Source organism: Polaribacter vadi (assembly GCF_001761365.1).
In the GTDB taxonomy this organism is placed as follows: domain Bacteria; phylum Bacteroidota; class Bacteroidia; order Flavobacteriales; family Flavobacteriaceae; genus Polaribacter; species Polaribacter vadi.
The window spans coordinates 1,290,730-1,348,400 of the sequence record NZ_CP017477.1 but is presented as its reverse complement, the minus strand read 5'-3'; the positions used below and the strand labels follow the sequence as shown (position 1 = coordinate 1,348,400).

At 29.2% G+C, this 57,671-nt stretch carries 58 protein-coding genes (2 of these 58 only partly in view); 26 read left to right on the top strand and 32 right to left on the bottom strand.

Translation table 11 applies throughout. The features are described from left to right. Positions 1-204 carry the 3' end of a CARDB domain-containing protein gene (locus LPB03_RS16830; protein WP_231953152.1) on the top strand. It extends 474 nt beyond the left edge of the window, so the window shows 204 of its 678 coding nt (coding positions 475-678); its start codon lies off the left edge, out of view; the stop codon is at positions 202-204. Between the two features lie 56 nt (positions 205-260). Here the strand turns inward: LPB03_RS16830 and LPB03_RS16605 are convergent, their stop codons facing one another. Next, on the bottom strand, positions 261-458 hold the full coding sequence (locus LPB03_RS16605; protein WP_139058949.1) for a hypothetical protein: 198 nt from the start codon (positions 456-458) through the stop codon (positions 261-263). A 209-nt stretch (positions 459-667) separates the two neighbouring features. Here LPB03_RS16605 and LPB03_RS05975 point away from each other — a divergent pair, with 209 nt between their 5' ends. Continuing rightward, complete coding sequence (locus LPB03_RS05975) at positions 668-973, top strand: HmuY family protein (protein ID WP_065318802.1); 306 nt, start codon at positions 668-670, stop codon at positions 971-973. A gap of 298 nt (positions 974-1,271) precedes the next feature. On the opposite strand, the gene LPB03_RS05970 is transcribed toward LPB03_RS05975, so the two are convergent. Continuing rightward, positions 1,272-1,886, bottom strand: a complete 615-nt coding sequence (locus LPB03_RS05970) for a hypothetical protein (protein WP_065318803.1) — start codon at positions 1,884-1,886, stop codon at positions 1,272-1,274. A 286-nt stretch (positions 1,887-2,172) separates the two neighbouring features. Here LPB03_RS05970 and LPB03_RS05965 point away from each other — a divergent pair, with 286 nt between their 5' ends. Genes LPB03_RS05965 through LPB03_RS05955 form a run of 3 tightly spaced genes read left to right on the top strand, consistent with a single transcriptional unit; the run spans position 2,173 to position 6,449 of the window. Next, positions 2,173-4,272, top strand: a complete 2,100-nt coding sequence (locus LPB03_RS05965; RefSeq protein ID WP_065318804.1) for an HAD-IIB family hydrolase — start codon at positions 2,173-2,175, stop codon at positions 4,270-4,272. A 5-nt stretch (positions 4,273-4,277) separates the two neighbouring features. Then, positions 4,278-5,552 carry a glycosyltransferase gene (locus LPB03_RS05960; RefSeq protein ID WP_065318805.1) on the top strand — a complete coding sequence of 425 codons (1,275 nt, stop codon included), beginning with the start codon at positions 4,278-4,280 and terminating at the stop codon, positions 5,550-5,552. A gap of 15 nt (positions 5,553-5,567) precedes the next feature. Further along, positions 5,568-6,449, top strand: coding sequence for a carbohydrate kinase family protein (locus tag LPB03_RS05955; RefSeq protein ID WP_065318806.1), 882 nt, complete (start codon positions 5,568-5,570; stop codon positions 6,447-6,449). A 103-nt stretch (positions 6,450-6,552) separates the two neighbouring features. Here the strand turns inward: LPB03_RS05955 and LPB03_RS05950 are convergent, their stop codons facing one another. Then, a complete protein-coding gene (locus tag LPB03_RS05950) occupies positions 6,553-7,878 on the bottom strand; it encodes a M28 family peptidase (RefSeq protein ID WP_065318807.1) in 1,326 nt (441 codons plus the stop codon). A 96-nt stretch (positions 7,879-7,974) separates the two neighbouring features. After that, positions 7,975-8,316, bottom strand: a complete 342-nt coding sequence (locus tag LPB03_RS05945; RefSeq protein WP_065318808.1) for a DUF6249 domain-containing protein — start codon at positions 8,314-8,316, stop codon at positions 7,975-7,977. Between the two features lie 204 nt (positions 8,317-8,520). Between LPB03_RS05945 and LPB03_RS05940 the strand changes: the two genes are divergently transcribed. The 4 genes from LPB03_RS05940 to ggt all read left to right on the top strand — a co-directional run bounded on the left by LPB03_RS05940 (position 8,521) and on the right by ggt (position 12,013). After that, positions 8,521-9,105: an RNA polymerase sigma factor gene (locus tag LPB03_RS05940; RefSeq protein WP_065318809.1), complete on the top strand. Its 585-nt coding sequence runs from the start codon at positions 8,521-8,523 to the stop codon at positions 9,103-9,105. Continuing rightward, a complete protein-coding gene (locus LPB03_RS05935; protein ID WP_065318810.1) occupies positions 9,092-9,502 on the top strand; it encodes a hypothetical protein in 411 nt (136 codons plus the stop codon). The genes LPB03_RS05940 and LPB03_RS05935 overlap by 14 nt, the downstream gene beginning before the upstream one ends. A 162-nt stretch (positions 9,503-9,664) precedes the next feature. Beyond that, positions 9,665-10,258: an acyl carrier protein phosphodiesterase gene (locus LPB03_RS05930; RefSeq protein WP_422894385.1), complete on the top strand. Its 594-nt coding sequence runs from the start codon at positions 9,665-9,667 to the stop codon at positions 10,256-10,258. A 69-nt stretch (positions 10,259-10,327) separates the two neighbouring features. Then, the gene (ggt, locus tag LPB03_RS05925) at positions 10,328-12,013 is read left to right on the top strand and encodes a gamma-glutamyltransferase (protein WP_065318811.1); all 1,686 of its coding nucleotides are present in this window, start codon (positions 10,328-10,330) and stop codon (positions 12,011-12,013) included. Positions 12,014-12,047: 34 nt separating this feature from the next. Here the strand turns inward: ggt and gldG are convergent, their stop codons facing one another. From gldG to LPB03_RS05895, 6 genes are all read right to left on the bottom strand, one after another. After that, positions 12,048-13,691: a gliding motility-associated ABC transporter substrate-binding protein GldG gene (gene gldG / locus LPB03_RS05920; protein ID WP_065318812.1), complete on the bottom strand. Its 1,644-nt coding sequence runs from the start codon at positions 13,689-13,691 to the stop codon at positions 12,048-12,050. After that, entirely contained in the window at positions 13,684-14,403 is a 720-nt protein-coding gene (gene gldF, locus LPB03_RS05915; RefSeq protein WP_065318813.1) for a gliding motility-associated ABC transporter permease subunit GldF, read from the bottom strand. Before gldF ends, gldG begins: the two co-directional genes overlap by 8 nt. Before the next feature lie 67 nt (positions 14,404-14,470). Further along, entirely contained in the window at positions 14,471-14,875 is a 405-nt protein-coding gene (locus LPB03_RS05910) for a hypothetical protein (RefSeq protein ID WP_065318814.1), read from the bottom strand. Between the two features lie 206 nt (positions 14,876-15,081). Further along, a complete protein-coding gene (locus LPB03_RS05905) occupies positions 15,082-15,609 on the bottom strand; it encodes a GNAT family N-acetyltransferase (protein WP_065318815.1) in 528 nt (175 codons plus the stop codon). 32 nt (positions 15,610-15,641) lie between these two features. Further along, complete coding sequence (locus LPB03_RS05900; RefSeq protein ID WP_065318816.1) at positions 15,642-15,938, bottom strand: putative quinol monooxygenase; 297 nt, start codon at positions 15,936-15,938, stop codon at positions 15,642-15,644. A gap of 3 nt (positions 15,939-15,941) precedes the next feature. Beyond that, a complete protein-coding gene (locus LPB03_RS05895; RefSeq protein ID WP_065318817.1) occupies positions 15,942-16,802 on the bottom strand; it encodes an SAM hydrolase/SAM-dependent halogenase family protein in 861 nt (286 codons plus the stop codon). 129 nt (positions 16,803-16,931) lie between these two features. Here LPB03_RS05895 and LPB03_RS05890 point away from each other — a divergent pair, with 129 nt between their 5' ends. Next, complete coding sequence (locus LPB03_RS05890; protein ID WP_065318818.1) at positions 16,932-17,885, top strand: PhoH family protein; 954 nt, start codon at positions 16,932-16,934, stop codon at positions 17,883-17,885. Next, positions 17,885-18,502, top strand: coding sequence for a hypothetical protein (locus LPB03_RS05885; protein ID WP_065318819.1), 618 nt, complete (start codon positions 17,885-17,887; stop codon positions 18,500-18,502). Before LPB03_RS05890 ends, LPB03_RS05885 begins: the two co-directional genes overlap by 1 nt. 79 nt (positions 18,503-18,581) lie before the next feature. Here the strand turns inward: LPB03_RS05885 and LPB03_RS05880 are convergent, their stop codons facing one another. Further along, positions 18,582-21,629: a choice-of-anchor I domain-containing protein gene (locus LPB03_RS05880; protein ID WP_065318820.1), complete on the bottom strand. Its 3,048-nt coding sequence runs from the start codon at positions 21,627-21,629 to the stop codon at positions 18,582-18,584. Positions 21,630-21,860: 231 nt separating this feature from the next. Between LPB03_RS05880 and LPB03_RS05875 the strand changes: the two genes are divergently transcribed. The 4 genes from LPB03_RS05875 to LPB03_RS05860 all read left to right on the top strand — a co-directional run bounded on the left by LPB03_RS05875 (position 21,861) and on the right by LPB03_RS05860 (position 24,966). Next, positions 21,861-22,811, top strand: coding sequence for a phosphoribosylaminoimidazolesuccinocarboxamide synthase (locus LPB03_RS05875; RefSeq protein ID WP_065318821.1), 951 nt, complete (start codon positions 21,861-21,863; stop codon positions 22,809-22,811). Positions 22,812-22,880: 69 nt separating this feature from the next. Continuing rightward, a complete protein-coding gene (gene fabV, locus LPB03_RS05870) occupies positions 22,881-24,068 on the top strand; it encodes an enoyl-ACP reductase FabV (protein WP_065318822.1) in 1,188 nt (395 codons plus the stop codon). Positions 24,069-24,134: 66 nt separating this feature from the next. Further along, positions 24,135-24,617: a hypothetical protein gene (locus LPB03_RS05865; RefSeq protein ID WP_065318823.1), complete on the top strand. Its 483-nt coding sequence runs from the start codon at positions 24,135-24,137 to the stop codon at positions 24,615-24,617. Then, on the top strand, positions 24,610-24,966 hold the full coding sequence (locus tag LPB03_RS05860; protein ID WP_065318824.1) for a glyoxalase: 357 nt from the start codon (positions 24,610-24,612) through the stop codon (positions 24,964-24,966). The genes LPB03_RS05865 and LPB03_RS05860 overlap by 8 nt, the downstream gene beginning before the upstream one ends. 213 nt (positions 24,967-25,179) lie before the next feature. Here the strand turns inward: LPB03_RS05860 and LPB03_RS05855 are convergent, their stop codons facing one another. From LPB03_RS05855 to LPB03_RS05845, 3 genes are all read right to left on the bottom strand, one after another. Further along, positions 25,180-25,770: a fasciclin domain-containing protein gene (locus tag LPB03_RS05855; RefSeq protein ID WP_065318825.1), complete on the bottom strand. Its 591-nt coding sequence runs from the start codon at positions 25,768-25,770 to the stop codon at positions 25,180-25,182. Positions 25,771-25,921: 151 nt separating this feature from the next. Beyond that, positions 25,922-26,713, bottom strand: a complete 792-nt coding sequence (locus LPB03_RS05850; protein ID WP_065318826.1) for a TerC family protein — start codon at positions 26,711-26,713, stop codon at positions 25,922-25,924. Positions 26,714-26,803: 90 nt separating this feature from the next. Further along, positions 26,804-27,571: a sulfite exporter TauE/SafE family protein gene (locus tag LPB03_RS05845; protein WP_231953140.1), complete on the bottom strand. Its 768-nt coding sequence runs from the start codon at positions 27,569-27,571 to the stop codon at positions 26,804-26,806. Positions 27,572-27,705: 134 nt separating this feature from the next. Between LPB03_RS05845 and LPB03_RS05840 the strand changes: the two genes are divergently transcribed. The 4 genes from LPB03_RS05840 (at position 27,706) to LPB03_RS05825 (ending at position 32,543) form a co-directional block, all read left to right on the top strand. Beyond that, complete coding sequence (locus tag LPB03_RS05840) at positions 27,706-27,963, top strand: DUF4212 domain-containing protein (RefSeq protein WP_065318828.1); 258 nt, start codon at positions 27,706-27,708, stop codon at positions 27,961-27,963. 10 nt (positions 27,964-27,973) lie between these two features. Next, a complete protein-coding gene (locus LPB03_RS05835; protein WP_065318829.1) occupies positions 27,974-29,659 on the top strand; it encodes a sodium:solute symporter family protein in 1,686 nt (561 codons plus the stop codon). Between the two features lie 139 nt (positions 29,660-29,798). Continuing rightward, positions 29,799-31,565, top strand: coding sequence for an ABC transporter ATP-binding protein (locus LPB03_RS05830; RefSeq protein ID WP_065318830.1), 1,767 nt, complete (start codon positions 29,799-29,801; stop codon positions 31,563-31,565). Positions 31,566-31,766: 201 nt separating this feature from the next. Next, positions 31,767-32,543: a DUF6503 family protein gene (locus tag LPB03_RS05825; RefSeq protein ID WP_065318831.1), complete on the top strand. Its 777-nt coding sequence runs from the start codon at positions 31,767-31,769 to the stop codon at positions 32,541-32,543. Here LPB03_RS05825 and LPB03_RS05820 read toward each other — a convergent pair. Further along, the gene (locus tag LPB03_RS05820; RefSeq protein ID WP_065318832.1) at positions 32,536-33,903 is read right to left on the bottom strand and encodes an AGE family epimerase/isomerase; all 1,368 of its coding nucleotides are present in this window, start codon (positions 33,901-33,903) and stop codon (positions 32,536-32,538) included. The genes LPB03_RS05825 and LPB03_RS05820 overlap by 8 nt on opposite strands. Before the next feature lie 126 nt (positions 33,904-34,029). Here LPB03_RS05820 and LPB03_RS05815 point away from each other — a divergent pair, with 126 nt between their 5' ends. Continuing rightward, a complete protein-coding gene (locus LPB03_RS05815; RefSeq protein WP_065318833.1) occupies positions 34,030-36,558 on the top strand; it encodes a glycoside hydrolase family 9 protein in 2,529 nt (842 codons plus the stop codon). Next, complete coding sequence (locus tag LPB03_RS05810; protein WP_083187064.1) at positions 36,558-37,556, top strand: glycosyl hydrolase; 999 nt, start codon at positions 36,558-36,560, stop codon at positions 37,554-37,556. The genes LPB03_RS05815 and LPB03_RS05810 overlap by 1 nt, the downstream gene beginning before the upstream one ends. A gap of 15 nt (positions 37,557-37,571) precedes the next feature. On the opposite strand, the gene LPB03_RS05805 is transcribed toward LPB03_RS05810, so the two are convergent. The 5 genes from LPB03_RS05805 to LPB03_RS05785 are packed head-to-tail and all read right to left on the bottom strand — an operon-like array spanning position 37,572 to position 41,687. Then, positions 37,572-38,237, bottom strand: a complete 666-nt coding sequence (locus LPB03_RS05805; protein WP_065318835.1) for a 3'-5' exonuclease — start codon at positions 38,235-38,237, stop codon at positions 37,572-37,574. A gap of 6 nt (positions 38,238-38,243) precedes the next feature. Continuing rightward, positions 38,244-40,154 carry a DUF294 nucleotidyltransferase-like domain-containing protein gene (locus LPB03_RS05800; protein ID WP_065318836.1) on the bottom strand — a complete coding sequence of 637 codons (1,911 nt, stop codon included), beginning with the start codon at positions 40,152-40,154 and terminating at the stop codon, positions 38,244-38,246. Continuing rightward, positions 40,154-40,699, bottom strand: coding sequence for an NUDIX hydrolase (locus LPB03_RS05795; RefSeq protein WP_065318837.1), 546 nt, complete (start codon positions 40,697-40,699; stop codon positions 40,154-40,156). The genes LPB03_RS05800 and LPB03_RS05795 overlap by 1 nt, the downstream gene beginning before the upstream one ends. A gap of 57 nt (positions 40,700-40,756) precedes the next feature. Continuing rightward, positions 40,757-41,311, bottom strand: a complete 555-nt coding sequence (locus LPB03_RS05790; RefSeq protein ID WP_065318838.1) for an acyl-CoA thioesterase — start codon at positions 41,309-41,311, stop codon at positions 40,757-40,759. Next, the gene (locus LPB03_RS05785; protein WP_065318839.1) at positions 41,304-41,687 is read right to left on the bottom strand and encodes a DUF8785 domain-containing protein; all 384 of its coding nucleotides are present in this window, start codon (positions 41,685-41,687) and stop codon (positions 41,304-41,306) included. Before LPB03_RS05785 ends, LPB03_RS05790 begins: the two co-directional genes overlap by 8 nt. Before the next feature lie 284 nt (positions 41,688-41,971). Here LPB03_RS05785 and LPB03_RS05780 point away from each other — a divergent pair, with 284 nt between their 5' ends. Continuing rightward, a complete protein-coding gene (locus LPB03_RS05780; protein ID WP_065318840.1) occupies positions 41,972-43,147 on the top strand; it encodes a GlmU family protein in 1,176 nt (391 codons plus the stop codon). Positions 43,148-43,353: 206 nt separating this feature from the next. Here the strand turns inward: LPB03_RS05780 and LPB03_RS05775 are convergent, their stop codons facing one another. From LPB03_RS05775 to LPB03_RS05760, 4 genes are all read right to left on the bottom strand, one after another. Next, positions 43,354-44,088, bottom strand: a complete 735-nt coding sequence (locus LPB03_RS05775) for a head GIN domain-containing protein (protein ID WP_083187067.1) — start codon at positions 44,086-44,088, stop codon at positions 43,354-43,356. A gap of 29 nt (positions 44,089-44,117) precedes the next feature. Further along, a complete protein-coding gene (locus tag LPB03_RS05770; protein ID WP_065318841.1) occupies positions 44,118-44,642 on the bottom strand; it encodes a hypothetical protein in 525 nt (174 codons plus the stop codon). Beyond that, positions 44,632-45,198 (bottom strand): RNA polymerase sigma factor, encoded by a 567-nt coding sequence (locus LPB03_RS05765; RefSeq protein WP_065318842.1) that lies wholly within the window; start codon positions 45,196-45,198, stop codon positions 44,632-44,634. Before LPB03_RS05765 ends, LPB03_RS05770 begins: the two co-directional genes overlap by 11 nt. A 61-nt stretch (positions 45,199-45,259) precedes the next feature. Then, positions 45,260-45,544 (bottom strand): hypothetical protein, encoded by a 285-nt coding sequence (locus tag LPB03_RS05760; RefSeq protein WP_065318843.1) that lies wholly within the window; start codon positions 45,542-45,544, stop codon positions 45,260-45,262. Positions 45,545-45,733: 189 nt separating this feature from the next. On the opposite strand from LPB03_RS05760, the gene lon reads away from it, so the two are divergent. Next, a complete protein-coding gene (gene lon, locus LPB03_RS05755) occupies positions 45,734-48,205 on the top strand; it encodes an endopeptidase La (RefSeq protein WP_083187070.1) in 2,472 nt (823 codons plus the stop codon). Between the two features lie 31 nt (positions 48,206-48,236). Here lon and LPB03_RS05750 read toward each other — a convergent pair whose 3' ends face one another. After that, positions 48,237-48,527 carry a hypothetical protein gene (locus LPB03_RS05750; RefSeq protein ID WP_065318844.1) on the bottom strand — a complete coding sequence of 97 codons (291 nt, stop codon included), beginning with the start codon at positions 48,525-48,527 and terminating at the stop codon, positions 48,237-48,239. A 359-nt stretch (positions 48,528-48,886) separates the two neighbouring features. On the opposite strand from LPB03_RS05750, the gene LPB03_RS05745 reads away from it, so the two are divergent. Next, entirely contained in the window at positions 48,887-49,612 is a 726-nt protein-coding gene (locus LPB03_RS05745) for a flavodoxin family protein (RefSeq protein WP_065318845.1), read from the top strand. Positions 49,613-49,866: 254 nt separating this feature from the next. Beyond that, entirely contained in the window at positions 49,867-50,730 is an 864-nt protein-coding gene (locus LPB03_RS05740; RefSeq protein WP_065318846.1) for an SHOCT domain-containing protein, read from the top strand. A gap of 138 nt (positions 50,731-50,868) precedes the next feature. On the opposite strand, the gene LPB03_RS05735 is transcribed toward LPB03_RS05740, so the two are convergent. The 5 genes from LPB03_RS05735 to LPB03_RS05715 form a co-directional block, all read right to left on the bottom strand. Beyond that, positions 50,869-51,654, bottom strand: coding sequence for an SDR family NAD(P)-dependent oxidoreductase (locus tag LPB03_RS05735; RefSeq protein WP_065318847.1), 786 nt, complete (start codon positions 51,652-51,654; stop codon positions 50,869-50,871). A gap of 81 nt (positions 51,655-51,735) precedes the next feature. Next, positions 51,736-52,251, bottom strand: a complete 516-nt coding sequence (locus LPB03_RS05730) for a GNAT family N-acetyltransferase (protein WP_065318848.1) — start codon at positions 52,249-52,251, stop codon at positions 51,736-51,738. Positions 52,252-52,268: 17 nt separating this feature from the next. Further along, positions 52,269-53,153, bottom strand: a complete 885-nt coding sequence (ypfJ, locus tag LPB03_RS05725; RefSeq protein WP_065318849.1) for a KPN_02809 family neutral zinc metallopeptidase — start codon at positions 53,151-53,153, stop codon at positions 52,269-52,271. Between the two features lie 123 nt (positions 53,154-53,276). After that, the gene (locus LPB03_RS05720) at positions 53,277-54,284 is read right to left on the bottom strand and encodes a transglutaminase domain-containing protein (protein WP_065318850.1); all 1,008 of its coding nucleotides are present in this window, start codon (positions 54,282-54,284) and stop codon (positions 53,277-53,279) included. Between the two features lie 4 nt (positions 54,285-54,288). Next, positions 54,289-54,699, bottom strand: a complete 411-nt coding sequence (locus LPB03_RS05715) for a carboxypeptidase-like regulatory domain-containing protein (RefSeq protein ID WP_065318851.1) — start codon at positions 54,697-54,699, stop codon at positions 54,289-54,291. Between the two features lie 223 nt (positions 54,700-54,922). On the opposite strand from LPB03_RS05715, the gene LPB03_RS05710 reads away from it, so the two are divergent. Then, positions 54,923-55,657: a DUF6263 family protein gene (locus tag LPB03_RS05710; RefSeq protein ID WP_083187073.1), complete on the top strand. Its 735-nt coding sequence runs from the start codon at positions 54,923-54,925 to the stop codon at positions 55,655-55,657. 103 nt (positions 55,658-55,760) lie between these two features. On the opposite strand, the gene LPB03_RS05705 is transcribed toward LPB03_RS05710, so the two are convergent. Then, entirely contained in the window at positions 55,761-56,996 is a 1,236-nt protein-coding gene (locus LPB03_RS05705) for a DEAD/DEAH box helicase (RefSeq protein ID WP_065318852.1), read from the bottom strand. A gap of 56 nt (positions 56,997-57,052) precedes the next feature. Next, a protein-coding gene (locus LPB03_RS05700; RefSeq protein WP_065318853.1) for an SDR family oxidoreductase crosses the window boundary here: on the bottom strand, positions 57,053-57,671 show its 3' portion. The gene runs 188 nt beyond the window's last position; the window shows 619 of its 807 coding nt (coding positions 189-807); its start codon lies off the right edge, out of view; its stop codon occupies positions 57,053-57,055.

Here is a 57,671-nt window from a genome sequence, read left to right as displayed (position 1 = left end):
TCAAAGGTAACATATGATAAACAACAAAATAATCTTATTCAACCTTATAAAATTTCAGTATATAGTATTTTAGGAAAAATTATAGTGAAAGAAACTATTGTAAAAAATAAAAATCAAGAGAATGATATTTTGAAAAACTTAAAAAACGGAATTTATATTTTAAAGACTGATCTTGATATAAAGAAAATACTTATTAATAATTGATAAAATTTATTTAACTTAACATAAAATCTCTTTAGACAAAAGTTTAAAGAGATTTTTTATTGATTATAAACGACTAATTTTGTCAATACTTTTTCATCAGGGTTATCTGCATAAGAACGCAAGTAATTATCTAGTTTTCTAATGATTATTTCTTCAGGGTAAAACAACACTTTGTTGTCATATTGTGCCCATTCATTGTTATTTAGATTAGGTTTTTCCATTCTTAAAACGGTAAAAAATTTCAATATATTCATGCAAATCTTCTTTTAATTCTTCACTTATAAAAATATTATAATATTTTAAATCTGTCGTAAAAAAGTGAAAAGAAAGTAGGTTGTCATAAAAACTAGCTAAATTATTGGCTAGAGGAAGGAAGATTGTAAAAGTTAATACAATTACTTTTTGTTTGTTGAAGAACTTTAAAAAAAACTCGAATGCATTTGTTGTTTTTAAGCTCCAAAAAATGATAGGAATACTAATTATATTTTTAATATTCCAAGGCACAACAGGTACTGATGTAGAAAATAGTATTTATGATACTTTTACGAAAGAAGATGTTGTTTCTGCTAATTTTACAAACGATCAAAGAAGTATTGGTAGTAGTTGGAGAAATGGTGGTGGACCAGGTACTTTACCATCTTTAAAAGAAAATGTGTTTTATGTTGTAAATGATACAGATGGAAACTTATACAAGCTTAAATTTTTAGCATTTACAAATGCAGATGGTGAGCGTGGTCATCCAGAATTCGTATACAGTTTATTAGACTAATAGAACTTTTACTTATTATTTCAAAATTTTATGCTGTCTTCAGGAAGTATTGAAGAATTTTTTTAGCTTTAATTTTAGATTAACTATAATAAAGGAGATACATATTATGAGTACGTAAGTATTTGTTTATTTTTTGAATTTTTGTTGATAAAAGCCATTTAGATAAATTCTAGATGGCTTTTTAATGAATACATATTTCTTATTCTTTTAACTTATTGGCAAAATAAAATTGGTTAATTTATAGCGTTTTAATACAAATTAACCAATTTCGATTAGTACTATAATTCAAAATAAAATACTAAAAGTTTATTGCCAATAAATTCAAACTGTTTACTAATGTTTTGTCAATTTCAGTTTTAAAAGGCTTCTTTATAAAAGGAATTATATTATTACCAATTTGTAATTGTGTACTTGATGTAATTTTGTAGGTTACATTTAAAATGTCCTTCGATTCTGAATAGTTTTTAAAAATTTCAATATCTCTATCTCCATAATTAACACTTTCATTTAGTAAACCTTCCTGAACAATTTTAGCTGTTATTAGTTGATCTATAAAATCTTTATTAGTTGTAATTATAAAGCTTTTTTTAGTTGAAGTTTTATTGATGTCAGTTGAGATTTTTTCAACAATAAAAAATTCAATTTTATTTTTTTTATCTAATTCTAATAAAAGCGCGTTTAAACTTTTATCATTAAAGTCATTAAGTGAAAACTTTGCTTCATCAATTATTTTTTTGGTTTCGAAATCTACAGGAACTATTTCCTGAAAACCAATCATCTTGTCATTATTATTTGTAATTAATAGAGCGTTTTTACTTTCTTTATGAAGTACAGTTAAAAAGGTGGCTGAATTTTCTTGAGCAAATGTTAAATTAATAGCAAGAACAAAACATAATATTAGTAGTTTTTTCATGATTAATAGTTTTATTCATAAATATAATAGTAATACTTTTATTAATGAAATTAAAATAACTTTTTAATAGATGTTTAACATAAAATAAGTCATTTCAAAATTTTCATCAATTTAATATATGTCAATTATAGGTACTTAAAATCTCATTATATTATTTATAACATACAAAAATTACGAGTATCATAAAAGTAAATTTTAAAGCACATATTAATAGTAAATGCGTTCATCTACAACTAATTATTTCCCTATTTTAGGGCGATTAGTGTTAATTAATAAATAATTATAGATGAAAAATAAGAATTTGAAAAAGGAGAATCGAATTAAATTATTGTCTTTTGATATAGATAATACATTAATTGATTTCCACACTTACAAAAGTAATTTTACAAAAACTTGGGTTAAATACGCTAAAGATTTAGACATTATTATTACCTACAACACAGGCAGATTAATTGATGATGTTTTGAATTTGATCAATAAAGGGGTATTACCAAAACCAGATTATATAATTTCTGGAGTTGGTACACATATTTATAATTATGAGGAAGGAAAGGTCGTAAAAGAATTTAATGATGTTTTAGATGATGGCTGGAATTTAAAAGCAGTAGAAAATATCATTAATAAAATAAATCACCCAATAAGTCAGCAGCCCAGTAAATTTCAACACTCTTATAAAAGAAGTTACTTTTTTCATGATGCCACAGATGAATTAGTAGAAAGCGTTGCACAAGATTTTTCCAATGCAAATATGGATGTGAACGTAATTTATTCTGGTGATAAATTTTTAGACGTTTTACCAAAATGGGCGAATAAAGGAAATGCTTTACAATGGCTGTTAAAAAGATTAACTTTAGAAACAAATCAGGTTTTAGTAGCTGGAGATAGTGGAAACGATTCTGCAATGTTCGATTTAAAAGATGTCTCAGGAATTGTAGTTGCAAATGCACACGAAGAATTGTATAAATATACAAAACATAAAAAAGTTTATCATACAGAAAAAGCAAAAGGAGATGGTATTATAGAAGGCTTAATATTTTATGGAATCTTACCAAAAGAAGCCTCAGAAATTTCTAATATCGATCATACAGAAGATTTTTTCATCAAAAAAGAATTAGATAACATTGCTGATGAAGATGACAGTGAAAAAATAGAATTAATTCAAGAAGGCTATAAAAAAGCAATTGAAGCTTTGCGTAAAAATATTACACCTTTAGGTTTTTCTGCTTGTTCTATACCAGATAATATTCCTAATGGAACAGATGAAAACTACCATTCAGTTTGGGCTAGAGATGGCGCAATTACAGTAATTGGTTCTCTTTCTTTAATAGATGATGAAGAAATTCATAAATGTCAACGTCAAACATTAGAAACGTTGTTAGGTCATATTTCTAGAAATGGCCAAATCCCATCAAATGTTCGTTTAAAAGATAATGAACCAGATTATTCTGGAGTTGGAGGTATCTGTTCAATTGATAGTGGAATTTGGGTGGTTATTGCATTTTACGAATACGTAAATGTTACTAAAGACATAGAATTTGCAAGAAAATATATTGGCGATATCAAAGAAACAATGCGTTGGTTGGGAGCTCATGATAGTAATAATGACGCACTTTTAGAAATTCCTGAAGCTGGAGATTGGACAGATCTTTTTGGAAGAAGTTATAATATTCTTTATGATGAAATTCTCTGGTACAGATCTAACGTTTGTTTTGGTAGATTGTTAGAAATGTTAGGGAATCATGAAGAAGCTGGTGAATATATACGTTGGTCTCAAGTGATAAAAAAAGAAATTGTTCAGAATTTTTGGCCATCAACACAACAACAACTTTTTTCATCTGTATCTTTTGCTGAAAAGCAATTTACCTTGGGAGATACATCATACTTAATTGCACAAACCACACCTTTCGATTTTTCTTGGAGATGTGATACTTTAGGAAATGTGTTAGCTTTTTTACATGGAACAATAGATTCTGAAAAAGCGCATCAAACTTTTAAATTTATGTTAGGTGTTGGTGTAAATGATCCTTTTCCTATTGCAAATGTATATCCTGTTGTAAGTCCTGGAGATCCAGATTGGAGACCTTATTATACCGTTAATTTATTGAATTTACCCAACCATTATCATAATGGAGGTATTTGGCCTTTTGTTGGTGGTTTTTGGGTAAAATATGTAAATAAATTAGGTTTTAGAGATATTGCTATTGCAGAATTGCACAAACTTGCACTCATCAATAAAGAAGGAATAAATAACGAATGGGAATTTACAGAATGGGCACATGGAGTTACAGGAAAACCAATGGGTAAGGCTTATCAAGCTTGGTCTGCAGCTCAATACATAGCAGCCTGTCACGATTTAAAATTAACAAATATGAATACTAAAAAATAAAAACTATGAAATCAATTTTAATGATCTCTTTACATGGTTATGTTGGAGCAAATCCAGAATTAGGAAAACCAGATACTGGAGGACAAGTTGTTTATGTTTTAGAATTAGCAGAACGATTCAGCAGACTTGGAAAAAGAGTAGATTTAGTGACTCGTCAATTTGAAGATCAACCAGAATATGATGATGTAAATGAAAATTATAGTGTTTGGAGAATTCCATTTGGTGGTAAAAAATTTATCAGAAAAGAGGATATGCACGATCATTTAAAAAAGTTTGTTACAAACACGTTAGCAGCCATAAAAAAAGAGAATAAGAAGTATGATGTTGTGTATTCTCATTATTGGGACGCAGGTTGGGCAGGTCAAAAAATATCAGAAGAATTAGGTATTTGTCATGTTCATACACCACATTCTTTAGGTTGGTGGAAACAACATTCTATGGGAAGTGATATGGATGAAAAGGAAATGGAAAAAACCTACAGATTTAAAGAACGTATTAGAAAAGAATATTTTGTATACCAAATGTGTAATTATGTAATTGCTACAACTTTGCCACAGGTAGATTTATTGGTGCAACAATATGATGTTTTAACAAAAAATTGTAGCATGATTCCTCCAGGAATAGATGAAAATAAATTTTTTCCAGTACCATCTAAAGAGAATGATAAAATTCGCCAGAAATACGACATAAGTCCTACTGATGTATTGGCGTTAGGAAGAATGGCGCATAATAAAGGATATGATCTTTTAATAAATTCTTTACCAACTTTATTCGAATTATGCCCTGAAGCAGGTTTAGTAGCTGCAATTGGTGGCGATTCTAAACAAGATAAAGAAGGAATTGAAAAGCTGAAACAAGTAGCGTCAGAAATTGGTGTAATGGATAAAATAAAATGGAAAAGTTACATTGCAGATGAAGATTTAGCAAACGTATATAGATCTGCAAGTATTTTTGCAATGCCATCTAGATACGAACCTTTTGGAATGGTAGCTATTGAGGCAATGGCTTGTGGAACGCCAAGTGTAATAACTGTTCATGGTGGTTTGTGCGATTTGATAGATTTTGGAAATCAAGCTTTATTTGCAGATCCTCACAGACCAAAAGAATTTGGAGCAATGATGGCTATGCCACTTTTATACCCAAATTTAAGAAACGAAATGTCTGTTGAAGGTGCACGTTTTGCGCGTAGAAATTTTGGTTGGACAGGAATTGCAAAACGTATGTTAGCCATTTTTGCGAGTTCTATAAATCAGAGAACATCAGAAACTAATATCTACTAAAAATCGATCTATAATATGTCTAAAATTGTTTGTTTTGGAGAAGTTCTTTGGGATGTTTTTTCAAATCATAAAAAGATTGGAGGTGCACCTTTAAATGTTGCAACACGTTTGCAATCTTTTAAAAATGATGTTACTATGATTAGTGCTATTGGTAATGATCGTTTAGGAAAACTTATTTTAGAATATTTAAAAGAACACAACATAAATTCATCACAAATTCAAGTTTTAGATGATTTTGAAACTGGAGAAGTTGCAGTAACTTTAAATGATAAAGGAGCTGCGAGTTACAAAATTGCGCATCCAAAAGCTTGGGATAAAATTCAGTTTACAGAAAAAGCATCAGCAGTTGTAAAAAATGCTGATGCTTTTGTTTTTGGAAGTTTAATTACTCGAGATGAAGTTTCAAAAAACACCTTGTATAAATTTTTAACACACCCAAATTATAAAGTTTTTGATGTGAATTTACGCAAACCTTTTTATGAGAAAAATATTTTATTTGAGTTGATGCAAAAAGCAAATTTCGTTAAATTTAATGATGAAGAAATCTATGAGATTGCTGCTTTTTTAAATTCTCCCTATAAAAATTTAGAGCAGAATATTCATTTTTTATCAAAAGAAACAAATACAAACCAAATTTGTGTAACCAAAGGCGAACATGGTGCAGTTTTATTATATGATAATAAGATGTTTTATAATAGTGGTTATCAAATAAAAGTAGCAGATACAGTTGGTTCTGGAGATTCATTTATAGCAACGTTAATTAGCAATTTGTTGCAAAAAGAAAATCCACAAAAAGCAATTGATACAGCTTGTGCAGTTGGTGCTTTAGTGGCTCAAAAAGAAGGTGCAAATCCTTTTATTTCTACCAAAGAGATTACTGATTTTATGAAAAATTAGTTTTTTTGAAAAGCTAATAATAAAATTTTTTTCAGATCTCAAAGATTTTTTTAATTTGAAAAAAAGAGAAATAAATTGAAAAAATAAAACTTAAATATTTCATTTATCTCAAAATTTTGTTTGGAAAAACAACTACGCTTTCATGTCCATTTTCACCAACAGCAGCAACTCCAAAAAAGAAATTATCAATTACAATTCCATCTAAAGTAAATTCTGTAGCTTCTACATATCTACTATGGTCCCAAGTTGGCGATGTTGTATCTCTCCAGTAAATTTTATATCCTTTTGCACCCTTAACTTTGCTCCATTTTAATTTAGCATTAGCTTCTACAATTCCACCAATTTCCACCACTTCTGGAGCTTCTGGAGCCCAAGCTAAACTGGCTAAATTTATGGCATTTACAGCAGTTAATTTTTTAGCATATGGAAAATTTACATGTTCAAAAGTATCACCATAATTAATTCCGTTTTCAGTTCTAATATCTTGATGTTGTTGTGTGTAATTTTCATGTGCTTCCATAATTCTTATTCCTGCAAAACCTAAATCGTTAAAAGGTCTGTGATGCCCTCCTCTTCCAAATCTGTCCAATCTATAAATCATCATTGGGTTCATTTCTGGCATGTAAGTTTTGGTAGTTTTATGAATATATCTTGCCAATTGTCTAGAAATACCATCAACTTCACCACCATAAAAACGTCTCGCATTTCTTTGGTTTTCAGTTTCGTTTGCAGGTACAGGTTCAGAGAAAATTCTAAAAGCTCTATTATCAATTACGCCATCAACTCCAGTAATATTTCCAATCATATCGTTGTTTAAAATTCCGATAATGTTCCATTCTTTTTCTTTAGCATATTTTGCCAAACCTGCTCCACCAAAAAGCCCTTGTTCTTCTCCAGATAAACCTACATAAATAATGCTACTTTCAAACTGGTATTTTGATAAAACTCTAGCAGCTTCTATAGTTCCAGCCATTCCTGATGCATTATCATTTGCACCTGGAGCATCTGTCGTAAAATCCATAGTATCACTTGCTCGTGAATCTATATCACCACTCATAATAATATATTTATTTGGGTATTTTGTACCTTTTTGAATGGCAACAACGTTCACAACATAGGCATCATGAGGCACTCTTCTGTTGCCTTCTTTAGTTACCAAATCCTTTTGATAAAATACATTTAAACAGTTTTCGCAATCTGATGATATTTTATCAAATTCAGATTTTATCCATCTTCTTGCAGCTCCAATTCCACGAGTTTGTGAAATTGTATCGGAAAAGGTGTTTCTTGTACCAAATTCTGTTAAAGTTTTTACGTAATTTTTTATGTTATCAGCAGAAACAGCCTCAATAATATCGTAAATTTTTTGATCTGTTTGAGCAAATGTAACAGATGAAACTAGTAAAAATAAGAGTGTAATTTTTTTCATCATAAATTATTTAGAAGGCTAATTTACAAAAGAAAAAAGAGAATAGATTTTAGAAATCCATTCTCTTTTAAAAATTAACAAGTTTTTAAATTATTTTTATTCTTTATCTAAACTTTTAGTTAGATGAAACCCTGCAAATAAACATAAACCTGCTGTGAAAAATACGGTTGCTGGATAAACAGGTTGACCTAAATTTGTATAAGTATCCAAAATAAGTCCTATAAAAATTCCTAAACCAATACCCATTAATAAAAGTGAAATATTTAAAATGAGCACTTTCCAAATTGGTGCTGTTTTTTGATTTTTGGTTGATATAAAAATACTTGCATCTGCACCTTTTTCTATCAATGCTAAACGTTCTTTGTTTCTGGTTGAAAAATATAAGTAAAAGATACCAAAAAGACTTCCAAAAATTACTGCTAAAATTGCTACTTCCATAATGATTAATTTTATTGTGTTTGTAGCTTTGACGATTCATTTTTAGTTAAGGTTACAACTAAAGCTATTTTTTTTAAAATAAAATAAGTAAAACAATTGCACTAATTTTACAAATGTTCACTTTATGACTTCTATAATAAATTTTAGAAAAAAAAAGTAATTAAAAACTGTAACCTATTTATATGAATAACAGTCAAACATAAAATGACTAACAAAACCGACCAAATTTATATTACAAAAGTTATTAATGGAGATACAAATGCGTTTGCATCTCTTGTTGATACTTATAAAAATATGGTGTTTAGTTTGGCATTTAAAATGACTAAGAATAGGGAAGAAGCAGAGGAAATTAGTCAAGATACGTTTATAAAAGCGTATAAAAATTTAAGCAAGTTTAAAGGTGATTCTAAATTTTCTACTTGGTTGTATAGAATTGCATATCACACAAGTTTGGACAATCTTAAAAAGAATAAAAATAATAACAATTCGTTTGAAATTAACGAAATTACTTTTAATCAAATTAAAGCTACAGAAAATATTTTAGAGGGAATTGAAAGAAAAGAACGCGCAAAAATGATGGAAATTTGTTTGCATAAATTACCAGATGAAGAACGTACTATTATTTGGATGTTTTATTATGATGAACTATCTTTAAAAGAAATTACGGAAATAACCTCCATGTCTGAAGCGAATTTAAAAGTGAAGTTACACAGAGCCAGAAAGAAATTATTGACCATTGTAAAAGAAAATGTAGTGCCAGAAATGATAGAAAATTATGGGAGAAAATAAACATATCAAAGAATTAGATGCTTTTGCAAAAAAGTATGTAAAAGAGATTTCTACAGAGCAACCATCTTTAGATTTTACAGCTTCTTTAATGCAGAAAATTACGCTTGAAAAGAATTTAGAAGTTTTTAAAGCAAAATCGCTAATTTCTAAAAAAGGTTGGATGTTAATTGCTGCATCAATTTTAGCATTAATTTTTATTTCATTTTTTACAACAACAGAAAGCGCTTTTAATTTGCCAAAAATAGAGTTTGACTTTCTTGATAAATTACAATTTACAAATCTATTCGACACATTATCTGTTTCTAATATTACTTTATACGCAGTTTTATTTTTTGGATTGTTATTTTTCGCTCAAATTGTATTCTTAAAGAAACATTTTGATAAAAGAGTTTATTAAAACTAGAAAGAGTTATTTTATAAAACGATTTAGAGTTTAAATAACATGGATAATACTGAAAAAGATAACCGCTTTTTTTCCTAAAATTAAAAATGAGATATTAAATTTTGAACCACAACTTCTAGTTGTGGTTTTTTGATTACTTTTAGATCAATTTAATTTATGAATTTCTTAGCACATTTATATCTCTCACAAAACGACACCAATATTATGATTGGCAATTTTATTGCAGACCATATTCGTGGGAATAATTACGAAGGTTTTTCAAAAGAAATTCAGCAAGGAATTTTTTTACACAGAGAAATAGACACTTTTACAGACGCTCATAAAATTGTAAGAAAAAGCAAACGACGTTTGCATAAACGTTACAGACATTATGATGGAGTTATCATCGATATTTTTTACGACTATTTTTTAGCCAAAAATTGGGCAACTTATTCTTCAATTCCTTTAGAGGTTTATACAAAATCTGTATATACTTTGTTTGATTCAATTTCATCAGAATTACCAAAAAAATCGCAACAATTTATAAAGTATATGATCGACTATAATATTCTGTTCAATTATCAATATAAAGAAGGAATTGCAAAAGTTTTAAATGGCATGAATGCTCGAACAAAAGGCAAATCTCAAATGAATTTAGCCATCGAAGATTTATCACTTTTAGAAACTGAATTAGAAGAAGATTTTACAATTTTCTTTCAAGATTTGGTCACTTTTACAAAGCAGAAATTTAATGAATTAACTGATATTTAGAATTCGTTAAGTAACTCTTAATTTTATTTACTGAAGATTACATTAGCATAAAAAAACTAATTATAAAATATGAAAGCATATAAAATCCTTTTTCTAATCACTTTTTTATCAATTTTAAATGGTTGTAAAAAAGAAAAAACAGTTGGTTTAATCACAGAAAAAGCAATGGTAGTTTCTGCAAGAGAAGAAGCTTCAAAAATTGGTTCTGCTATTTTACAAAAGGGTGGAAATGCTTATGATGCAATGGTTGCAACGCATTTTGCTTTGGCTGTTGTATATCCTGTTGCTGGGAATATTGCTGGTGGAGGTTTTATGGTATACAGAAATAACGATGGCACAAAAGGCGCTTTAGATTTTAGAGAAAAAGCCCCAATTACAGCTCATAAAGACATGTATTTAGATTCGCTTGGCAATGTAATTGAAAACAAAAGTGTGTTAGGAGCTTTTGCAGTTGGCATTCCTGGGTCTGTTGCTGGTGTTTTTGAAGTGCATAAAAAGTTCGGAACTTTACCAATCAAAGACTTGATTCAGCCAGCAATTGATTTGGCTAGAAAAGGAATTGTTGTGACCGAAAATCAAGCAGATGATTTAAATAATGCCACAGAAAGATTTAAAAAAGTTAACAACTATAAAACCGTTTTTGAGAATAATTGGAAAGCAGGAGATATTTTAAAACAAGAGGAACTAGCACAAACTTTAGAGCGAATTCGTGATTTTGGAAAAGACGGATTTTACAAAGGAGAAACAGCAGATTTATTAGTAAATTATGTTGCAGAATTAGGTGGAATTATTACTCACGAAGATTTAGAAAAATACGAAGCAATTTGGCGAAAACCAATCGAATTTTCTTACAAAGATTACAACATTACTTCTATGACTTTGCCTGCAAGTGGTGGAATTTGTTTGGCACAAATTTTAAAATCGGTAGAACCTTTTGATTTATCTGATATTGAACATAATTCAACAAAATATATCCAATTGTTAACAGAAGCATCTAGAAGAAGTTATGCAGATAGAGCTCATTATTTGGGTGATATTGATTTTGTAAACGTGCCAATTGATAGTTTAACAGACGAAAATTATATAAACAATAGAATGAAATCTTTTTCTTGGGATAAAGCAACACCTTCCTCTGAAGTTTCTCAGGGAAAAATTTTGGGGTATGAAAGTGATGAAACCACACATTATTCCATTGTAGATCAATTTGGAAATGCAGTTTCTGTAACCACAACTCTAAATACAGGTTATGGATCTAAAGTGGTTGTAAAAGGCGCAGGTTTTATTCTGAATAATGAAATGGATGATTTTTCTAGCAAACCAGGTGTGCCAAATGTTTATGGTTTAGTAGGTTCTGAGGCAAATTCAATTGCATCAGAAAAAAGAATGTTGAGTTCTATGACACCAACAATTGTAGAGAAAGATGGCAAGTTAAAAATGGTGGTAGGAACTCCTGGAGGTTCTACAATTATAACATCGGTTTTGCAAAATATTTTAAATGTGGTAGAATTTGATATGGGAATGCAAGAATCTGTGAATCAGCCAAGGTTTCATCATCAATGGTTGCCAGATGTTATTAGAATGGAACCCAATGGTTTTGATGAAGTTTCTAAAAATAAGTTGGAATCTTTAGGATATGAAATTTTAGAAAGAAATTCTTTAATTATTGGTAGAGTAGATGCTATTCTTGTTTTGCCAAATGGAAAATTAGAAGCTGGTGCAGATAAAAGAGGAGATGATGCAGCAGTTGGTTTTTAATCTTTTTTGTTGATGATATTTATCGACTAAAAACTTATTTACTATATTTCTTTTTTCTGATATAATTAAAAACAAATCCGAAAGCAAACAGTAAAATTAGTGGAAAAACCACATTTAAAAACTGCCAAAAAGTACGTTCTCTAAACGCTTTTTGTTTGTCTAAAATATTAATTTTTAAAGTTTTATTTCTTAATTCCATCAAACCAGTATCATCTAATAAATAATCAACAGCATTTAGAAGAAAATCTTTGTTGCCAAATTGTTCGTTTGTCCATTTATCACTAGCTAAATCTGTTGGTTCTCCTTTTAAAATTTGATTTTTCCCAATATCACCATCAGCAATTACAATCATTTTATTATGGGTTGCATTTTCTTTAAAAATGGGAGTTTCAAAAGGTTTTATACGGTTTTTAAATCCTGAATTAAAATCACCTTCTAATAAGACAGCAAATAATTGATTTCCTGCAACAAAATCTTTTTCTTCGGGTTCTTCAGCAATAGATTGTAGCTCAATAATGGTTGGTGTTCCTACTTTTTGAGATAATGGAGAACTGATTAATAAAGGTGTTTTTTTGATGTTGTTTTTAAGTGTATCAATTTGATTTGCAAACTGTAATCTTACAGGAGCAACATTTTTTGTAATTGAATGATTTGGATTCCCAGAAACTAAAGGATGGTAAAACCAATCTAAATTCTGAAACTGAGTTTGATTGCCAATTGTGCCAGTTGCCAATGCAATTTTTGCGGCATATAAATCTTTAATTAAAGTGGTGTTGATTCTAATTCCGTAAGAAAATAACAAATCTGTTAAGTTTAAATCTCTTGGATATGCCAACATTTTTCCAGAGTTTAATAAACTGTCTTGATCTGCTTGTACATTGTCTAACATCCACAAAGTTTTACCACCATTTGTTATAAATTGGTCAAGTGTAAATTTTTCTTCGGATGTAAATTTTTCAGTGGGTTTTGCAATAATTGCCAAATCGAAATTGGTAATATCTTGTAAAGTTTGCCTCGGATTTGTAGCCACAGAATCTAACGTGAATTTTGCTAATTTGTGTTTTTTGGCAACTTCGCTTAAAAAACTATATAGATAAATATCTTGTAATTCGCCATTTCCTGTAATAATGGCAACAGATTTTTGTTTCTTTTGAGTGATGGAATTTATGGCATTACTAAAACTATATTCTAAATTTTCAATCGCTTTTTGCAACTGTTCTTCTTGACTTGCAACAATTGCATTCGGTAATAATGAAACAATGGTTGATTTTTCTTCAAAAACAATCTCTGCCCAAGGAAAAATAATAACTTCAGATAATTTACCATTTTCTTCCACTGTTAATTGGCTTGGCATCATGCCTCTTTTAATCAATTCTTCACGTTGATTGTCAGGGTTTTCAAAATGAATTTTTATGTTGCCATTTTCTGCAGCAAGTTCCTCCAAATATTGTTGCGTTTCAACTTGCAGTCTTTTAAATTCTGATGGAAAATCGCCCTCCAGATAAACCGTTATAAAAAGTGGTTTTTTAAAGGTTGATAAAATTGATTTTGTGGTTTTAGAAAGTGTGTATCTTTTATCTGCAGTTAAATCGAAACGTTTGTAAAAAGATTGATTGAGAATGTTTAAAACAAATAAACCAATCAATAATAAACCGATATTTTTGATGTTTTTATTCATTTTCTAAACGTGTTTTAGTAATGAATAAAAAGAAAAAAGTAACACTTAAAAAGTAGATAATATCTCTTGTATCGATAACACCTCTAGAAATACTTTTAAAATGTTCGTTAATACCTAATTGCTGAATGGTTAAGCTGCTATCTCCAAAAGAAGTTGCAATCGCATCAAAACCATAAAAAAGGAAAAACGTAATAAAAACGCCTAAAATAAAAGCTACAATCTGGTTTTTTGATAAAGTTGATGTAAATAAACCAACAGCTGTATAGGTTGCTGCCAAAAATAGTAACCCAATATACGAACCAATTGTGCTGCCAAAATCGATGTTTCCAACAGGATTTCCTAATTGATATACTGTATAGACATACATAAAAGTCGGAATTATGGCAATACAAACCAATAGGAGTGAAGCCCAGAATTTTCCCAAAACAATTTGCCAATCAGAAATTGGTTTTGTTTTTAATAGTTCTATGGTTCCTGTATTGAATTCATCAGCAAAACTTTTCATGGTAATTGCAGGAATCAAAAAGAGAAAAACCCAAGGAGCTAAATAGAAAAACGGAGTAATATCAGCAAAACCAGCGTTTAAAATATTAAAATCGTCATCAAAAATAAATAAAAACAAACCATTTATCAGCAAGAAAACTCCAATAACTAAATACGCAATTGGACTTGCAAAAAATGAGTTGAATTCTTTTTTTAAGATTGCTTTCAATATATGTGTAATTGTTTAACTGTTGAAGCGTTTAATTGTTATCAAATTTCTAAAAGTTTTTGAACTTTTAATTATAATAATATCTCAAAACTTTGTTTCTTTCAGGATTTTCTATTGAAATTTTTAATTGTAAAATATCACCTATTTTTTTTAATCCTACTCTTTTTCCGATTGTTTTTTCTCCTTTAAACTTTTGATTATCATATTCATATTCAAATATCAACATTTGATGATAATAGCCTTTTCCAATATGAACCATTTTAGTTTCAATTATTTCAGCTTTTACAATTTTAGTTTTATCAAAAATAAATTTATATTCTTCTGAATTCCAATAATAAAAAGATATTCCAATAATAGAAATTATTAGAGCTGTAATAATAATCGGTTTTAAAAAATTAAATTTTTCTTTTTCTTTCTTTTTTTGGTATTTAACTTTCCACTTCTCAAACTTTTCTTTTTCTTCTTTAGTCATAAACTTAATCTTATCATTAAATTAAATTTTCTCTTCATTATAAATGAAACTAAAATCCAATTTAATTAACGAAAGTCAGTCTGAGCTTGTCGAAGACTTTTCCATGAAATTATTTAGTTTCTGAAGTTTATTTTAAAACTACTATTGGTTTATCAAAAGTATAAAGTCTAAAAAATTTATTTCACCTAACTCCTAACTCCTAACTCCTAATTCTTTAACAGGTAACTAATATTATTTTCGAAACCTTCATCTTCTCTTTCAGGATCAAAAACAAAGTTTAGTTTTTCTAATAACGCAATTGAAGCCGTATTATTTTTGTGTGTGAATGCTTCAATAGTTTTTAACTCTAAATTTTGAAATCCATATTCTAAAACTGGTATAAAAGCTTCGCTCATATAACCTCTTTCTTGATAATCAGGATTTATTTCGTACCCAATTTCTGCATAATCTTCTTCATCTTCAAAATTACGCAAACCAATTGTTCCCATTAATTCATTGGTGCTTTTTGAGGCTATTACCCAAAAAATCCCTTTATTATTTTCTGCTAATGTTGAGATTCTATCAATAAAAGCTCTAGCTTCAGAAAGGTTTCTAGGCACTTTTCTATCAATATATTCATTCACTTCTTTATTGGTTCTTAAACCAAAAATTGCTTTTGCATCATCTAAATTTAATGCTCTTAATGTTAATCGTTCTGTTTCTAAAACAGGAAAGGGTGTAAAATTGTAATCCATTTATCGTATTTAATTTTGCTTACTGCTTTTATTTATTGCAAACTTACTTTTTTATCAACACTCCAAGCTTGTGGTTTGTCATTAAAATAAGTTTTGGTTTGTTTCCATGTTTTTAAAAACAATTCAGAGTTTTTATAGTTCTCTAAATCGCTTTCATGTTCCCAATAAGAATAGGTGAAAAATATTTCAGGGTTATTTTTATCTTGATATAATTCTAACAATTTATTTCCATCAGAATTACGAATTAGTTGCTTTTTCTCTTCAAACATTTCTAGAAATGCTGCAATATGTTTTGAGTGAAAACTCATTTTTACGATTCTAACAAACATAGTTTAATTTAAAGAGGAATATTCTGGTTTCGATTCCATAAAAAATTCTACAATTACAGGATCTCTATATTCCAAACCTAATAAAGTTGATGCACCACCAACTGTTTTTAAGTTACTTCTATACACAGCAATTTCTAAAAAACCTGCAGAATTAAAAATGGCTAATTTATTACCATCGAATTGCATTGTATCTGTGGAGTTATTATCTGTAATTTCGTTGTATTTATTATATATTTTAGTAAAAGTATAACGTGAAGCATTTATTTTATAAGTGCGTCCTTTACCAATATCATTAAACATTTTTCTGCTGATGTTGGTAATTACATTTCCATAATTATCAATATATAAAACACCACCAATAATTTGGTTTTGCTCTTGATTTACTTTTGGCTGAATTTCAATAAGCTTTTTATATTCCTTAATTTCTTTGCCAATCACTGTTAAATTTCCACCACGTGCAATAAAACAAGCCACTTTTACAAAAACATCTAACACAGGAAAACTACTTTCTACTCTGTCATGAATATTAATTTCCACAATTTTTGTAGGCTGAATTTCTGAAGCTATCATAGAGATTAATCCATTATCTGGACATACAAAAAAATGATCATCCAAAGAAATTGCAATGTGCTTATTATCTGCGCTTAATTCTGAGTCTACACCAACAATATGTATGGTTCCTTTAGGAAAACTTTTGTAAGAATTTTTTAAAATATAAGCAGTTTCTGTAATGTTAAAAGGTGATATTTCGTGCGTAATATCTACAATTTTAGCATCGGCTAATTCCGAATAAATAGCTCCTTTAACAGCCCCAACAAAATGGTCTTTAGTCCCGAAATCTGATGTTAAAGTGATAAAAGACATTAATTTTATGGCTGTTAATTAGTTGTGTAAAAGTTGTTAATTATTTTAAGCAAATCTAATCATTTTAGAAATTTTTATACCTATTTTTATTTTAATAATTCAAACTAATATTTTAATAAACTTAATAATTTGAACGAACGCATTATAGAGTTAACGGAAATAAACCCAAAAGATTTCTTTGGCACACAAAACAGTACAATAGAGCAATTAAAAAGATATTTTCCTAAAATAAAAATTGTTGCTCGAGGATCTAAATTAAAAATTTATGGAGAATCAGATATTTTAGATGAATTTGAAATTCGTTTTGAACGTTTGGTAAAATATTTTGATCGTTATAATAAATTAGATGAAAATAGTATTGAGCGTATTTTAACATCTACAGGAAATGAAGAAAAAACTGTTTCCAAAAAAAATGCAAAAGATATTTTAGTGCATGGTGTTAATGGAAAGATGATTAAGCCACAGACAGAAAACCAACGTAAAATGGTTGTAGAAATGGCTAAAAATGATATGCTTTTTGCTGTTGGTCCTGCAGGAACTGGTAAAACATATACAGCTGTTGCTTTGGCTGTAAAAGCATTAAAAGAAAAAGAAGTTAGGCGTATTATTTTAACAAGACCAGCTGTAGAATCTGGCGAAAATTTAGGTTTTTTACCTGGTGATTTAAAAGAAAAATTAGATCCTTATATGCAACCTTTATATGATGCTTTAAGAGATATGATTCCTCATGAAAGGCTAGAGTCTCATTTAGAAAAAGGCGTCATACAAATTGCACCATTAGCATTTATGAGAGGTAGAACTTTAGATAATGCCTTTGTTATTTTAGATGAAGCTCAAAATACAACTCATAATCAAATGAAAATGTTTTTGACAAGAATGGGCATGCATGCAAAATTTATTATTACTGGAGATCCAGGTCAAATAGATTTGCCAAGAAAACAAGTTTCTGGTTTAAAGGAATCTTTGTTAGCGTTAAAAGATATTAATGGAATTGCACAGGTTTATTTAGATGATAAAGATGTGGTAAGACACAGATTGGTAAGAAAAATAATTACGGCATATAAAAGTATAGAAACTGAATAATGAAAATTAAACAGAAAAAGTTAAACTTACAAGACGTTTTTTATATTGGGTATTTATACCTAATTATTTTAGGTATTGTGAGCGACGCTATTTTTTATGGAATTTTCGGAGTTTCTTATTTAAACTATACTACAATTTTAGATGCGTTGATATCGCCCATAAGTTTGTTAATTAATAACTGGAAAATATCGCTTTTTTTAGGTTTGATGTTTTGGTTGATGTATTTATATTTCACTAGATGGATGTTTAAATTATACACTTATTTAAGAGTCAAAAAATGGTATCAAAAAATTTATGATATAGAAAAGTGGGATAAAAAACATGAAGAATTAGGGAAGAAAAATAAAATAATACCTGGTATGATGTTTATCTTTTTTCTGTTATTTATATCCATGAGAACAGGAATGGGTATTGGAATGAAGCATAAATACAATACCAAAGAAATTATACCTAATTATACATTAGTATTTAAAGATAACACAAGGTTAGATGTTAGAAAAGTTGGGCAAAATTCCGCCTATTTTTTCTACTTTATTCCTGGGGAAAAAGTAATTACAGCAACCCCAATTGCAGATAATTTAAAGCAGATAAAAGTATTAGAAAAGGCTAAAGAATAGAAATAAAATTAGATACATCATAAAGCAAAAAAAATCCCGATTAATAATCGGGATTTTTACTTTTAAGGACCTTAAGTTTTTATAATTTAATAAAACGCTTAACTCCGTTGTTAATTGTTTTAATAATATAAATACCAGCATTGAATTCAGAAACATTTATAGCTTCTTTATTTTCGAATCTTTTTATTTCTTGTCCGTTTGTATTGTAAATAACTCCAGATATTGTTTTATTAAACTTTAAATTTTTGTTTAAAACAGGATTTGGATAAATTTTAAAATTATTATCAGCAACTTCTTCACTAATACTTAAAGCATCGTCATCAATTTCTAAAATACCCATAGAACCACTAACTTCATAACCAACTAATAATAAGTTTTTACCATTTGGGCTTTCTGAAGCAGCAATAAATTTAATGATTTCTGGAGCAACATCCTTAGAAGTAACATTTCCTTTATAATAAGTAATAAACTCTACATCTTTTGGATCTGTAATATCATACATTAAAATTGAACTTTGTCTTTCTAAACCAATAAAAGCAAAAGTTCTCCCTTCAATAGTTCCAATTGCAATAGCTTCTGGCTCACTCCCTCTATCATCAGATCTACCATCAAGTTCTTCTTCATCTTGATTGAATAATGATGCTTCTTCTTCAGCAATTTTTAACCCAAATTGATTAGCGCTATCGAAAACTAAATTTCCATATTCATCAAAAATTGAAAAAGATCTTGCTCCATAAGAATAAATTTGTTCGTATTCACCATCATTATTATAATCGCCATTTGCAGTGGTAGTTTTTAATCGACCAAGATTTTCATCTTCTTGTAAAGTTGCTGCTTCTGGATAATAAGTTGTATTTAAAGTTAAATCTTTTACTCTTTCTTCTTCAGAATAACCATCATAATCTCTAGAGTCTCCTTCGTTTGCAGTAACTATATAATTTAAACCATTAACATTATAAGAGCTAATTGCATCTGGCATAAACATCCCTAATGTTGGGTGTTCTCTAATGTTTATTTTATCATCTTTATTAGAGGCGTCAAAACCATAATCATTTGCAAAAGAAATAATTCCTAAAACACTATTATCTGTAACACCTGCACCAGCTAAACCAAAATCGTTGTCATTTAAAACAGCAATTTCGTTATTTGGTAATAAAGCAATTCCTTCTGCTTTGTCAGAACCTTGGTAACCAACTGTTGGTAAATTAACTACTTTGTTTTTGTGAACAGGAATTATGGACTGAGCTGCTATTTCATCTGCAGTTAATTCTTCTAATTCTTTACCTGTAAATGTTGTATTTAGAATATTGGTAGCATAATTAATGTCGATTTCAAAAACATATTTTTTTCCATGTGCTATCGTTGGTCCTTCAGAATCTCTTTCTATAACTAAAAATTTACCATTTTCTGTAAACACAGCATCTCCGATTTTATCTACTCTAGAAGAAGAAAAACCAGCATCTTTATTTCTTTCTAATAAATATACATATTCTCTTACAGGATTTCCGTTATTTGCATCAACACCTAAAATTCTAATTACATCAGAATTGTCTTTTGTTCCACTTGATGGATTATATAAAGGAGATTGAATAAAAGCATAAATAATATGGTTGTCTTTATCGTAAGCAATTGCTTCAAAACCTCTATTTGCTCTTCTTTTATTGTAAACCTCTGGTAAAGTTTCAGCTCCATAAGTACCTGTAGGCATATTTGTTGTGCCTAATAAAGAAGCACCTTCAGAAACAAAACGTTCTATTAATTTCCCTGTATTATCAAATTTGTAAATGGCAGGTCTATATTCATCACACATCCAAAAGTTACCATCTTTGTCAATTAAAATACCTTCAAAATCACCTCCATATTCATCAAAAGGTAAAGCGTGATATTCTTCTGTTCCATTTGTGTAGTCTACATTTGTGTAAGCAGTATTTGCATCAGTATACGTTACAGGAACTTCATCATAACCAGGTATGTTACCTTTACCAGTTATAGGAGTTGTACCATCTTTTCTGGTTAACATTATTTGATCATCTAAAGTTACAGTTCCGTTTGCTTTATTTAAGGTGAATTTTGCAATTCTACCTTGATAATTAGGCAATTTAAAAGGTCTTAAGTTTTTTGTTGGAGCAGGAGTAACATCTGCAATACTAACAGGACTATCATTTGGCCCTCTATCTGGAATTGCATAAAAAATATAATCTGTATCTGTAGAGTTTACATCATCGAAATACAAACCAGAAAAACCACCTAAATTAACAACTGGTTGTCCACCATCGTAAGCAGGAGCTCCTAATGCTGGCCAATTTGCTACTAATTCGTTTAATGTATAACTAGTTACAGATGGTGTACCTAACATATGGTTTTTGTAACCTAAAGGTAAAATATCTAGAATAGTATTATTTGTTAAATCTAAAACGACTAAAGCATTTGCTTCTTGGCAGTTTACATAAGCCTTTGTACCATCTTCTATAACAGTAATAAATTCTGGTTCTAAATCTTGAGAAACAGTTGCAGTTCCGTTATTACCAAAAATTCGAATTCCTTTGTTTTTTAAAGATTCTTTTTTATCATCATAACTATTAAAGTTGATGGAAGTTACAGTAGCATTTGCAGCACCACTACTTACATCAATTACAGAAATAGAACCTTCAGGATCTACTGAGTAATCGTCATTTGGTTCACCTTCGTTAGCAACTAAAATTTTAGAGCCATCAGGTGTAAAAGTTAACATGTCTGGTAAAGAACCTACAGTAACTTCGTTAATATAAGTACCTGATAAATCAAAAAAGACAACTTTACCAGGATTTTGTTTAGTGTTTGCTTCAACAGCTACAGCAATAATATTACTATGAATTGCAATTGAATTTGGGCCACCACCATAAGTAGATAAATCTACAGATGTAAAGAAGGTTGGTGTTGCAGGTGTACTAATATCTACGAAAGTTAAATTATTGTTTTCTGAACTTGTAAATACAGCACGTTGGTTAGTAACATCATAAGCTACAGTTTCTGCTACACCTTCTGTGTTTGTTTGGTAACTTGATACGTGTTTTAGCTCATTCTGAGCAGTTAATAATGTAATGGAAACAACTAGCAGTAAGCTAGTTAGTAAAGTTGTTTTCTTCATTTTAAGATTGGTTTAAATTAATGAGTCCAAGAAACTAATTAAAATGAGAGATTACATTAATCAAAAGTTATTACATTGTAAAAAATATCATTGAAATGATATAGATTAGCCACTCTAAATTATGATATTGTTAATTTATAATTAAATAAATTTATTCTAAAAAAAAGTATAAGGGTCTGTTTTATATTACAAAACGCTTATTTTTGCAACAGTTTTTAATTTTGATGTAAAATGAATACAATTAACGAAACAAATTTCAAGTTTCCGAATCAGAAATCTGTTTATAAAGGAAAAGTAAGAGAAGTTTATAATATAAATGATGACCTTTTGGTAATGATTGCAACAGACAGATTATCTGCGTTTGATGTTATTTTACCACGCCAAATTCCGTTTAAAGGGCAAATTTTGAATCAGATTGCTACCAAAATGATGAATGATACTGCTGATATTGTTCCTAATTGGTTATTGGCAAACCCTGATGAAAATGTGGCTGTTGGTCATTTATGTGAACCTTTTAAAGTAGAAATGGTAATTCGTGGTTATGTTTCTGGTCATGCAGCTCGTGAATACAAATTAGGAAAGCGAGTTTTGTGTGGTGTTGAAATGCCTGAAGGTTTAAAAGAAAATGATAAATTTCCAAATCCGATAATTACACCATCAACCAAAGCAGATAATGGAGATCATGATGAAGATATTTCAAGAGAAGAAATTTTATCAAAAGGTATTGTAAGTGAGCAAGATTATCTAGTTTTAGAAGATTATACCAGAAAATTATTTCAAAGAGGTACAGAAATCGCTGCAAAAAGAGGTTTAATTTTGGTGGATACAAAATACGAATTTGGTAAAACCAAAGAAGGTAAAATTGTTTTGATTGATGAAATTCATACGCCAGATTCTTCTCGTTATTTTTATGCTGATGGCTATCAAGAAAGACAAGATAAAGGAGAACATCAAAAGCAATTATCAAAAGAATTTGTGCGTCAATGGTTAATTGAAAACGGTTTCCAAGGAAAAGAAAATCAGCAAATTCCAGTAATGGATGATGATAAAATCATCGAAATTTCTAACAGATATATAGAATTATACGAACAAATTACTGGAGAAAAATTTGTAAAAGCTTCTTCTGAAAATGTGTTGGAAAGAATTGAAAAGAATGTTTTGGAGTTTTTAGCTTCAAATTAAATATAAAATATTAAAGAACTCCTAAGTTTTTAAAGCTTTGAGTTTTAGAAATAATAAAAACTATTAAAAATGATTATAGAACCAAGAACAAGAGGCTTTATTTGTTTAACATCACACCCAACAGGTTGTGAGCAAAATGTACTCAATCAAATAGAGTATGTAAAATCGAAAGGGAAAATTGAAGGAGCAAAAAAAGTATTAGTTTTAGGAGCATCAACAGGTTTTGGTTTGGCTTCAAGAATTACAAGTGCTTTTGGATCTGATGCTGCAACAATTGGTGTCTTTTTTGATAAAGCTCCAACAGAAGGTAGACCAGGTTCTCCAGGTTATTATAATACAGCAGCTTTTGAAAAACATGCTCATAAAGCTGGTTTATATGCAAAAAGTATCAATGGAGATGCTTTTTCAAACGAAATAAAACAAGAGGTTGTTAACTTAATCAAAGAAGATTTAGGGCAAATCGATTTGGTAATATATAGTTTAGCATCACCTGTAAGAACACATCCAAATACTGGAAAAAGATATAAATCGGTTTTAAAACCAATTGGCGAAGTTTTTACCAATAAAACAGTCGATTTTCACACAGGAGTTGTCTCAGAAATATCTATAAATCCTGCAGAAGGAGATGATATTGAAAATACAGTTACAGTAATGGGTGGTGAAGATTGGAAAATGTGGATTGATGCTTTAAAAGCAGAAAATTTACTTGCTGAAGGAGCAACCACTGTTGCCTATTCTTATATTGGCCCAGAAGTTACAAAACCTGTATATAGAAATGGAACAATTGGTGCTGCAAAAGATCATTTAGAAGCAACTGCTTTTGAAATTACTGACGATTTAAAATCGATTGGTGGAAAAGCCTATGTTTCTGTGAATAAAGCTCTGGTAACACAAGCTAGTTCTGCAATTCCTGTAATTCCTTTGTATATTTCTTTGTTGTTTAAAGTGATGAAGGATAAGGAAATTCACGAAGGTTGTATTGAGCAGATTCAACGTTTGTATAGTGAGCGTTTGTTTGGAGGCGATTTAGCTTTGGATGAAAAAGGAAGAATTAGAGTTGACGATTGGGAAATGTATGATGATGTGCAAGAAGAAGTTGCAGAACTTTGGGAAAAAGCAACAACAGAAAACTTAGCTGAAATAGGAGATTTACAAGGGTATAGTGATGAGTTTTTCAACTTATTTGGTTTTAAAGTTCCTGGTGTAAATTATGAAGCTGATGTTAACGAAGTTGTTAAAATACCTAGTGAAAAATAAATAATATAGATTTTAATAAACCTCACAGATTTCTAAAACCTGTGAGGTTTTTTGTATAAAAAAGAGGTGAAAGCATCAACAATTAAACAACTTAAAGACGAATTAACTCACAAAACTGCTAATGAGTTAAAAGAATTGTGCTTACAATTGGCAAGATTTAAAGTCGAAAATAAAGAATTACTCACTTATTTGTTGTTTGAAGCACATAATGAAGCTCAATATATAGAAAATATAAAGCTTTTTATAGATCATGAGTTTAAAGATATTGATACTAAAAATGGGTATTATGTCAGAAAAAAAATCAGAAAAATTTTAACTTCTTGTAAAAAGTTTATCCGTTTTTCTAAGAAAAAAGAAACAGAAGCAGAAATTTTGCTTCATTTTTCAAAAAAACTAAAAAATTATAATCCTTATTTTAAAAGAAGTAATCGTTTGCAAAATATCTTTCAGACACAAATAAAAATGGCTAAAAATGCAATAGATAAACTGCATGAAGATTTACAGTATGATTATCAATTAGAATTAGATGCCATTTTAGACAATGACTAAAGGAAGACCTGTAATCAACGAAATTATCAAAGAAAATATGTCAGATTTTGAATTGTTTCAGAATAAAACAATTCGTCCGATTATTAAAATGCAACATGAGTTATTGATTGCATTTTTTAATAATTATTTGCAAAAAAGAAAAATAGATTTCTCTGATATTTCCGAAGAAAAAAAGAAACTAAAAATTAAATCTATTTTAGAAAAAGATATTCAGTTTAGAAATATGATTATAGGTAGTATTCTTGGCCATTTCTCATTAGAAGAATATCAGCAATACTATAGTAGTGCCTCTGAAATGAATAGGAGAATCGTAAAGATTACTATTAAAAGGTTTCAAGATAGTTTTTAAACATAAGAAACCACTACGTTTAAGTAGTGGTTTCCAATCAATCAACCAAAAAACTTCCTTTATATTAATTTCGTATTATCTACGAAAAAAATTTTGGAGAAGTATATTATAACTTTTTACTTTCCTGCTACAAAGATAAATAACTTATTGTTTAATGAAATGTTAAATTAAATAAACAGTAATAAGATTTGTTTATTGTAAGATTAAGATTTCTTATTTCGACATTACAACAGTATCAATAGCGTGTATAATTCCATTTGATGCTTCAACATCTGTCATAACAACAGTAGCTGTATTTCCTATAGCATCTGTTAAAATTACTTTTCCATCCACTAAAGATGCTGTTAACATTTCACCTTGTACAGTTTTAATTTCGAACTTTCCATTGTTATCGTTAATTGCTCCAATAACAGCTTCTGCATTAAATTCTCCTGAAACTACATGATATGTCAAAATAGCAGTTAACATTTCTTTATTTTCTGGTTTCAATAATGTTTCGACAGTTCCTTCTGGTAATTTTTCAAATGCAGCGTTTACGGGTGCAAAAACGGTAAAAGGGCCTTCGCTACTTAAAGTAGCAACTAAATCAGCTGCTTTTACTGCTGCTACTAATGTTTTAAAGTTATCGTTTGAAACTGCAACTTCTACTATAGTACCAACTTCTTCAATTTCTTCCTCTTCTTGAGTTTCCATTTCTATTTTAGTTTCTACTTCTGCTTCCTTTTTTTCTTTAGAGTTTACACAGCTATAGGCAGTTACTAAGGATACCATCAATAATAATGTAATAAATTTTTTAATTTTCATTTTGATTAGTTTTTAAATTCAAAACAAAGTTATAATAGATTGTAGTAAAATTTGTTTAATTAAATGTTAAAATAAGTAAACAAAAATAAATTAGTGATAAAAAAAACCACTTTTGTATAAAAGTGGTTTGAAATTTTAAGTAAAATATATTTTATTTTTTCGCTAATAATTTTTTCTGATATTTTCCTTGCACAATATCTGTAATAATTAAAATAACAATTACAAAGTAGAACGTTGTTTTGCTCATTGGTACAATTTCATTTCCAAATATTTTTATGTGTGCTAAATGGCCACCTTCTGTAACTAACATAATACCCACTATAAAAAGAATAAATAAACCCAAAACTTCGTACATTTTATTTTTTGCTAAAAACGCAGATACTCTATCAGCTAAAAACAACATTAATAAACCACTTACAACAATAGCAATTGCCATAATAATAAAAGCGGTTGTAGAATTTTCAATTTCACTAGTTAAGCCAATAGCTGCCAAAATGGAATCGAAAGAAAAAACTAAGTTCATAATAACAATGCTTACAATAGCTGCATTTGCAGTTTTTTTACTTCTTGCTTCAACCATTTCAGAATGCTCTAAATCTGGAGTTCCAATCATGTGCCAGATTTCTTTTATGGCTGTGTAAATTATAAATCCACCTCCTAAAAGTACAATAATACTATGACCATTAAAAGCGAAATTTACAATATCATCAATGCCACCAGTTAAAAATGAAAAAGGTTCTTTAAAATAATCGATTATAGAAACTAATAAAAACAATAAAATAATTCTTAAAACAATGGCAACTAAAATACCCACTTTACGAACTCTTTTTTGTTTAATTTCTGGTGCTTTTTTAGATTCTAAGGATATGTACAGTAAGTTATCAAAACCAAGAACAGCTTGTAATAAAACTAACATTAATAGGGTGAAAATATTTTCTAACATATTTATTTTTTTTGGTTAATGGCTTCAAAGATATTTTTTCATCTTTTAGAAAACAATCTTTTTTAATGTAAATTTAAACGCATATCAATTTTAAAAAAGAACATTCCATAAAATCCGAGTACTTACAAAAGCAATTAAAATAGCAGTTGCTTTTTTAAGCTGAATAGGAGTTAAAAATTTATGACTAATTCTGCTTCCAATTTGTCCGCCAATAAAAACGGTAATTAATAAAATTGATGTTAAATTCCAATCAATTATAAAATCAGGATTTGAATATTGTCCAATAAAACCAGCTATGGAATTTACTAAAATAAAAAAACTGGCAGTTGCTGCAATTTTTTTAGGAGTGTCCCAATTTGTAAGATGTAAAAGTGGTGCTAAAAAAATACCACCTCCAATACCAACCATTCCAGAAATAAAACCAATAATACCTCCATAACTTGCGTTTTTGAAAGGTTTTACATTGTTGTTTTTTTCATCCGAAGAAATAATACGTTTAGAAAGCCACATTGTTATTGCTGCAAATAGAAGTGTAAAACCTAAAAGAATAAAGAAAAATTGCTGACTTATTTTTAAATATCCACCTAAAAAAGCTAAAGGAATACTCAATAATACTAAAGGAGTTATTTTTTTAAAATCGATTATTTTCTGCTGATAAAATAAAAATACATTACCAGTAACTACAACAATATTACAAAGTAACGAAGTTGCTCTAATTTGTGTAAAAACGATTCCTGTTAAAGCTAAAATGGCTAAATAACTGGAACCACCTCCAAAACCCACAGAAGAATATAAAATGGCAACCGTAAAAAAAAGGATAATAACGTGCCAATATTGAAATAATGGTTCAAGAATCAAAAAAAAAATCTATATTTAAAAATTATTTTGTGATAAACCTTTGTTTAATAATGCATAAACAAAATGTTTTCAGACATATAAAAATATACTATTTAATTTAATTTGCAGAACATAAAAACTAAAATTTATACATTATGGATTCTTTGAATAAAAAAAAATACTGGAGAGAAAACCTCAAATATTTAGCAATTCTTTTAACTATTTGGTTTTTGGTGTCTTTTGTATTCGGAATATTATTGGTTGATGAACTAAACACGATTAGATTGGGTGGTTTTAAACTAGGCTTTTGGTTTGCACAACAAGGTGCAATCTACGTTTTTGTAGTGTTAATTTTTGTTTACATTAAATTGATGAACAAATTGGATAAAAAATTTGGTTTTAACGAACAATAAAAGATAAAAAATGAGTATTCAAGTTTGGACGTGGATTTTAGTAGGAATTACTTTTACAATTTATATAGGTATTGCAATTTGGACCAGAGCTGGATCAACAAAAGAATTTTATGTTGCAGGAGGTGGAGTTTCACCCTTAGCAAATGGTTTGGCAACTGCAGCAGATTGGATGTCTGCAGCATCTTTTATTTCTATGGCAGGTTTAATTTCCTTTGATGGTTATGATGGTTCTGTGTATTTAATGGGTTGGACAGGAGGCTACGTTTTGTTAGCTTTATTATTGGCTCCTTATTTAAGAAAATTCGGAAAATTTACAGTTCCAGATTTTATTGGAGATCGATATTACTCAAATGTAGCAAGAAGTGTCGCCGTTTTTTGTGCACTTTTAGTTTCATTTACCTATGTAGCTGGCCAAATGCGTGGAGTTGGGTTGGTTTTTTCTCGTTTTTTACAAGTAGATATCAATACTGGTGTTATTATAGGTATGTTAATTGTACTTTTTTATGCAGTTTTAGGAGGTATGAAAGGAATTACCTATACACAAGTTGCACAATATTGTGTGTTGATTTTTGCTTTTATGGTGCCAGCAATTTTTATATCTATCCAAATGACAGGAAATCCAATTCCTCAAGTAGGTTTTGGTGGTGCAGATGAAAATGGAATTTATTTATTAGATAAGTTAGATGGGTTACACAAAGAATTAGGGTTTGCAGCATATACATCAGGAAGTAAATCTACATTAGATGTTTTCTTAATTACAGCAGCTTTAATGTTTGGTACAGCAGGTTTGCCACATGTGATTGTGCGTTTTTTTACTGTTAAAAAAGTTGCTGATGCTCGGAAATCTGCTGGTTGGGCTTTGTTGTTAATTGCAATTTTATATACAACAGCTCCAGCAATTTCATTGTTTTCAAGAACTAATTTAATTGAAACTGTAAGTAATAAAGAATATGAAAAAATGCCAGATTGGTTTGGCAATTGGGAAGAAACAGGTTTAATACAGTTTGATGATAAAAATAAAGATGGAAAAATTCAATATGTTGCAGATGCTAATAAAAACGAATTAATTGTTGATAAAGATATTATGGTTTTGGCAAACCCTGAAATTGCAGGATTGCCAAATTGGGTAATTGCATTAGTTGCTGCAGGTGCTTTAGCTGCAGCTTTATCTACAGCAGCAGGTTTATTATTGGTGATCTCTGCATCAGTTTCTCACGATTTAATTAAGAAAATGATCAATCCAAACATCACAGAAAAAGGCGAATTAATTGCAGCAAGATTATCTGCAGTTGTTGCAGTTTGTGTGGCAGGTTATTTTGGAATTAATCCACCAGATTTTGTGGCAGCCACAGTTGCTTTAGCTTTTGGCTTGGCAGCAGCTTCTTTTTTTCCAGCAATAATATTGGGTATTTTTGATAAAAGAATGAATAAAGAAGGCGCTATTTTAGGAATGGTTGTCGGAATTTTATTAATGCTTTTTTATATGCTGAAATTCAAATTCGATTGGTTTGGAGGAGGTACAAAAGAAGATTGGTGGTTTGGAATTTCACCAGAAGGTTTTGGTACAGTTGCTATGTTTGTAAACTTTATACTTTCTTTAATTGTTTCTAGATTTACAGCTGCACCTCCAGAAGATGTGCAAGAAATTGTAGAAAATATTAGAATTCCAAGTGGAGCAGGAGAAGCTACTCATTAATAAATATATTGTTAATTCAGATTGCTATTTTCTTTAGACCTGTCAGGTTTTTAAAACCTGACAGGTCTTTTTAAAATCTATAAGTTTGTTAATCTGTCACAATTTATTTCTATGGCATATAAATTGACAACAAACAGATATGCAATATTTAAAAGAATCAAAAACAACTAAATCAAAACCAAAAGTAACCTTAAAACAAGCTTTCAAGACCATTATTTGGCCAAGAAGAGGTATTGTTTTTGTAGGCTTAATCTTAATAATAATAAGAAGTTTAGCTGGTTTTGTTTTACCATTACAAAGTAAAGTTTTGTTAGATGAAGTTGTGCCTAATAACGATGTTAATCAACTATATACTTTAATCTTAATTGTAATTGGCGCAATTTTAGTACAAGCAATCACATCATTTTTGTTGACAAAAGTATTGAGCATTCAAGCACAATATTTAATATCAGAATTAAGAGCACAAGTACAAAAGAAAGTCTTGTCTCTACCCATCAGTTTTTTTGACAGCACAAAATCTGGAGCTTTAGTTTCTAGAATTATGAGCGATGTTGAAGGTGTAAGAAATTTAATTGGTACAGGTTTAGTGCAATTAATAGGAGGTTCATTTACAGCAATTTTAACCTTAATAATTTTGTTAAGAATGAATGTTTGGATGACGCTTTTTACATTTGTTCCTTTATCGATATTTGGATTAATTGCTTTAAAATCATTTAAATATATAAGACCAATATTTAGAGCTAGAGGAAAAATTAATGCAGAAGTTAAAGGACGTTTAACAGAAACTTTAGGTGGAATTAGGGTGATAAAAGCCTTTAATGCAGAAGATCAAGAAAGTAAAATATTCGAAGAAGGTGTAGAAAATATTTATCAGAATGTAAAAAAGAGCATGACTGCAACTGCTATAATGACGAGCTCATCTACTTTTTTAATTGGTTTGGCAACTACAGGAGTTATGGGAATTGGTGGTTATTATATGATGCAAGGAACGTTGACTTTTGGAGACTTTATTCAATTTACATTTCTACTAGCATTTATGGTGGCTCCAATTGTGCAAATGAGCAATATTGGAAGTCAGTTAACAGAGGCTTTGGCTGGTTTGGATAGAACTGAAGAGTTAATGAATATGACTGCTGAAGAAGATAATAAAAACAGGACAATTGAGTTAGAAAAAATTGATGGAGAAATTATTTTTGATGATGTTTCTTTTGCATATGAAGAGGGAAAATCAGTTTTACATAACATTAATTTTCAAGTTCCTGCAGGCTCTGTAACAGCTTTAGTTGGGAGTTCTGGTTCAGGGAAATCTACAATTGCAGGTTTATCAGCAACGTTTTTAAATCCGAAATCGGGAAAAATTACCATTGATGATCAAGATATGTCTAAAGTAAAATTATCTAGCTATCGTAAATATTTAGGCGTTGTTTTGCAAGATGAATTTTTGTTTGAAGGCACAATTAGAGCAAACATACTATTTCCAAGACCAAATGCCACAGAAGAGGAATTACAAAACGCAGTAAATGCTGCGTATGTAAATGAATTTACAGACAGATTTGATAAAGGTTTAGATACATTAATTGGAGAAAGAGGTGTGAAACTTTCTGGAGGACAAAGACAACGTTTGGCAATTGCAAGAGCAATTTTGGCAGATCCAAAAATCATCATTTTAGACGAAGCAACTTCTAGTTTAGATACCGAAAGTGAATCATTAATTCAAAAAAGTTTATCAGAATTAGTAAAAGATAGAACTACTATTGTAATTGCCCATAGATTAAGCACCATTAAAAAAGCGGATCAAATTTTGGTTATTGAAGCTGGTAAAATTGCAGAAAGAGGAACTCATGATGAACTAATTGAAGCTAAAGGAAGATATTTTGATTTGTATACCTATCAATCTAAGATTTAAAAATAGATTTTTATTTTTTTGGGCGTTTTAACAGGCTTTCAGCACTCGCTTTTTTTCAGAAAAAGAAAAAAGAGCTCAAACAAATGCTTCAATCCCTAACGCAATCACTCAAATATAAACAAAAGTTATGCGTTGTATTTTGTAATTACTAAGTATTAAAACCGACTTTGTCATCAAATAACAATCAAATTAAACCAAATAATGAAAAAATTAATCTTATTATTAATTGCAATTACTGTAATTTCTTGTAAAAACGAAACTAAAAAAGAATCTTCTAAAAAAGAAGAAATTAAAGAAACTAAAAAAGTTAAAAAAGAGAAGTTTCCTGAGGAATTAGGTAAAGTTTTTCAAACTCATGGAGGAATAAATGCTTGGAGAAAAGCAAAAGTTTTATCTTTTAATAAAGGAGAAGAAGTACATACATCAGATTTACAGTCAAGAAAAATAGTTGTGAATCATTCAAAATATTCTTTAGGTTTTGATGGAAAAGAAGTTTGGTTAAGTGAAGATGAAAAAGGAACTTTTAAAGGAAATCCTAATTTTTATTATAACCTGTATTTCTACTTTTATGCAATGCCTTTTGTGTTGTCAGATAATGGAATTGTCTACGAAAAAGTAAAGGCAATTTCTTTTGAAGGAACTGATTTTCCTGGCTATAAAATCTCTTATGAGGCAAATGTTGGTAGTTCTCCTGATGATAATTATATCATTTATTACAATCCCAAAACTTACCAAATGGAATGGTTGGCGTACACTGTTACTTTTAATTCAAAAGAACCAAGTGAGAAATATAAACTAATTAAATATAACAAATGGGAAAATGTAAATGGGTTGATTTTACCTCAAGAAATTACTTGGTTTAAGAAAGATGATGCTGGAAACCCAACAATGCCTGCAAAACCAGCAACAGTATTTACTTTGCCTTTAATAAGTGAAGCAAAATTAGCAGATTCATTTTATGAGAAACCAGCTAATTAAATTTTTTTAAGGTGTCTATACAATTGATTAAAGCTCTAAAATTGTGGTAAGTACTTTTCCAAACATGCCCTTTTAGAGCTGTTTTAGACTCTGGTGTTTTATCAATTCCCCATTCGTACCAACCACCAAATTCATCATCAATAAAATAAGTTTTTGTGTATTCCCAAAGTTTATCAAATTCTGCTTTGTAGTTCATTTCATCATTTGGAAAATAATGATTCATAATTAACAAACTATTTAAAGCTTCTGTTTGCGCCCACCAATTTTTTTTGTCATTTATAATTGAAATTGTATCTTCATTCTGATAATAATAACCACCATCATATAAACCTCCAACTTTTTTATCAATTCCATTTTTTACAGTATGGTCTACTAATAATTTTGCTTTTTGTAAAGTTATAGTATCGATTTTTCTTCCTAATACATGAGATGCTTCTAATAGTAAATATGCAATTTCAATATCATGACCAAAAGACACATGATTCAAATAATAATGTTTTTGTATGTTTTCTTTTGATGTGTTTTTAAAAGAAACTGGAGTCCAATCAACTAAGAAAAATAAATTCATATACCCTTTTTCGGTTACAATTGTATCTCTAATAAGAAGTAATAATTCTTCTAAACGTTCTTTAAGTAATTTATCTGGCCAAACTTTATATAATTCAGAAAAAGCTTCTAATAAATGTATAGAACTGTTTTGGTCTTTGTAACCAATATCAGAAGTAGATGGTTCGTTCTCTGGCCTTTTTAAAAGACTTCCATCAATATTCATGGTTTGAAAATACCCTTTTAAATTATTATCATGGCTATGTTCTTCTAACCAATGAAAGGTTTTTTTAGCATATTCTAGCGCTTCTTCGTTTTGTGATGCTGCATAATATGCTGCAAGACCATAAATTGCAAAAGCATTTCCATATGCTGTTTTTTCTTGTCCTCTTCGTAAAATAGGAGTTCCATTTTTTTCTACAAAATTATAAAATCCACCATTTTTGGTATCCCACATTTTGTTTTTTAAAAATTCAAAACCGTGTTTTGCATATTCTCTATAAAGGGTATCATTATAAATTAGTGAAGCTTTAGAGTTTACCCAAATATGACGAGCTTGTGTAACAATCATTTTAGTATGATGTTCTCCAATTTTAAAATCATAAGTTACATCACTAAAATAGCCACCATCAACTGAATCTAAAACTAAAGGATACCATTTATCAAGAAGATTATCTTTAGCCTCAAACTCTAATTTTGATATTAAAGCGCTTTCTTTTATTGATAAATTTTCTTCTTTTTCTAGGTTAGTTTTTTGTTTACAATTTAAAAATGTAGCAAAAATTAGAAAATAAAAAACAACTGTTTTTTTCATGATATTATTGGTTTGATATTTAAAGATAGAATAATATCTTCAAAATTGACGTATAAGTAAAATATAGTACTATAAAATAACAAAATAATACCATATCAAGTATTTGTTAATATTTAACTTAGTAACATGAAATCAATTAAAAGTATAAAGCCATATTTCTACTTATTATCATTTTTTTGTTTCAGCATAATTAATGCTCAAGTTGAAAATAAAAAGGATTCAACACATATTTTTAAAATTAATAATTTAGAATATTTAGAAATGCGTGGAGCTAATGTGATGTTGGCACACGATTTTTATCCTGAAAGTCATCAAGGTGGAGTTGGATTAATTCAAAACGGAATTCGAGTTGCCACAAATGGAGATTTACGTTTAGAACCAACACCAGGTCAATGGCAACCTGTTCCTAAAGTTGGTAAACGATTAGTGGATTTAGATTCACAAACAATTAGTGTAAAAATGCAGTATCCAGATGATGGAAAAAACGGTAAAGGTTTTAACCCGATTTTTTATCCAAATTTGGATATGAAATATACCTTAAAAGTTACTGCAGAAGGAGAATCATTTAAAGTTACAGTAGATTTAGAAGAGCCAATTCCAGCAGAATGGGTTGGTAAAGTAGGTATGAATATAGAATTATTTCCTGGATATCTTTTTGGGAAGTCTTATTATATGGATAACAAATTCGGAATATTTACGCGTCAAGCAAATGGCCCAGGTTTTTATGATTCGGATAAAGAATTTCAGTTAAAACCAATGGCGGTTGGTAAAGAATTAGTTATTTCACCTGAAGATAATAAGCAGACTTTAAGCATCAAAAATCTAAAAGGAAATGACTTGCAATTGATTGATGGAAGAGCAAAACATAGTAATGGTTGGTTTGTAGTGCGATCGTTAGTGTCAGCAGGAGCAACAAAAAATGCAATAGAATGGATTATTACACCAAATGTTGTAAAAGAATATACTTATAAATCTGTAGTTCAGGTATCTCAAGTTGGTTATCAAACAAATCAACCTAAAATAGCAGTAATTGAAACTGATAAAAATGATGTTTCTAGTAAAGAAGTATCTCTATTAAAAGTAAATGAAAAAGGCGGATTTACTGAAGTCTTAAAAGAAAAATCAACACTTTGGGGAGATTTTTTAAGATATCGCTACTATCAATTTGATTTTTCTAAGATTACAGAATCAGGGATGTATGTAGTGAAATATAATAATGAAGTTACGCACGCTTTTCAAATTGCAGAAAATGTTTACGATCGTCATGTTTGGCAGCCAACATTAGAATATTTTTTACCAGTACAAATGTGCCATATGCGTGTAAATGATCGATATAAAGTATGGCATGGACGTTGTCATTTAGATGATGCAAGAATGGCGCCAACAAATCACAATCATTTTGATGGATATATACAAGGTGAAGAAACTTTAACCAAATACAAATCTGGAGAGCATGTTCCAGGAATTAATGTTGGAGGTTGGCATGATGCAGGTGATTATGATTTACGTGTAGAATCACAAGCTTCAACAGTTGGTGGCTTGTCTCATATTTATGAATTGTTTGATGTTAAATATGATAACACAACAATAAATCAACAAACAAAAACAGTTGAAATGTTACAACCTGATGGTGTACCAGATATTCTACAACAAATTGAACATGGAGCATTATCTGTTGTTGGTGGATATAAATCTTTAGGACGATTTTATAGAGGAATTATTGTACCACATAAAAGACAGTATATTTTGTTAGGTGATGCTGTTAATCATAGTGATGGCGATATTTATTCAAAAGAAATAAATGCATCTGATGTTGATACTTTAGCCATAGAAAAAGGATTAAAAGGCGCACCTGATGATCGTTGGGTATTTACAGAGAAAAATCCTATGAGAGAATTAAATGCAGCAGCAGATTTAGCAGCAGCTTCAAGAAGTTTAAGAGGCTATAATGATGCTTTAGCAGACGACTGTTTAACTATTGCAAAAGAAATTTGGGAGATTACAAAACCAAAATTTCCAGTAGCAAAACTTAGTTTAGCTGTTGAGCTATTAAAAACAACTAAGGATAAAAAATTTGCAGAATTTTTAATAGAAAATACAGATGATATTGAAAAAGGCATAGATAGAACAGGTTGGATAGTTGGCCCAGTTTTAGACTTAGTAGCAAATGATAATTTTAAAGAAAAAATAAGAAAATCAGTAAAAGAGTATTTAAAAGAAGTTGTAAAATTAGGAAAAGAAACACCTTATGGTATGCCATATAAACCCAATATTTGGGGAGCAGGTTGGGGGATACAAAGTTTTGGTGTACAGCAGTATTATTTACATACTTGTTTTCCAGATATATTTCCAGATACTTATATGCTAAATGCTATGAATTTTGTTTTAGGTGTTCATCCAGGAGTAAACACATCGTCATTTGCATCGGGTGTAGGTTCACGTTCATTAATGCAAGCTTATGGAACAACAAGAGGAGAACATTCACATATTCCAGGAGGTATTGGTTCTGGTACAGCTTTAATTCGTCCAGATTTCCCTGAGTTATTAGAATGGCCTTTTTTATGGCAGCAAACTGAATATGTTTTAGGGGGAGGAACAACAGATTATATGCATTTAATTTTAGCAGCAAATAAATTATTAAAAGATAAAAACTAATGAAGAAACTATTTTTAACAGTAATAAGCAGTATATTTTTTATGACTACAGGTTGTAGTCAAAATCCGTTAGTAAATAAAAATGCAAATGAAGAAGCAAAGGCTTTATTCAATTATATTAATACTTTAGGTGATAATATTTTATCAGGACAACATAGTTATAATGGAGAAAGCCAGCGTTATTATAATAAAGTAGAAAGTATTACAGGAAAATTTCCAGCAGTTTGGGGCACAGATTTTTATTGGAGTAGTGGAGAAGACCCAGGAAAAAGAGTTGTTGAAGCTGCAAAAAAAATGCACAAGCAAGGTGCTATAGTTACATTGATGTGGCATGTGGGTAGACCAACTGATGATGCCCCTTTTGGGTGGAAAGAAAGTGTTCAAAATAAAATAACGGACAAAGAATGGCAAGATTTAATTACACCAGGTACAGATATTCATAAACGGTGGTTAGCACAAGTAGATCATGTAGCTTCTTCCTTAAAAGAATTGCAAGATGCTAATATTCCAGTACTTTGGAGACCATATCACGAAATGAATGGTGTTTGGTTTTGGTGGGGAAATAAAAGAGGTGAACAAGGATTTACCAAACTTTGGAAAATGTTGTTTGATCGTTTTACAAATCATCATAAATTGAATAATTTAATTTGGGTTTGGAATGCAAATGCACCAAGAGATATTCCTAAAGATGAAGGTTTTGATTATGAACTTTTTTATCCAGGACACGATTATGTAGATATTCTTGCAACCGATGTTTATCATTATGATTATGAACAAAACGAATATGAACAATTATTAAAATTAGCAGATGGCAAACCTATTGCTTTAGGTGAAGTTGGTCAACTACCAAAAACGAATATTTTAGAAGTACAACCAAAATGGTCTTGGTTTATGGTGTGGTCTAATTGGTTAGAAACTGCAAATACAGAAGAGCGTGTTAAAAATGTGTACGATTATAAAAATACAATCACGAGAGATGAAATTCAAATAAAAAACTAACTAAAAAGTTATTATTTATTTTATTAAATCTTTTAATTCTAAACCGTTCTTTTTGTTGAGTCTAGAAAGTATCTTTAAAAAAGCTACTGCTGTAATTAACGCATCACCACTTGCAGTGTGTCTATCACTTTTTGAAATATTTAGCTCATCACACAATTCATCTAAAGTGTACTGTTTTAAATTATTTTGATACACTTCGTGTTTAGATTTTTTGTGTAATTCTCCTGTATCTAAAGCTGTGTTTTTAAGTTTTGGTAAATTGTGTCTTTCTAGCATTTGATTCATCATACCAACATCAAAACCAACATGATGTGCTACTAGAACAGCATTTTTTATATATTTTAAAAATTGTTTGATAGCTTCAATTTCATCAAATTTTTCAATATCGCCTTTTTTTAAAATTCCATGAATTTTAACAGTTTCTGGTGTAAAAATTTCTTGTTCTACATAGATCTCAAAACTATCATTTACTCTAATAATATTACCAGTTAAAGAAATGGCGCCAATAGATAAAATTCGATCATTTTTTTTGCTAAAACCAGTAGTTTCTGTATCAAAAACAACAAAACGTACTTTATCAAGTTTTAATTTTTCTGTATTTAAAAAGTTAGATTCATACTCTTTCCAAAAATCTGGATAGTTATTTTTATCAACTTTTTTTTGAAACCAATTAAACGTCATTTTAAATTACATTTTTAAGTTAAATCGTATAAATAATAATTCTTGAATTTCTCTTATGGGTTTAAAACAGCGTTTTAATTTTAGTTTTTCTTCTTTTGTTAGCGTTTCTAATTCTATGAATTTTCCAGAATCATTATGTAAAATACCTTGCTTTGTTTTAAATTTTAGCAATGCCTTAAAAGCATAAGCGCATGAATGATAGAGTTCTTTGTTATTGGGTTCTAATTCAGCTAATTTTTCATAACGCAAAGAAGTGTTGTTAATTTCAAAAATATTCTTTGATAAAATTAACAAACGAGCAGCATCAATTAGAGGCATTAAAGCTCTATTTTTTATATTAAAAAAGTCTTTGTGTTCACCATTGTTTTCTAATAAAAACTGTTTAAAAAAACCTAATGGAGAAGGGCTTTTTACAGCATCTCTTCCTAAAAATAAAAAGAAAAGTGAGGTTTTGTTTACAGTTTCAAAAATACTTTTTGACAATTTTTTAGCCATTTCTACATCACCATAAATAACATTAAAGTCAAAGAAAATTGAAGATAATAAAATTGCTTTTTCATCAGGATTTAAAATCCAATCATTAAATTGTTCTTTCCATTCAGTTAAAGATTTACACCAATTTGGATTGCTTGCCATCATTTCTGCTGGGCAATATTCGTAACCAATTTTATGTAAAGATTTAGTAACATGTTGTGCTAATTTTATAAAATACTGTTTGGTTTCATCGTACTTATCTGCATCAACATCTTCAAAAATGAGTGCATTATCTTGATCTGTATATAGTAATTGTTCTTTTCTACCTTGACTTCCTATTGCTAACCAAGAAAATTTTACTGGTGGTTCTGATTCCATTTTGTTAATAGAAAGTTCTAAAACTTTCATGGTTACAGCATCATTTATTTCAGAAATAATTTTTAATATATGTGATAATGGAATGTTTTGCTCTAAATATAATCTTAATAAAGTGTTTGCTTTATTTCTTGCTTTTCTAATTTCTCTTGTTCTTTTTGCCTTTTTTATTTCTTTTAAAATTACTGTTGGATTGTTACCAAAAGAAACCAAAACATCATGATGCGTTAAAATACCAACAAGTTTAGAATTACTTGTTCCGTCTTTTGTAATACACAAATGGCCAACTCTATGTTTTATCATTTGTAGTTGGGTTTCCATTATTGTAATGTTTCTTGGCTGTGTAATTACTGGTGATGACATGATGTTTACAACAGAAGTTTCAATAGGAAATAAACCTGTAGCAATTTTATTTTTAATATCGCTGTTGGTAATAATTCCGATAGGAAAATCGTTGTTATCAACCACTACAATACAACCAATTTTACGATGGCTCATCGTTATTGCAGCATCTTTTAAAGAAGTTTCAGCATTACAAGTTAGTGGATTTTTTGTGTAATTTGCCGTTTGTAAATTTTCTTCGGATAAATTATTTTTTTCAATATAATCTGTAAAAACATTGCTACTTTCTTCAATTGTATAAGGATCAAAAGATTTTGAAGCAAAAGAAGTAATTAAGTATTTGTTGATTTTTGTGCTTTTTTCTGAAACCGCTTCAAAAACTTCAATCGGAATTCCATAAATAATTGCCTCTTCATTAGCAACAGAATTTAGCGCATAATTTTCTTTACTGATAAGTGGTCTTAGCCCAAAAATATCTCCTGCATCACAAATATCTATTAGTGTTGTGTTAAGGTCATTACTTTTGTAAAGACCAATAGAACCATTTCTAACAACATAAAAATCTTCATGTAAATCATCATTTTCATTAAATACAGGTTTTCCTTTTTCTAAATAAATAATTTTTACTTCGCTAGCAATTTGAAGTAATTTTTTACTGCTCAATAAATTAAATGGAGGGAAATCTTTTAGAAAATCGTAAACGCGTTCTGCAATTGTATTTTTCATTATTTATTTACTTTTTGATAAATTTTATTATAAACTGAAACATAATATTCATGAAACCTAGAAAGTAAAACGTTTTCATGTTTCTCTGTATTTTTAAGAATCTCTAGATCGAATAATTGAATGTCATCAACTTCTTCTGTTTGAATAGTTAATTCTGATAAAGAAATTTTTAATTCAGCAATAAAAACATGATGATGTTCGTTATCCTGAATTCCGTTTTTGTGAGAAACTTGATGAATTCTTGTTCCGATTTTGATGAGGTCCTTTTCATTTAATTCCAAACCAATTTCTTCAAAAACTTCTCTTTTTGCTGATGTTAAAATTTCTTCTCCAGCTCCAATATGTCCTGCAACAGAAATATCCCACAAACCAGGAAATACTTTTTTAGACAGTGCTCTTTTTTGAAGCAATATTTTTTTATCCGAAGTAAAAAGCCAAATATGCACAGTTGCATGAAACCAACCATTTTTATGAGCTTCCGATTTTAGAGCGGTTTTTCCTGTAAATTTTCCTTCAGGAGTTAAAATATCTATGAGTTCGTCCAAAAATAAATGTATAAGTTTTTTAAAGTGGCTGAGAATTCATCAACCAAAAAAATAATTTTAGTTTTCTTTTAAGTCGATTTTAGAATTGCTTGTCTCAAAAAGATGCAAATAATCATCAACTTTAAACGTTTTACTATGAAAACGAGATGTTCTATTTTTACCTTCTTGCTGTCTAGTAATACTTCTTGCAAAACGTCTTATTTCTTGTTTTGTTGTTAAAATAATTCCAGGAATTGCTGTGCTTTTTCCATTTTCATCTTTGGCAACCATTGTAAAATAAGATGAATTACAATGCTTTTTAGTACCAGTTCTTATGTTTTCAGATTCTACTCGCAAACCTACAACCATAGAGGTTCGTCCAGTAAAATTAATAGAAGCTTTTAAGGTAAGTAATTCACCAACTTCAATCGGGTTTAAAAAATCGACTTTATTTACAGACGCAGTTACACAATAATTTCCTGAATGTTTGGAAGCGCAAGCAAACGCAATTTGATCCATCAAATTTAAAATATGTCCTCCATGAATTTTACCACTAAAATTAGAATGTGAAGGTAACATTAGCTGTGTAATGCTAACTTGAGATTCGCTAATTTGTTTAAAATCTTTAATCATTTTTTTCGTTTTTACTTCTAAAATGTGGTGAGTTTTCTTGTGTTACTTTTGTAATAAAATATTTTGTATCACCCAACCAAAAGAAGGTTTTATAACGTTCTTTATAAGTGAGTTTTACATAGCTACCTTGATATTTTTGCAAATTTTCAATGACTTGTTCATTCTTGTCTTCTACAGAAAAAGTAAAAATTTGTGCTCCAGAAATTCCTTGGCTAATTTCTCCTTCCCAAGTTTTTACGATAACGCCTTTTCTGCTTATTTTTATCAATTCTCCAGATCTAACACCTGTACTATACGTTACAAAATATATAAAAAGGTAGTAAAGAATTGTAATTATAACTACAGTACTTAATAAAACACCAATAATTTTTTTCATAAATCAAAAATACAAATCTTTTTTACTGAAAATATTTTTATAAGTCAAAATGTACTATTTATCAGATAAAAGTATTTTTTATTATAAGAGTTTTATTGTTTAGAGCCTATTTTGTTTTTTTTGAATCTTATTGTTCAACTATTTTTTAATAATAAAAAGGAATTGGAATTTTATTTAAAAGTAAAATATTCGGAACGAATAACTTAAAGCGCATTGTATTTTACAATCAGTTTTTTTTTAACATTAATTAAAGTAGATTTGTAGCGCTATAAAATTTTTTAAAAATGAATTATATTTTATTTGATGGCGATGTTAGAAAATCGTTATTACCTTTTACCTATACAAGACCTGTTGCAGATATTAGAATTGGTATTTTAACGATTAGAGAAAAATGGGAAAAATATTTAAATTTAACAACTACAACAGTTACAGAAGAATATTTAGAGGAAAAATATCCAATGGTTGAATTGGAAGAAAATATTTTGATAAATGCCTCTTTTTGCCCAACAAAAAGTTTGGTTAAAAAAGTTAAGAATTTATCTAAAAACGAAGCTATTTTTAAAGGTGATGATGTAATTGCTTTTTTTACATCAGACTCTCAAGAAGAAGTAAATTTTGATGATTATACACACATTGAGTTTGATGAAGAGATTATCCAAATAAAAAATACTTGGGATATTTTTTCGTTCAATTATGAAGCGATTCAGCAAGATTTTGAGTTGCTTACAAAAGACAGAACTTCACAACCAATTCCTGAAGGAACTAGATATATTAATAAAGAAAATATTTTTATTGAAGAAGGTGCAGAAATTACTTTCGCAACTTTAAATGCCTCTGAAGGCCCAATTTATATTGGTGAAAATGCTGTTGTTATGGAAAATTCAGCAATAAGAGGACCTTTTGCTATGTGTAATGATGCAGTTGTAAAATTAGGAACAAAAATATTTGGAGGAACTACTTTAGGACCTTTTTGCAAAGTTGGAGGAGAAATTAATAATTCAGTTTTGTTCGGCTATTCTAGCAAAGGTCATGATGGTTATTTAGGAAATTCAGTTTTAGGTGAATGGTGTAATTTAGGTGCAGATACTAACAATTCAAATTTAAAAAATAATTACGCAGAAGTAAAGTTATGGAATTATGAAACTGGTAGATTTGCAAAAACAGGTTTACAATTCTGTGGATTAATGATGGGAGATCATTCAAAATGTGGTATAAACACCATGTTTAATACAGGAACAGTTGTTGGTGTTTCTGCTAATATTTATGGAAGTGGATTTCCAAGAAATTTTATCCCTTCTTTTAGTTGGGGAGGAGCTGCTGGTTTTACAGAATACAAAACAAATAAAGTGTACGAAGTAGCCACTGTTGTTATGAATCGTAAAAATATGGTTTTTGGCGAAGTTGATCAACGAATTTTAGAACACGTTTTTAACGAAACAGCTCAATATAGAAACTATTAGATTTTTTTTTTAGAAACAGGAAACAGGAAACAGGAAAAAAGAAAAAAGATACAAGAGCCAAGAGCCAAGAAAAAAAGAAACTTAAAAAGCCTAAAATGAAAATTCATTTTAGGCTTTTTAAGTTTTATATGGAAACCAACTAAAAGCATCGTTCACATTTCCAAGTCTTCCCTTTGGGAAGATTTAGATGGGCTTTTAGGCTTTTATTAATTCTTATCGACAACTTCTCCAGAACCAACAGATTTTGCATCAACATTACTTGGGTTTCCTTTGTAATAAACACTTCCAGAACCTACAACTTTTGCTTTAATTTTTGTTGAAACTGTAATTTTAATACTTCCAGAACCAGCAATTGAAGCGTTTAAAGTATCTGTAGTTAAGTCATAAGCTTTTATGCTTCCAGAACCAGCAATAGCGCAAGATAAATCATCAGATCTTCCTGTTAATTTTACGTTTCCAGAACCACCAATATTTACGCTTAAATCGTCTGCATCTACATCTAAAGTAATGTTTCCAGAACCTCCTAAAGAAATCGATAAATCGTTGCTTTTTATAACACCTTCACTTGAAATGTTTCCAGAACCACCTATCGATATTTTTTCCAGATCATTGTACGTAACCGTAATTGTTAATCTTTTACTTGTACTGATATTTGTGTTTTTCTGATACCTTATTTGTAAGGTATTTCCATTCACTTCAGTTTCTATGTAAGGAATTATATTTTCTTCACCTTCAATGCTAATTGCGCCTTCTTTTCCTTTAATCAAAATAACATCAAAAGAGCCACCAACAGCAATTCCATCATAATCAGAAGTTGTTCTTTTTACAGTAACAACGTTTCCATTTCCTTTTATTTTTTTACTATTTCCCCACCAGTTTTGTGCATTTGTAGAGAAACTTGCAGTTATAAAAAGTATAAGAAGGGTAGTTTTTTTAATCATAATAGTTATTTTTATTTAATTGATATTTGTTAGATAAATGCATCCTTGTCTAAAAATGAAGGATTTTTAATTTGTTCTATTTGTTTTAATAAATTTTCTAAAATTACTAAACGTTGCTGGTAATTTTTAATCATCATTAATAATGTTTTTGATTGTTCACCTTCAACATTTAATTCAGTTAGCGAAACAATATAACTCTCTTCTAAATCTTCTAATTCATTTAAAGCTCGTTCAATAATCATTTCTGTTTCCAAGCTTCTATTGCCTTCAACTTTTCTTAATTTTTTATTGATAGTTGCCACAAAAAAATCTTGAACCTTCTCAATTTTAGGAGTTGTATCAGCTAATTTTAATTGTTTTTTCTGATGTGTATTTCCCAACCAAAATCCAAGTACTAAAAAAACAGAAGCTGCAACTGACAGCCATTTCCAAGAAACTTTAGTCGTTTTTTTAGATTGATTTAATTTACGCTCAAAACGATTTTTATGACCAGCATGTGGTTCTTGAAAATCGAAATCATTTTCAGAAAAGAAGTTGTCGAATTTATCTTCCATATTCTTGTATACTTATATTTTCTGCAAGGATTACTTGCTTTAATTTTTTCTTTGCTCTAGAAATTGTGGTTCTCACATTTTCATTTGTGTAATTTAATATTTGCGCTATTTCTTCATAATCAAAACCTTCAATTAAATTTAAGGTTAACACAATTCTATAATTATCTTTTAAATTTTGTAAAGTTTTTAAAACATTTTGCGGATTTAAACCTTTGTAATCTATTGCTTCATTTTCAATTTCATCTGTAGGAATTACATCCATTTTTACTTCTTGATAGCGATTGTTTTTCTTTAATTGCGTTAAGCTTTTATTAATTACAATACGTTTTAACCAAGCTCCAAAAGCAACTTCACCTTTATATGTATGCAGTTTTGTAAAAGCCGTTAAAAAAGCTTCTTGCATTATATCTTCAGCTTCAAAACTATCTTTTAAAATACGATGAGCAGCATTATACATGGCTTTGTAATAGCCGTTATAAATTTCTAACTGCGCGTTTTTATCCGAAGATTTACAGCGTTTTAATAGGTTGGTTATATGTGGTTGATTTGCTTCCAAATTAAACTTCTATACTAAAGACAAAACTGTTTTTAAGTTGTGACAGTTTTGTGGAAATAAATTAGAAAAAGAAACGTAAATAAATTGCTATTGCTATTCCTGTTATGATAGCAATTAAAATTATTAGCATTGTTTTTCTTTTTTCAATTTCTTTTTTTCTTTTCCATTTTAATTCGAAAGATTTTAATTCATTTTCTGACATTTTTGGAAAGTTATATTTTTTTTCAAATTTATTACCATAACCAATATAGCTTTCTTTTATTTTTTTTAATTTTCTTCTTAAAGAGTTTTTATGATTTTGATTCGATTCCTCTTTTTTCTTTAATTCACCAAAATGTGATATCATAATTGCTATTTGAATTGAGGCTATAAAAATAAACTTTTAAATAAGAACTCTAGTTAAATTTTCCTTTGGCATAACAATTGACTTATTAGTAAAAGATAATACCTATTTGTGTTTTAAGTAGTTTATTATCAATAATATATAAAGATAAGAACGATGTCGTTTTTCAATTCAAAGAAAATCAATGTCAGAATGACAGATATACAGCACATGAGCAAAACAAAAGTTATAAATTTAGACAATTTGTCTTTTCAGGAAATGATGAATGAAGATTCAGAATTAATTCCTTTAATGACGCCAGAAGATGAAGAGATCATCAATAAAGAAAGCGTTCCAAAAATATTACCAATTTTACCTTTAAGAAATACTGTTTTATTTCCAGGAGTTGTAATACCAATTACAGCTGGTAGAGATAAATCGATTCAATTAATTAAAGATGCTAATAAAGGTAATAAAATAATTGGAGTAGTTGCACAACGTAATGAAGATGAGGAAGATCCTACTTTAAAAGACATCAATACTACAGGAGTTGTAGCACAAATTCTACGTGTTTTAAAAATGCCTGATGGTAACACAACAGTCATCATTCAAGGTAAAAAACGTTTTGAAATTGAGGAAATAATTCAAGATGAACCGTATTTAAAAGCAACTGTAAAAGAAGCTGTAGAAGACAAGCAAATTGAAGATGAAAAAGAATTTGAAGCAATTATCGATGCTATAAAAGAACAAGCTTTAGCTGTAATTAAGGAAAACCCGATGTTACCAAGTGAAGCTTCTTTTGCGATAAAAAATATCCAATCAAATTCTTTTTTGGTCAATTTTATTGCTTCTAATATGGATTTATCAGTAATGCAAAAACAAGTAATTTTAGAAAAAGACAGTCTAAAAGAACGAGCATTATTAACGCTGAAAAATTTAAATAAAGAGCTTCAAAAATTAAAGTTGAAGAATGATATTCAGTCTAAAACTCGCGAAGATTTAGATCAACAACAACGTGAATATTATTTAAATCAACAATTAAAAACCATACAAGAAGAATTGGGTGGTGTTTCTAACGATCAAGAATTGGAAGAAATGCGTAAAAAAGCCAAATCAAAAAAGTGGACGAAAGAAGTTGGTGAAACTTTTGAAAAAGAGTTAAATCGCTTAAAAAGAATGAATCCACAAGCTGCAGATTATGGTGTGCAAAGAAGTTATTTAGAGTTGATGTTAGAATTGCCTTGGGGAATTTTTTCTAAAGATAAATTCGATTTAAAACATGCAACCAAAGTTTTAGACAGAGATCATTTTGGTTTAGAAAAAGTTAAAGAAAGAATCATAGAACATTTGGCAGTTTTAAAGTTGAGAAACGATATGAAATCGCCAATAATCTGTTTATATGGACCTCCAGGAGTTGGTAAAACTTCTTTAGGAAAATCGGTTGCAGAAGCTTTAGGACGTAAATATGTACGTATGTCTTTAGGTGGTTTAAGAGATGAAGCAGAAATTAGAGGACACAGAAAAACCTATATTGGTGCAATGCCAGGAAGGTTAATCCAAAATCTTAAAAAAGCAGGAACATCAAATCCTGTATTTGTTTTAGATGAAATCGATAAATTAGGACAAAGTCATCAAGGAGATCCATCTTCTGCAATGTTAGAAGTTTTAGATCCTGAACAAAATGAAGCTTTTTACGATAATTATTTAGAAGTTGGGTACGATTTATCGAAAGTACTTTTTATTGCTACAGCCAATAATTTAGGGCAAATTCCTTGGGCTTTAAGAGATAGAATGGAAATTATTAATGTAACTGGCTATACTATCGAAGAAAAAACAGAAATTGCAAAAAGACATTTATTACCAAAACAATTAAAAGAACATGGTTTAACTACCAAAGATTTAAAGTTAGGTAAAAAACAAATTGAGCAAATTGTAGAAGGATATACACGTGAGTCTGGAGTTCGTGGTTTAGAAAAACAAGTCGCAAAAGTGGTTCGTTTTGCAGCTAAAAGTATTGCTTTAGAAGAAGAATATGATATTTCATTATCATCAGAAAAAATTGAAGCAATTTTAGGAACACCAAGAAACAGAGATAAATTCGAAAATAATGATGTTGCTGGTGTTGTTACAGGTTTGGCTTGGACAAGAGTTGGTGGCGATATTTTATTTATAGAATCTATTTTATCGAAAGGAAAAGGAACACTTTCCATAACAGGTAATTTAGGAACTGTTATGAAAGAATCTGCAACAATTGCCTTACAATACATCAAATCGAACGCAGAAGAATTTGGTATAAAGCCAGAAGTTTTAGAGAAATATAATGTACATATTCACGTTCCTGAAGGTGCAACTCCAAAAGATGGACCAAGTGCAGGTATTACCATGTTAACTTCGTTAGTTTCTTCTTATACGCAACGTAAAGTGAAAAACAAGTTAGCAATGACTGGTGAAATTACCTTACGTGGAAAAGTGTTGCCAGTTGGTGGAATTAAAGAAAAAATTCTTGCAGCTAAAAGAGCAAACATCAAAGAAATTATTTTGTGTGAAGACAACAGAAAAGATATTCTTGAAATTAAAGAAAGCTATTTAAAAGGCTTAACTTTCCATTATGTTTCAGACATGAAACAAGTTATTGAAATTGCGCTCACAAAGCAAAAAGTAACAAACGCTAAGAAATTAGTGTAAATATATAAGCCTCCAATTTGGAGGCTTTTTTTTAATCACAATAATCACAATCTGGCAGATTAAGATCTTGTTGTAATTGTTTATAATATGCACACTGGCTGGCTAAAGCTTCAGTTTGCCCATTACACTTGTAAACGTATGCAGCTTGGCATTGATAGTCATATTGATTATCAATATTATTTGGTCGATTATAATCGCCACAAGCAACAGTTTCTACAACTGCTTCCTCTTCTTCTTCAAGTCCAAAAAGTTCTTCACAACTAAACATTGTAATTGTTAAAAATGTAAATAGAGCAAAAAATAAAATTTTTCTTTTTTTCATAATTTAAGTTTTAAGTTATTTTCAAATATATGGTAATCAGTACTTTGTGTTTATACCTAAGAATAGGTAATTCTTTACCTACTTGAAATTTGTAATGTTTTTATAAAACAGGGTTTTTAACATTATAATGAAATCTTTTAATTAAAAGAAACATTCTATTTGTTTGATAGCTAAAAAGTTATAACTTTAATTGTTTTCAATATTAATTATAAAAATGATAAGCAATAAAGTGCAAAGCAGTTCTAATTAAACTGATTACAGTTCAAAGTCTTCTTATTTTTAAGTTAATTTTACTACTTCAGAAAAATAATTAAATTCTTTTTTTGAAAGTTTTTATCTAATTTAAAATTCTACACTTTATGAAATTTTCCAACCTATCAGTATTATACATCAATTGTACCTTGAAAAAATCTCCTCAAGAAAGTCATACAGAAACATTAATGAAAGTTTCTCAAAGAATTTTAGAAAAAGAAAATGTTGCTTTTGAAACCATAAGACTTATAGATGAAGATGTTGCAGTTGGTATTTATCCAGATATGACAGAACATGGTTTTGAGAAAGATAGTTGGCCAGAAATATTTAAAAAAGTAATGGCTGCAGACGTTTTAATTATTGGAACGCCAATTTGGTTGGGAGAAAAATCTTCTGAAGCTCAAAAATTAATTGAGCGTTTGTATGCAATGAGTGGCAAAACAAATAAGAAAGGTCAATATATATTTTACGGAAAAGTTGGTGGTTGTTTAGTTACTGGTAATGAAGATGGAATAAAACATTGTGCAATGGGTATTTTGTATGCAATGCAACATGTTGGTTATTCAATTCCACCTCAAGCAGATTGTGGTTGGATTGGTAGAGTAGGTCCAGGACCAAGTTATGGAGATACTGAGTTTAAGGATAAAAAAATAAATCCTCCAGTTGGTTTCGATTCAGATTTTACAAACAGAAATACCACATTTATGACATACAATTTATTGCACCTAGCAAAAATGCTAAAAGAAAATAATGGCTATGATAATTATGGAAACTCAAGAGAAGAATGGGATGATGGAACACATTGGGGTTTTGAAAACCCAGAGTATAGATAATTAAAAACAACTTATAAAACTTTTTTAGTTTGAATTAAAAATCTAGAGTTTTTTACTTTTAAAGCTCTAGATTTTTTCGTTTATTTTAATTATTGATAAACGTTTTTAAGTTGCACAATTTCAAAATGTTAAATCTTTATTTTTAACATAAATTACCTAAAAACTAATTTGAAAAAGAAACTTAATTGTATTCTTTAAGACTACCTTTGTCGCGAAAATGTAAAACAAACATTTTTATTAAATAAGAATAAATTATGAATGCAATATTCACAGATGCTAGTTTTCAAAATATGAATAACATAGCGAATCGTTATAACATTAGTATTGGTGCAGTTACAGATTTAACGCACACTTTAATAAGGAGTAATGGAACCATGGCACAATTTAACATTGCTGAATTAGGTGGTGGAGGTCAATGGATGCAAGGAGGAATGACGATGGTTGGTGATATGTTTAACAATCAATTAAAATATACAGTAGATGGTTTGTGTATAGAAATTTCAAACTTAATTCATCAAGGAGGCATTCAATACAAACCTTTACCTAAAGTTCAAAATCATAATAATCGACAAAAAAACAACCAAAATTATAGCCAACAAAGCCAAAGTCAAGGAGGTTTTAATAATAATTCTGCTGGAAATTGGTGGGGAGATTTAGGTTTCCCAAATTCTACTGGAAGTCAGAATGATACAAGTTATGCTATTTTCTCAAACATACATCGTTTGGCAATTCAGCAACATGGAAAAGTAATTGTGTTTGATACCTTAGATCATCAAATTGGTGGGGTTGGACAACAACAAGGAGGAAATTATTCCGTGAATTTTTCGAGCCAATATGGAACTGTAGATTTAAGTTCTTTACCAATTGTTTCTGGAGGCGAAAATAAACCGAAACAGCAACCAGAACAGATTAATAATAATCAGAACAATAATATCCAAAATAATAATCAAAATCAGCCTGATGTAATTGTTCAAGAAAAGAAGCAAGAATTTTCTAACAGCAATTTGGAGGAAGATATTTTTGCTAAAATTGAAAAGTTAGCAAACTTAAAAAACAAAGAATTTATTTCTGTGGAAGATTTTGAAAACAAGAAAGCAGAATTACTAGCAAGATTGTAAAAATTGATTTAAAATAAAAAAGCTCAACTCTTTGAAATAAATGTTTCAAAAAGTTGAGTTTTTTTTTACAAAATAAACTAAAAACAAAAACCTCTTTGCAATTGCAAAGAGGTTTTCTACAAGTTCTCAAAAAACGTTCTAACTATTATTTGGTTCTTGCATTTTTCTTATTTGTTTTAAAAGGATACTCTTTGGTGTTACAGGAATTGCTTTCATCATTATTTTCTGAGCGAAAGAAACTCCAGAAATAATTTCTAAATCGCCATTAATCATAGCATTATAACCATCTTCTGCAACCTTTTTAGGATCTGCTGTACTTTTAAACATATCAGTTTTATCCATTCCAGATGTTTTGCCAAAATCGGTTTTTGTAGCACCTGGCATTAAAGCAGTTACAGTAACATTTGTATCATGTAATTCTTCTGCAATTGCATTGCTAAAAGAAGTTACGTAAGCTTTTGTAGCAAAATACACAGCTTGCATTGGGCCAGCCATTAAACTTGCAGTAGATGAGATATTTAAAACCTTACCACTATTTTTTTCAACAAAATCTGGTAAAAATTTACGAGTTAAATCTGTTAAAGCAATAATATTTAGTTGAATCATGGATAAATCTTTATCCCAAGGTCTTTCATGAAATTTACCAATTCCACCAAAACCAGCATTGTTAATTAAATAATCGACTTCAATTTTACTAAATTTCACAAAATTATAAACTTCAAGTGCTGCATTTGGTTCTGTTAAATCTTTTTCAATAACACTAACATGAACTCCATATTCTTTTTCTAGTTCCTCTTTTAAAGCTACTAATTTCTCTTTGCTTCTGGCAACAATTACTAAATCTCCACCTTTTTTAGCATGAATTTTTGCAAACTCCTTTCCTAAACCATTACTTGCACCTGTAATTAAAGCCGTTTTTTTCATTTATTTTTGCGTTGATTGAGCATCAAAAGTAAAGCTACATTCTTTAAAGCATTAACGCAAAAACATAAAATTTTAACGGAATCAGAATTCTAAGTACAATACATAATTTGGTCGGGTTTCAGTTTTTGTAAGTGGAAAATTATAAGTTGCTGCTTGTGTAAAACCAACTTTTTTGTAAAAATTAATGGCTTTATGGTTTTCTACCCAAACATATAACCAAACTCCAGATTGCTTATTTTCTTTGCACAACTTAATATTAAAGTCCATTAGTTCTTTCCCTAATTTAAGATTGTAAAACTCTTTTTTTAGGTACAAACGCTCCATTTTAGTAACGTTTTTATGTTCTAAATTTTCATTTTCAGTATTAAAAATAACTTTAGAAAAACCAGCAATTTCATTTTTATAGTAGATTAAATGATACTGATAATTAGGATTAGAAAGTTCTTTTACAAAGTTTTCTTCATTAAAATTATTGGCAATATAATTGTATATTATTTCTTTACTGGCTGCATGTCCATGAGCTGGTAAAAAAGTTTCAACACTTAATTTCGATAAAAGAAACGCATCTTTAACAGTCGTTTTTACAATTTTAATCATCAATAAAAAATAAAAATTTATAAGGAATTTGTGTTAAAAGTATCTCCTTGATTAATGTCACCAGTTTCAAAACCTTTTTTAAACCAACGCATTCTTTGAGCAGAAGTACCATGTGTAAAAGAATCTGGCACCACAGTTCCTGAAGATTGTTTTTGCAAACGATCATCGCCAATTGCAAAAGCAGCATCTAAGGCTTCTTGTAAATCTCCTTTCTCTAAAATTAAATCCATGTTTTGAGCATGATGTGCCCAAACACCTGCTAAAAAATCGGCTTGTAATTCTAATTTTACAGAATAACTATTGTATTCTTTTTGACTTACTTGACCTCGAAGTTGTTGCATTTTATCTGTTGTGCCCATCAATTTCTGAATGTGATGCCCAACTTCATGTGCAATTACATAGGCTTGTGCAAAATCTCCAGGTGCATTTAACCTGGTTGCCATTTCTTCAAAAAAGCTTAAATCGATATATAATTTTTGATCTCCAGGACAATAAAATGGACCAGTTGCACTTGATGCAGAACCACAAGCAGAAGAAACCGAATTTCTAAAAAGTACCAAAGTCGGTTCTTTATAGTTCGGAATTATTTTGTTCCAAACATCTTCTGTACTAACTAAAACACGATTGCTAAATGTTACCAATTCATTTTCTGATGCAGAGCCTTTATAATTTGTGTTTTGAATTTGATTTGTTGCACCTCCAGAAATAAACTGTAGTGGATTAAAACCTGTAAAATACATGAGTCCTAAAACTACAGCAACAATAATTAGCCCTTTTTTAGATGTAACTAATTTCAATAATAAGCCAATTAACATTGGACTTAGTCCACCTCCAGATCTTCCAGAAGACATTCCTCTTCTATCATCTACATTACTACTTTTACGATTGCTTCTCCACTTCATATATTTATTTTTTGGAGCTATAAAATTACTCTTTATTTATAAATTCTAGGAGTGCTTTTGTGGAAAAAAACAACTTTTTCAAATTTTAGTATTTATTTTTATGAAATTTTAATTTGACAAACATCATCTTGAAATCTCAAAAGTATAGGTTGCAATTATTTTTTGTTGATGATATAAATGCACATCATAAAAACCTCTATTTTTAAATTGATACGTTATTGCCAATTTTTTATCCTGTAAATTAATTTCAGGTTGTACAGTTCTTTCATTGCTTCCAGATGAAATAACGAGTTTTAAATCATCAACTTTAATCTCTTTTTTTAGTTGATATTCAAATGTAAAAAAAACATTTTGTTTGATTTCTTGATGCATTTTAGTTGGATATAGATGCGTTTCTAAAAAATTATAAGCTTCTCCATATAAAAGTGGCATTTCTATAAATTCTTGTAGAGTAGGGGTTTTATCTTTTAACAAAGAAAACTCTTTTTCAATCGGAAAATGATTTTTAAAAAATAGTTGAGGTGCTGTTAAAAAATAACCTTCATTAAACTGAAAATAGAATTTACCTTCTTCAGGAAAAGAGATTCCTGTTGCCCAAGTTGGGTCGCACAAATACCATTTTTCGTTAATTTTAACTAGATTCCAAGAATGATTTGCTTCTGTAAGTGTGGTGAAATCAACAGTACTAGTTCTGCCAAAACCATTTACAATTTTGGCTTCAATACCAACAATAGTGCACATTTCTTTGAGTAAATATGCGTATCCAGTACAAATGGTTTTCTTTCTTTTGAGTAATCTTTTAAACAATAGTGTTTTAAATTCAGAATTCCATTCGTGCAAACGAATGGAATCTTCTTGAAAACGTTTTCTTTTTCGCTTATTTTTTGTGTATAAACCAAAATCATTAGCAATATTATTACAAATCCAAACATAAATAGAACGTAATTTTTCTACATCAGTCTCTAAATCTTTGGTAATATTAAAAGTGATTTCATTTAGATTTAGTAAGTTTTTGCTTCGATACGATTTTGCAATACCATCTGCTTTTGAGAAATTGATGTTGTTAAAATCAGCTTTTTGCGCAAAACAAATATTGACAAAGAAAATACATACAAAAAGAGTTTTTTGCATATTTTTATTTGTTTTTAGATTTTTTAGAGGAATAACGTTTATTGCTATTTAAAGCCCCAAAAATCTGACTATCATCTTCTACTAATGTGATGTTTAAAACCGAAGAATTTTCTTTAATTTTTATATTTTGTTTTGCTAAACCCAAATAAGAAAATACTAAAATATCGCCAACTTTTAATTTTTTCGGGAATGTGAATTCTCCTTTTTTATTAGTCGTGGTTCCAGTTCTTGTTCCTTTTAAAAGAATATTTACACCATCTAATAATGTTGTTTTATCATAAGTTTTACCTTTTACAGTTCCTGAAATTTCTATTTCTTGTGCTTGTAAAGTAGCTGTAAAAAAGAAAAATGATACGCAAAAAGCGATGCAAGTAAATTTCGACTTGTTTAATGAGATTGTTTTAAATGTTTTCATAATAGTATGTTTTTAAATTCATTTCAAACTTATAGGTTTAAGGATGTTTTTAAAAATGATATTGAGTAACTGATTCATTTTTAAAGGTTAAAGTTACTTTTTATTTAGGGAACTCAACAATCAGAAATGTTGTTTTTTTGATATTTTTTTATCAACTTAAAAAACTATTTAAAAATAAAGTATATTCGCGCAAAAAAATAATATTAAACTACAATTTTAAAAAATGAAAAAATTAATTCTTTTATTGTTCGTTGTTTCTGCAAACATTTCTTTGGCTCAAGAAACGGCTTTACTTCGTTTAAATTATGAAAAAGGTGCTACTTACGATGTTACTATGAACATGTCTCAAGATATGGGAGCTGTAATGTCTATGGGAATGGGTATTACTATAAATTTGAAAATTACAGAAGTATATGAAGATACGTATGATAGTGAAATGAAATTTACCAAAATGACAATGGATATGTTGCAAGGAGGTAATGCTATAAGTTTCGATTCTACTAAAAGTGAGGAAGATTTGGATGCTGGAGGAAAGCAAATGAAAACACAAATGCAACCAATGTTAGACGCTTTAATGTATGCAAAAGGAAATAATTTAGGTGAAATTTTAGAGATAAAAATTGAGCCAAATGTTATGGGAATGGAAGATATTGCAAAACAATCTAGCAATGTAGTTTACCCAAAAGAGGCAGTGAAAGTTGGTGACAATTGGTCAATGACTAAAGAAGAAAAAGGCATGAAAATGGACTTTGTTTATACTGTAAAAACGATTTCTGAAAATGATGTAATTTTAGATATTTCTGGCGAAATTTCAGGAATAGCTACTGGTAAAATAACTGGAGATATGCAAATTGATGGAGCTTCTGGGATTCCTGTAAATTCAAATATAAATATGTCGATGAATGTAAGTGGGCAAGAAATGATATCTAAAGTAACTATGAAAACAATAAAAAAATAGGTTTTAACCATATTTATAAAAGTAAAAAGAAAAAAGTTTCATCATTTTTAAAATGATGAAACTTTTTTTGTGGGATAAATTTAATTAATCTTTCAAAGTTTAATTAATACCAACGTTTTTTATTCTTTTTAGAATTTTCAGATTTTCTACCTTTTTTATTTTGGCTAATTGTATTGGGTTGTAGTTTTTTGTGTTTTGGTTTGTTGATGATAAAAGGATGATCTGTAATAATTTTAATTGGTTTTTCAATTAAAGCTTCTATCGTTTTAATATAACCATTTTCATCTGGTGAACAAAATGAAAAAGCAATTCCAGATTTACCAGCTCTACCAGTTCTACCAATTCTATGAATGTAGGTTTCTGGCACATTTGGAATATCAAAATTGATAATCGCATCTACATTTGTAATGTCAATTCCTCTTGCAGCAACATCTGTAGCAATTAAAATATTAACTTTTTTATTTTTAAAATCAATAATCGCTTTGTTTCTTACGATTTGAGTTTTATCACCATGAATACTCGTTACTTTATAATCATTTTTTAAAAGTGTTTGTTCTAATTTATCAACGCCCATTTTGGTGCGTCTAAAAATGATAATTTTTCCGTTAATTGTATGTCTCAATAAATTTAAACACAACTCTGTTTTATGCTTTTTTGGTAGATAATACAATAACTGACCAATGTTTTTTGCAGTAGTTTCTTGAGGATTTATATCAACTTTAACTGCGTTTTTAATCACAGATTTTGCTAACTCATCAATTTTTTCAGGAATAGTTGCCGAAAATAATAAGGTTTGTTTTTTTCTTGGTGTAAGCTTTTCAATTCTTTTTACATCATTGATAAAACCCATATCTAGCATTAAATCTGCTTCATCTAAAACAAAGATTTCAATGGAGCTTAAATCGATATAACCTTGTAAATGCAAATCAATTAATCTTCCTGGAGTTGCTACTAAAATATCAATTCCTTTTGCTAATTCTTCTTTTTGAGGTTCTAAAGAAACCCCTCCAAAAACAGCAGTAGTAGTTAATGCTGTGTATTTGCTGTAACTTTTAAAATTCTCTAAAATCTGAATTGCCAACTCACGAGTTGGTGTAACAATTAAAGATTTTATCTTTTTAGTTTCATTTTCATCAACTTCTTTATCCAGCAACAATTGAATAATTGGCAACGCAAAAGCGGCTGTTTTTCCTGTACCAGTTTGTGCAGAAACAATTACATTTTTTTTCGATAAAACTAAAGGAATTGCTTGTTCTTGAACTAAAGTTGGTGTGTGAAAACGCTCTTCAGCAACTGCTTTTAAGATGGATGTTTGGAAAGGAAACTCAGTAAACTGCATTGATTATTTTTTTACAAAGGTAGTTTAATTGAAACAATCGTTTTCGAAAATTTTTACTACTTTTTACGGCCAGTAAAAGCGTCCATTGTTTTGTAAATTCCTAAAGCAGAACCTGCAAACCAATCAAAAAAGTTGATGGACATTGTTGCTTGCCCAATTTTTACAAATCTGTATAAATAACCAGGAATTGTAACCATTTTTTTATTTTTCTCGATCGCTTTAATAATTGTTAAAGAAGCTGCTTCAGGTTCTAGAATTTTTATTTTAGATGATTTTACGCCATCAAACATGCCTGTATTAATATAGTAAGGCATTATTGTAGTTACTTTAATGTTCTTTTTAAGCTGTTTCATTTCAACACGCAAACTATCAGACCAGCCAATTAAAGACCATTTACTTGCTACATAAACTGCCATTTTTGGATTCGAGATTAAACCTCCAGAAGAAGCAATATTACAAATATAACCTGTGTTTTTCTGCAACATATCACTTAAAAAAGCTTTGGTGATATACATTGGAGCATTGGCATTAATTGCCATTGTTTTATCAATTTCATTACTTGAATGCTCATGAAAATATTTACCAACAATAATACCTGCGTTATTAATAATAACATCAACAAAACCAATTTCTTGTTTCACTTTTTGTGCAGTTTCTTCTATTTGTATTGGGTTT

Excerpts from the sequence above, each read along its gene's own strand:
- LPB03_RS05775 (WP_083187067.1), bottom strand. The coding sequence starts at position 44,088 with ATGATTAAAAAAACTACCCTTCTTATACTTTTTATAACTGCAAGTTTC.
- LPB03_RS16605 (WP_139058949.1), bottom strand. The coding sequence starts at position 458 with ATGAATATATTGAAATTTTTTACCGTTTTAAGAATGGAAAAACCTAAT.
- LPB03_RS05975 (WP_065318802.1), top strand. The coding sequence starts at position 668 with ATGATAGGAATACTAATTATATTTTTAATATTCCAAGGCACAACAGGT.
- LPB03_RS05940 (WP_065318809.1), top strand. The coding sequence starts at position 8,521 with ATGACTAACAAAACCGACCAAATTTATATTACAAAAGTTATTAATGGA.
- LPB03_RS05815 (WP_065318833.1), top strand. The coding sequence starts at position 34,030 with ATGAAATCAATTAAAAGTATAAAGCCATATTTCTACTTATTATCATTT.
- LPB03_RS05835 (WP_065318829.1), top strand. The coding sequence starts at position 27,974 with ATGAGTATTCAAGTTTGGACGTGGATTTTAGTAGGAATTACTTTTACA.
- LPB03_RS05905 (WP_065318815.1), bottom strand. The coding sequence starts at position 15,609 with ATGGATTACAATTTTACACCCTTTCCTGTTTTAGAAACAGAACGATTA.
- LPB03_RS05960 (WP_065318805.1), top strand. The coding sequence starts at position 4,278 with ATGAAATCAATTTTAATGATCTCTTTACATGGTTATGTTGGAGCAAAT.
- LPB03_RS05710 (WP_083187073.1), top strand. The coding sequence starts at position 54,923 with ATGAAAAAATTAATTCTTTTATTGTTCGTTGTTTCTGCAAACATTTCT.
- LPB03_RS05740 (WP_065318846.1), top strand. The coding sequence starts at position 49,867 with ATGAATGCAATATTCACAGATGCTAGTTTTCAAAATATGAATAACATA.
- LPB03_RS05900 (WP_065318816.1), bottom strand. The coding sequence starts at position 15,938 with ATGTTTGTTAGAATCGTAAAAATGAGTTTTCACTCAAAACATATTGCA.
- LPB03_RS05950 (WP_065318807.1), bottom strand. The coding sequence starts at position 7,878 with ATGAAAAAAATTACACTCTTATTTTTACTAGTTTCATCTGTTACATTT.
- gldG (WP_065318812.1), bottom strand. The coding sequence starts at position 13,691 with ATGAATAAAAACATCAAAAATATCGGTTTATTATTGATTGGTTTATTT.
- LPB03_RS05945 (WP_065318808.1), bottom strand. The coding sequence starts at position 8,316 with ATGGAAGTAGCAATTTTAGCAGTAATTTTTGGAAGTCTTTTTGGTATC.
- LPB03_RS05955 (WP_065318806.1), top strand. The coding sequence starts at position 5,568 with ATGTCTAAAATTGTTTGTTTTGGAGAAGTTCTTTGGGATGTTTTTTCA.
- LPB03_RS05705 (WP_065318852.1), bottom strand. The coding sequence starts at position 56,996 with ATGCAGTTTACTGAGTTTCCTTTCCAAACATCCATCTTAAAAGCAGTT.
- LPB03_RS05745 (WP_065318845.1), top strand. The coding sequence starts at position 48,887 with ATGAAATTTTCCAACCTATCAGTATTATACATCAATTGTACCTTGAAA.
- LPB03_RS05840 (WP_065318828.1), top strand. The coding sequence starts at position 27,706 with ATGGATTCTTTGAATAAAAAAAAATACTGGAGAGAAAACCTCAAATAT.
- LPB03_RS05965 (WP_065318804.1), top strand. The coding sequence starts at position 2,173 with ATGAAAAATAAGAATTTGAAAAAGGAGAATCGAATTAAATTATTGTCT.
- LPB03_RS05720 (WP_065318850.1), bottom strand. The coding sequence starts at position 54,284 with ATGCAAAAAACTCTTTTTGTATGTATTTTCTTTGTCAATATTTGTTTT.
- LPB03_RS05810 (WP_083187064.1), top strand. The coding sequence starts at position 36,558 with ATGAAGAAACTATTTTTAACAGTAATAAGCAGTATATTTTTTATGACT.
- LPB03_RS05860 (WP_065318824.1), top strand. The coding sequence starts at position 24,610 with ATGACTAAAGGAAGACCTGTAATCAACGAAATTATCAAAGAAAATATG.
- LPB03_RS05785 (WP_065318839.1), bottom strand. The coding sequence starts at position 41,687 with ATGAAAAAAATTATTGGTGTTTTATTAAGTACTGTAGTTATAATTACA.
- LPB03_RS05850 (WP_065318826.1), bottom strand. The coding sequence starts at position 26,713 with ATGTTAGAAAATATTTTCACCCTATTAATGTTAGTTTTATTACAAGCT.
- LPB03_RS05895 (WP_065318817.1), bottom strand. The coding sequence starts at position 16,802 with ATGTCTTTTATCACTTTAACATCAGATTTCGGGACTAAAGACCATTTT.
- ypfJ (WP_065318849.1), bottom strand. The coding sequence starts at position 53,153 with ATGAAGTGGAGAAGCAATCGTAAAAGTAGTAATGTAGATGATAGAAGA.
- ggt (WP_065318811.1), top strand. The coding sequence starts at position 10,328 with ATGAAAGCATATAAAATCCTTTTTCTAATCACTTTTTTATCAATTTTA.
- LPB03_RS05780 (WP_065318840.1), top strand. The coding sequence starts at position 41,972 with ATGAATTATATTTTATTTGATGGCGATGTTAGAAAATCGTTATTACCT.
- LPB03_RS05790 (WP_065318838.1), bottom strand. The coding sequence starts at position 41,311 with ATGATTAAAGATTTTAAACAAATTAGCGAATCTCAAGTTAGCATTACA.
- fabV (WP_065318822.1), top strand. The coding sequence starts at position 22,881 with ATGATTATAGAACCAAGAACAAGAGGCTTTATTTGTTTAACATCACAC.
- LPB03_RS05830 (WP_065318830.1), top strand. The coding sequence starts at position 29,799 with ATGCAATATTTAAAAGAATCAAAAACAACTAAATCAAAACCAAAAGTA.
- LPB03_RS05910 (WP_065318814.1), bottom strand. The coding sequence starts at position 14,875 with ATGACTAAAGAAGAAAAAGAAAAGTTTGAGAAGTGGAAAGTTAAATAC.
- LPB03_RS05820 (WP_065318832.1), bottom strand. The coding sequence starts at position 33,903 with ATGAAAAAAACAGTTGTTTTTTATTTTCTAATTTTTGCTACATTTTTA.
- LPB03_RS05970 (WP_065318803.1), bottom strand. The coding sequence starts at position 1,886 with ATGAAAAAACTACTAATATTATGTTTTGTTCTTGCTATTAATTTAACA.
- LPB03_RS05735 (WP_065318847.1), bottom strand. The coding sequence starts at position 51,654 with ATGAAAAAAACGGCTTTAATTACAGGTGCAAGTAATGGTTTAGGAAAG.
- LPB03_RS05805 (WP_065318835.1), bottom strand. The coding sequence starts at position 38,237 with ATGACGTTTAATTGGTTTCAAAAAAAAGTTGATAAAAATAACTATCCA.
- LPB03_RS05750 (WP_065318844.1), bottom strand. The coding sequence starts at position 48,527 with ATGAAAAAAAGAAAAATTTTATTTTTTGCTCTATTTACATTTTTAACA.
- LPB03_RS05825 (WP_065318831.1), top strand. The coding sequence starts at position 31,767 with ATGAAAAAATTAATCTTATTATTAATTGCAATTACTGTAATTTCTTGT.
- LPB03_RS05855 (WP_065318825.1), bottom strand. The coding sequence starts at position 25,770 with ATGAAAATTAAAAAATTTATTACATTATTATTGATGGTATCCTTAGTA.
- LPB03_RS05935 (WP_065318810.1), top strand. The coding sequence starts at position 9,092 with ATGGGAGAAAATAAACATATCAAAGAATTAGATGCTTTTGCAAAAAAG.
- LPB03_RS05880 (WP_065318820.1), bottom strand. The coding sequence starts at position 21,629 with ATGAAGAAAACAACTTTACTAACTAGCTTACTGCTAGTTGTTTCCATT.
- lon (WP_083187070.1), top strand. The coding sequence starts at position 45,734 with ATGACAGATATACAGCACATGAGCAAAACAAAAGTTATAAATTTAGAC.
- LPB03_RS05800 (WP_065318836.1), bottom strand. The coding sequence starts at position 40,154 with ATGAAAAATACAATTGCAGAACGCGTTTACGATTTTCTAAAAGATTTC.
- LPB03_RS05730 (WP_065318848.1), bottom strand. The coding sequence starts at position 52,251 with ATGATTAAAATTGTAAAAACGACTGTTAAAGATGCGTTTCTTTTATCG.
- LPB03_RS05875 (WP_065318821.1), top strand. The coding sequence starts at position 21,861 with ATGAATACAATTAACGAAACAAATTTCAAGTTTCCGAATCAGAAATCT.
- LPB03_RS05930 (WP_422894385.1), top strand. The coding sequence starts at position 9,665 with ATGAATTTCTTAGCACATTTATATCTCTCACAAAACGACACCAATATT.
- LPB03_RS05770 (WP_065318841.1), bottom strand. The coding sequence starts at position 44,642 with ATGGAAGATAAATTCGACAACTTCTTTTCTGAAAATGATTTCGATTTT.
- LPB03_RS05885 (WP_065318819.1), top strand. The coding sequence starts at position 17,885 with ATGAAAATTAAACAGAAAAAGTTAAACTTACAAGACGTTTTTTATATT.
- LPB03_RS05760 (WP_065318843.1), bottom strand. The coding sequence starts at position 45,544 with ATGATATCACATTTTGGTGAATTAAAGAAAAAAGAGGAATCGAATCAA.
- LPB03_RS05715 (WP_065318851.1), bottom strand. The coding sequence starts at position 54,699 with ATGAAAACATTTAAAACAATCTCATTAAACAAGTCGAAATTTACTTGC.